General features: G+C 63.2%; 45 protein-coding genes, 1 tRNA gene and 2 pseudogenes. 25 read left to right on the forward strand and 23 right to left on the reverse strand.

Annotated features, from left to right (window positions below; translation table 11 throughout):
- From WBH99_RS06955 to WBH99_RS06980, 6 genes and pseudogenes are all read left to right on the forward strand, one after another.
- Positions 1-265, forward strand: a pseudogene (locus WBH99_RS06955) (IS3 family transposase); the annotation flags it as partial.
- A 202-nt stretch (positions 266-467) separates the two neighbouring features.
- Positions 468-2,558, forward strand: a complete 2,091-nt coding sequence (locus WBH99_RS06960; protein ID WP_424219386.1) for an AAA family ATPase — start codon at positions 468-470, stop codon at positions 2,556-2,558.
- A 43-nt stretch (positions 2,559-2,601) separates the two neighbouring features.
- Positions 2,602-4,101 (forward strand): DUF2779 domain-containing protein, encoded by a 1,500-nt coding sequence (locus WBH99_RS06965; protein WP_424219387.1) that lies wholly within the window; start codon positions 2,602-2,604, stop codon positions 4,099-4,101.
- Position 4,102: 1 nt separating this feature from the next.
- The gene (locus tag WBH99_RS06970) at positions 4,103-5,074 is read left to right on the forward strand and encodes a helix-turn-helix transcriptional regulator (RefSeq protein ID WP_424219389.1); all 972 of its coding nucleotides are present in this window, start codon (positions 4,103-4,105) and stop codon (positions 5,072-5,074) included.
- A gap of 75 nt (positions 5,075-5,149) precedes the next feature.
- Positions 5,150-6,853, forward strand: a complete 1,704-nt coding sequence (locus WBH99_RS06975; protein ID WP_424219390.1) for a DUF262 domain-containing protein — start codon at positions 5,150-5,152, stop codon at positions 6,851-6,853.
- Between the two features lie 10 nt (positions 6,854-6,863).
- A complete protein-coding gene (locus WBH99_RS06980) occupies positions 6,864-9,230 on the forward strand; it encodes a DUF262 domain-containing protein (RefSeq protein WP_424219391.1) in 2,367 nt (788 codons plus the stop codon).
- Positions 9,231-9,485: 255 nt separating this feature from the next.
- Here the strand turns inward: WBH99_RS06980 and WBH99_RS06985 are convergent, their stop codons facing one another.
- Genes WBH99_RS06985 through WBH99_RS06995 form a run of 3 tightly spaced genes read right to left on the reverse strand, consistent with a single transcriptional unit; the run spans position 9,486 to position 13,211 of the window.
- Entirely contained in the window at positions 9,486-10,049 is a 564-nt protein-coding gene (locus WBH99_RS06985) for a flavodoxin family protein (RefSeq protein WP_424219392.1), read from the reverse strand.
- A 44-nt stretch (positions 10,050-10,093) separates the two neighbouring features.
- Complete coding sequence (locus WBH99_RS06990) at positions 10,094-10,921, reverse strand: phosphate/phosphite/phosphonate ABC transporter substrate-binding protein (RefSeq protein WP_424219393.1); 828 nt, start codon at positions 10,919-10,921, stop codon at positions 10,094-10,096.
- 34 nt (positions 10,922-10,955) lie between these two features.
- The gene (locus tag WBH99_RS06995; protein ID WP_424219394.1) at positions 10,956-13,211 is read right to left on the reverse strand and encodes a putative bifunctional diguanylate cyclase/phosphodiesterase; all 2,256 of its coding nucleotides are present in this window, start codon (positions 13,209-13,211) and stop codon (positions 10,956-10,958) included.
- Between the two features lie 124 nt (positions 13,212-13,335).
- Between WBH99_RS06995 and WBH99_RS07000 the strand changes: the two genes are divergently transcribed.
- The gene (locus WBH99_RS07000) at positions 13,336-14,379 is read left to right on the forward strand and encodes an anion permease (protein WP_424219395.1); all 1,044 of its coding nucleotides are present in this window, start codon (positions 13,336-13,338) and stop codon (positions 14,377-14,379) included.
- A 12-nt stretch (positions 14,380-14,391) separates the two neighbouring features.
- Positions 14,392-15,033 carry a DUF47 domain-containing protein gene (locus WBH99_RS07005; RefSeq protein ID WP_424219396.1) on the forward strand — a complete coding sequence of 214 codons (642 nt, stop codon included), beginning with the start codon at positions 14,392-14,394 and terminating at the stop codon, positions 15,031-15,033.
- A 43-nt stretch (positions 15,034-15,076) separates the two neighbouring features.
- Here the strand turns inward: WBH99_RS07005 and WBH99_RS07010 are convergent, their stop codons facing one another.
- A complete protein-coding gene (locus WBH99_RS07010) occupies positions 15,077-15,784 on the reverse strand; it encodes an aldehyde dehydrogenase family protein (protein WP_424219397.1) in 708 nt (235 codons plus the stop codon).
- 76 nt (positions 15,785-15,860) lie between these two features.
- Here WBH99_RS07010 and WBH99_RS07015 point away from each other — a divergent pair, with 76 nt between their 5' ends.
- Positions 15,861-16,670, forward strand: coding sequence for an IclR family transcriptional regulator (locus tag WBH99_RS07015; protein WP_424219398.1), 810 nt, complete (start codon positions 15,861-15,863; stop codon positions 16,668-16,670).
- A gap of 112 nt (positions 16,671-16,782) precedes the next feature.
- Here WBH99_RS07015 and pbpG read toward each other — a convergent pair whose 3' ends face one another.
- A complete protein-coding gene (gene pbpG / locus WBH99_RS07020; RefSeq protein ID WP_424219399.1) occupies positions 16,783-17,829 on the reverse strand; it encodes a D-alanyl-D-alanine endopeptidase in 1,047 nt (348 codons plus the stop codon).
- Between the two features lie 141 nt (positions 17,830-17,970).
- Entirely contained in the window at positions 17,971-20,253 is a 2,283-nt protein-coding gene (locus WBH99_RS07025; protein ID WP_424219430.1) for an NADP-dependent malic enzyme, read from the reverse strand.
- Between the two features lie 282 nt (positions 20,254-20,535).
- Between WBH99_RS07025 and WBH99_RS07030 the strand changes: the two genes are divergently transcribed.
- Complete coding sequence (locus tag WBH99_RS07030) at positions 20,536-22,380, forward strand: phosphoenolpyruvate carboxykinase (GTP) (protein WP_424219400.1); 1,845 nt, start codon at positions 20,536-20,538, stop codon at positions 22,378-22,380.
- A 146-nt stretch (positions 22,381-22,526) separates the two neighbouring features.
- Here WBH99_RS07030 and ampD read toward each other — a convergent pair whose 3' ends face one another.
- The 12 genes from ampD to WBH99_RS07090 form a co-directional block, all read right to left on the reverse strand.
- Entirely contained in the window at positions 22,527-23,153 is a 627-nt protein-coding gene (gene ampD, locus WBH99_RS07035) for a 1,6-anhydro-N-acetylmuramyl-L-alanine amidase AmpD (RefSeq protein ID WP_424219401.1), read from the reverse strand.
- 2 nt (positions 23,154-23,155) lie between these two features.
- A complete protein-coding gene (locus WBH99_RS07040) occupies positions 23,156-24,505 on the reverse strand; it encodes a sigma-54-dependent transcriptional regulator (RefSeq protein ID WP_424219402.1) in 1,350 nt (449 codons plus the stop codon).
- The gene (locus tag WBH99_RS07045) at positions 24,463-26,067 is read right to left on the reverse strand and encodes a sensor histidine kinase (protein WP_424219403.1); all 1,605 of its coding nucleotides are present in this window, start codon (positions 26,065-26,067) and stop codon (positions 24,463-24,465) included. Before WBH99_RS07045 ends, WBH99_RS07040 begins: the two co-directional genes overlap by 43 nt.
- A complete protein-coding gene (locus WBH99_RS07050; RefSeq protein ID WP_424219404.1) occupies positions 26,064-26,303 on the reverse strand; it encodes a PP0621 family protein in 240 nt (79 codons plus the stop codon). Before WBH99_RS07050 ends, WBH99_RS07045 begins: the two co-directional genes overlap by 4 nt.
- Positions 26,304-26,485: 182 nt before the next feature.
- A complete protein-coding gene (locus tag WBH99_RS07055; RefSeq protein WP_424219405.1) occupies positions 26,486-27,637 on the reverse strand; it encodes a S1C family serine protease in 1,152 nt (383 codons plus the stop codon).
- A 21-nt stretch (positions 27,638-27,658) separates the two neighbouring features.
- Positions 27,659-28,615 carry a zinc metalloprotease HtpX gene (locus WBH99_RS07060; RefSeq protein ID WP_424219406.1) on the reverse strand — a complete coding sequence of 319 codons (957 nt, stop codon included), beginning with the start codon at positions 28,613-28,615 and terminating at the stop codon, positions 27,659-27,661.
- A gap of 95 nt (positions 28,616-28,710) precedes the next feature.
- Positions 28,711-29,025 (reverse strand): MerR family transcriptional regulator, encoded by a 315-nt coding sequence (locus WBH99_RS07065; protein ID WP_424219407.1) that lies wholly within the window; start codon positions 29,023-29,025, stop codon positions 28,711-28,713.
- A gap of 33 nt (positions 29,026-29,058) precedes the next feature.
- Complete coding sequence (locus tag WBH99_RS07070; RefSeq protein ID WP_424219431.1) at positions 29,059-30,060, reverse strand: DnaJ C-terminal domain-containing protein; 1,002 nt, start codon at positions 30,058-30,060, stop codon at positions 29,059-29,061.
- Between the two features lie 102 nt (positions 30,061-30,162).
- Positions 30,163-31,581 carry an efflux transporter outer membrane subunit gene (locus tag WBH99_RS07075; protein WP_424219408.1) on the reverse strand — a complete coding sequence of 473 codons (1,419 nt, stop codon included), beginning with the start codon at positions 31,579-31,581 and terminating at the stop codon, positions 30,163-30,165.
- On the reverse strand, positions 31,582-32,682 hold the full coding sequence (locus tag WBH99_RS07080) for an HlyD family secretion protein (RefSeq protein WP_424219409.1): 1,101 nt from the start codon (positions 32,680-32,682) through the stop codon (positions 31,582-31,584). It lies immediately after the preceding gene.
- Positions 32,683-32,696: 14 nt separating this feature from the next.
- The gene (locus tag WBH99_RS07085) at positions 32,697-34,376 is read right to left on the reverse strand and encodes a hypothetical protein (protein WP_424219410.1); all 1,680 of its coding nucleotides are present in this window, start codon (positions 34,374-34,376) and stop codon (positions 32,697-32,699) included.
- Complete coding sequence (locus tag WBH99_RS07090) at positions 34,373-34,939, reverse strand: TetR/AcrR family transcriptional regulator (RefSeq protein WP_424219411.1); 567 nt, start codon at positions 34,937-34,939, stop codon at positions 34,373-34,375. The genes WBH99_RS07085 and WBH99_RS07090 overlap by 4 nt, the downstream gene beginning before the upstream one ends.
- A gap of 222 nt (positions 34,940-35,161) precedes the next feature.
- On the opposite strand from WBH99_RS07090, the gene WBH99_RS07095 reads away from it, so the two are divergent.
- Positions 35,162-36,133: an arsenic resistance protein gene (locus WBH99_RS07095; RefSeq protein WP_424219412.1), complete on the forward strand. Its 972-nt coding sequence runs from the start codon at positions 35,162-35,164 to the stop codon at positions 36,131-36,133.
- A 54-nt stretch (positions 36,134-36,187) separates the two neighbouring features.
- Here WBH99_RS07095 and WBH99_RS07100 read toward each other — a convergent pair whose 3' ends face one another.
- Positions 36,188-36,577 carry a DUF6858 family protein gene (locus WBH99_RS07100; protein ID WP_424219413.1) on the reverse strand — a complete coding sequence of 130 codons (390 nt, stop codon included), beginning with the start codon at positions 36,575-36,577 and terminating at the stop codon, positions 36,188-36,190.
- 143 nt (positions 36,578-36,720) lie between these two features.
- On the opposite strand from WBH99_RS07100, the gene WBH99_RS07105 reads away from it, so the two are divergent.
- From WBH99_RS07105 to WBH99_RS07130, 6 genes and pseudogenes are all read left to right on the forward strand, one after another.
- Positions 36,721-36,903 (forward strand): phage holin family protein, encoded by a 183-nt coding sequence (locus WBH99_RS07105; RefSeq protein ID WP_424219414.1) that lies wholly within the window; start codon positions 36,721-36,723, stop codon positions 36,901-36,903.
- A gap of 24 nt (positions 36,904-36,927) precedes the next feature.
- Positions 36,928-37,152, forward strand: a pseudogene (locus WBH99_RS07110) (glycosyl hydrolase 108 family protein); the annotation flags it as partial.
- A 92-nt stretch (positions 37,153-37,244) separates the two neighbouring features.
- On the forward strand, positions 37,245-37,466 hold the full coding sequence (locus tag WBH99_RS07115) for a putative peptidoglycan-binding domain-containing protein (RefSeq protein ID WP_424219415.1): 222 nt from the start codon (positions 37,245-37,247) through the stop codon (positions 37,464-37,466).
- Complete coding sequence (locus WBH99_RS07120; protein WP_424219416.1) at positions 37,463-37,891, forward strand: 3TM-type holin; 429 nt, start codon at positions 37,463-37,465, stop codon at positions 37,889-37,891. The genes WBH99_RS07115 and WBH99_RS07120 overlap by 4 nt, the downstream gene beginning before the upstream one ends.
- 1,271 nt (positions 37,892-39,162) lie before the next feature.
- Positions 39,163-40,617: a TrkH family potassium uptake protein gene (locus tag WBH99_RS07125; RefSeq protein WP_424219417.1), complete on the forward strand. Its 1,455-nt coding sequence runs from the start codon at positions 39,163-39,165 to the stop codon at positions 40,615-40,617.
- 218 nt (positions 40,618-40,835) lie between these two features.
- Entirely contained in the window at positions 40,836-41,006 is a 171-nt protein-coding gene (locus WBH99_RS07130; RefSeq protein ID WP_424219418.1) for a hypothetical protein, read from the forward strand.
- 148 nt (positions 41,007-41,154) lie between these two features.
- Here WBH99_RS07130 and WBH99_RS07135 read toward each other — a convergent pair whose 3' ends face one another.
- On the reverse strand, positions 41,155-41,646 hold the full coding sequence (locus WBH99_RS07135) for a hypothetical protein (protein ID WP_424219419.1): 492 nt from the start codon (positions 41,644-41,646) through the stop codon (positions 41,155-41,157).
- A gap of 214 nt (positions 41,647-41,860) precedes the next feature.
- On the reverse strand, positions 41,861-42,235 hold the full coding sequence (locus WBH99_RS07140; RefSeq protein WP_424219420.1) for a hypothetical protein: 375 nt from the start codon (positions 42,233-42,235) through the stop codon (positions 41,861-41,863).
- 191 nt (positions 42,236-42,426) lie between these two features.
- On the opposite strand from WBH99_RS07140, the gene WBH99_RS07145 reads away from it, so the two are divergent.
- The 7 genes from WBH99_RS07145 (at position 42,427) to WBH99_RS07175 (ending at position 50,014) form a co-directional block, all read left to right on the forward strand.
- Positions 42,427-43,092, forward strand: coding sequence for an OmpA family protein (locus WBH99_RS07145; protein WP_424219421.1), 666 nt, complete (start codon positions 42,427-42,429; stop codon positions 43,090-43,092).
- Positions 43,093-43,217: 125 nt separating this feature from the next.
- Positions 43,218-45,143 carry a B12-binding domain-containing radical SAM protein gene (locus tag WBH99_RS07150; protein WP_424219422.1) on the forward strand — a complete coding sequence of 642 codons (1,926 nt, stop codon included), beginning with the start codon at positions 43,218-43,220 and terminating at the stop codon, positions 45,141-45,143.
- Positions 45,144-45,158: 15 nt separating this feature from the next.
- Positions 45,159-45,698, forward strand: a complete 540-nt coding sequence (locus tag WBH99_RS07155; protein ID WP_424219423.1) for an N-6 DNA methylase — start codon at positions 45,159-45,161, stop codon at positions 45,696-45,698.
- A gap of 42 nt (positions 45,699-45,740) precedes the next feature.
- On the forward strand, positions 45,741-45,956 hold the full coding sequence (locus tag WBH99_RS07160; protein WP_424219424.1) for a hypothetical protein: 216 nt from the start codon (positions 45,741-45,743) through the stop codon (positions 45,954-45,956).
- Positions 45,953-46,441, forward strand: a complete 489-nt coding sequence (locus WBH99_RS07165; protein ID WP_424219425.1) for a type I restriction enzyme endonuclease domain-containing protein — start codon at positions 45,953-45,955, stop codon at positions 46,439-46,441. The genes WBH99_RS07160 and WBH99_RS07165 overlap by 4 nt, the downstream gene beginning before the upstream one ends.
- Positions 46,438-47,277, forward strand: coding sequence for an Abi family protein (locus tag WBH99_RS07170; RefSeq protein WP_424219426.1), 840 nt, complete (start codon positions 46,438-46,440; stop codon positions 47,275-47,277). The genes WBH99_RS07165 and WBH99_RS07170 overlap by 4 nt, the downstream gene beginning before the upstream one ends.
- A 682-nt stretch (positions 47,278-47,959) precedes the next feature.
- Entirely contained in the window at positions 47,960-50,014 is a 2,055-nt protein-coding gene (locus WBH99_RS07175) for a FeoB small GTPase domain-containing protein (RefSeq protein ID WP_424219427.1), read from the forward strand.
- 281 nt (positions 50,015-50,295) lie between these two features.
- Here the strand turns inward: WBH99_RS07175 and WBH99_RS07180 are convergent.
- Positions 50,296-50,369: transfer RNA gene (locus tag WBH99_RS07180), tRNA-Thr, on the reverse strand.
- Positions 50,370-50,458: 89 nt separating this feature from the next.
- Here WBH99_RS07180 and WBH99_RS07185 point away from each other — a divergent pair.
- Complete coding sequence (locus WBH99_RS07185; RefSeq protein WP_424219428.1) at positions 50,459-52,246, forward strand: diguanylate cyclase; 1,788 nt, start codon at positions 50,459-50,461, stop codon at positions 52,244-52,246.
- A gap of 124 nt (positions 52,247-52,370) precedes the next feature.
- Here the strand turns inward: WBH99_RS07185 and WBH99_RS07190 are convergent.
- A partial coding sequence (locus WBH99_RS07190; RefSeq protein ID WP_424219429.1) for an SbcC/MukB-like Walker B domain-containing protein occupies positions 52,371-53,849 on the reverse strand: 1,479 nt, incomplete at its 5' end.

Here is a 53,849-nt window from a genome sequence, read left to right on the forward strand (position 1 = left end):
GCCGCCTTTACCGACATCCTGAAACGGGAAGGCGTGCTCATCCGCAAGGAGGGTCGGGGCGCGCCTTCGACAACCGCTTCGTCGAGCGGCTCTGGCGCAGCGTCAAGCACGAAGACGTGGATCTGAAGGGCGATGCCTCGATGGGCGAATCGATGCTCGGCCTGACCGCGGATTTCGGTATTGCGCCTTCTACAACGCCAAGTGTCCGCACCCGTCGCTGGGGCAGAAAATGGGGCAGAAAACGCCGGAAGATGGCACGGCTGGGCTGCCGTGTGGGCGAGGCAGGCGTCGAGGTCGGTTGGCCCGGGTTCATCGCGGGCTCGGTGACGGGATTGACGACACCGGCATGAATGCACTGTTCGATCCGTCAGCCAAGCTGTTTTTCTGGCTTCCCGGCAGCAATCGATGTGACACATTACGTCGCATCAACCCGGATGATGGTTTCCATCCAACCAGGAGAAACCATCATGGCAAGATATCGTTCGCGTTACACCGCAAATGCGGCAAATCCTGATCCCATCATTCTTCTCTGGCTGCTGCGCATTCTGGTGCCGCTGGGTGGGCAGCGTGAATTCGTGCGCTCTAACGGCTTTAGCAACGATACGCTGGCCGAGGTGATTGGCCTGGGGCATTGGATCGATCCGTCTCCCAATGATTTTGACCTGAAGGCCGTTCAATCAGAACTGCGGTTGCTGCATCAGCAGGCGGAAAAGCAATGGGCAAAAGCGCCTCTCCCGGCTTGCCTGCGCAACAACGTTGGCCAACTCTCCAATCTGGTAGGCCTTGGCGCGACCGATTGCAGAATCCTGGAGTTTGCCGTGTCGATCCACAATGAACGGCTCCTGGATGACACGGCTGACTGGCTCGGCCAGATGTCATCAGTCAAGATCTTTCATGCCCTTTCGGTGATTCTGAATCTGCCCGAACCTGAAATCCGGGCTGCGCTGAGCGCACAAGGGATTCTCGCGCGCTCCGGCCTGGTTTCGGTCGACCGTAGCGGTACCAGCACGCTACGCGGCAAGCTGGATCTGCTCTCCGATGGGTTTGCTGATCTGATGACATCTTCGGAAGCCGATCCGATCAGCCTGCTGCGCGGCACCGTATCTGCCGCAGGCCCCGCACAACTCAAGCTGGCCGATTACAGCCATATCAATGCTTCCCTGGAAATTCTGCGTCCGTATCTACGGCACGCGGCCACGACCGGGCGGCGTGGCGTCAACATCTTCCTGCATGGAGCGCCGGGCACGGGCAAGAGTCAGCTGGCACGTGCCCTGGCGGATGAACTGGGATGTGAACTGTTCGAGGTGGCAAGTGAGGATGCCGATGGCGATCCCGTGAATGGCGAACGCCGTCTGCGCGCGTTTCGTGCCGCTCAGAGTTTCTTCGCACAACGCCGGGCTCTGATTGCATTCGACGAGGTCGAGGATGTCTTCAACGATGGCGACAGGTTCTTTGGTCGCAAGAGCACGGCCCAGGTCCGGAAGGCATGGATCAACCGGATGCTCGAAGAGAATCCGGTGCCGACGCTCTGGCTCTCCAATTCCATCGATGGACTCGACCCGGCCTTCATCCGCCGCTTCGATATGGTGTTCGAACTGCCTGTGCCACCCAAAAAACAGCGTGAGCGGATTTTGCGGGAGAATTGTGGCGACCTGCTCGATGCGGCCACTCTTTCACGGATTGCCGAGGCCGAGTCTCTCGCCCCCGCCGTCGTGGCCAAGGCGAGCTCTGTCATTCGCTCGATTCGCGACGATCTGGGCCAAAATGGTTGCGCATCGGCGTTTGAACGGTTGATCAGCAACACCCTGGAGGCCCAGGGACACCGTCCCCTCGTCCAGAACGACCCGGATCGGCTACCGGACATCTATGACCCGGGTTTCATCCATGCCGATGCCGACCTGAGCGCTGTTGCTGCGGGCCTGATTGCTGCGCGCGTCGGCCGACTCTGCTTGTACGGCCCGCCGGGTACGGGCAAGACCGCCTATGGGCGTTGGCTGGCTCAACAACTGGATGTTCCTTTATTGATCAAACGCGCATCGGACTTGATGTCGCCCTATGTCGGCGAAAACGAGCGGAACATTGCCCGGGCATTTCGACAAGCGGCGCAGGATGGCGCACTGCTACTGATCGACGAAGTCGACAGCTTCCTTCAGGATCGTCGTGAGGCGCAGCGTGGTTGGGAAGTGAGCATGGTCAATGAGATGCTCACCCAAATGGAATCGTTCTCCGGCGTATTCATCGCCTCGACGAACTTGATGACAGGTCTGGATCAGGCTGCGCTGCGTCGCTTCGACCTCAAGGTGAAGTTTGGCTTTCTACGGCCAGAACAGGCCTGGGAACTGGTGTGCCGTTACTGCAAACAACTCAACCTCCCTGCTCCACAGCCCGATCTGCGGGCAAGGACGATGCGTCTAGAGCGGCTCACCCCTGGCGATTTTGCCGCTGTGCTGCGCCAACACCGATTCCGCCCCATCGAATCTCCTGCAACGCTGGTTTCGGCCCTGGAGGCGGAGTGTGCAGTCAAAGAAAGTGGAAAAACATCGATTGGGTTTCTCTGACCATCAACCGCATGGGATGATTCGACAAAAAAGGGGAGGATCAATGCGCACACTCTCGAAGTCCAAACTACTGGCTTACCGGCAGTGCCCCAAGCGACTGTGGCTTGAGGTGCATCGCCCCAAGTTGCGCGAGGATTCGGCGGCCACCCAGGCCAGCTTTGCCGTGGGGCATCGAGTCGGTGACATTGCCCGGCGATTGTATGACCCCAAAGGCAAGGGTGTTCTGATCGATCCGCAAGCGGACGGGTTTGATGCCGCATTCGCCCGCACCCAGGAACTCCTGCTATCAGCGCAACCGATCTTCGAAGCGGGTTTCCGGGCCGAAGGTGCGTTGGCTTTTGCCGACGTGATGTTGCCGGTAAGAAAAGGGGGCAAGCGGGCCTGGCGTATGGTCGAGGTGAAATCCTCCACCTCAGTCAAAGACTACCATCGCGACGACGCGGCTGTGCAATCCTTCGTCGCCCGCTCCTCCGGCGTGCCGCTCACCAGGATTGCGCTCGCACATATCGACAATACTTGGGTCTATCCCGGCAATGAGGATTACAACGGGCTATTGCTCGAAAACGATCTGACGGATGAAGTGTTTGATCGTGGCGACGAGGTTCGCAGTTGGATAGCCGAGGCACAACAGATCGTCGCCAAGAAAAGTGAGCCTCGCATCGCTACGGGCAAGCACTGCGGCAATCCCTATGAGTGCGGATTTCTTGCCTATTGCCAAAGCCAGGAACCGCAGGCCGAGCAGCCGATCAAGTGGCTACCGGGTCGCTTGAGCAACAGGCTTCAGGCACACATCGAGGCGCACGGCCTGACAGAACTTCGTGACGTGCCGGATGAACTGCTCAGCGACAAGCAGCAACGCGTCAAAGCGGTCACCCTCTCCGGCAAACCTTATTTCGACCAGCAGGCAACCGCACAAGCGCTTGCCGCTGACAAGCTGCCTGCCTATTTTCTGGACTTTGAAACCATCCAATTCGCCGTACCGATCTGGAAAGGCACGCGCCCCTACCAGCAGATTCCTTTCCAGTTTAGCGTCCACCGTCTCTCTCGCACGGGCAAGCTCGGGCAGCAAGCCTTTCTCGATCTCACAGGCAGCGATCCATCCCAGGCATTTGCCGAAGCCTTGATTGCCGCATGTGGCGAGCGAGGTCCCATCTTCGTCTACAACGCCGGGTTCGAAACGACCCGTATCCGCGAGCTGTCTGAGCGCTTTCCTCGTCTGGCCAAACCGCTACAGGCATTGAACGGGCGGGTGGTGGATCTGTTGCCGGTGGCACGTGATCATTACTACCACCCCAGCCAGCAGGGCAGCTGGAGCATCAAGGCGGTGCTGCCGGCACTCTGTCCAGATCTGGATTACGGCGATCTCGAGGGTGTCCAGGATGGCGGAATGGCCATGGATGCCTTCCTGGAGGCGCTGGCACCGCAAACCGGTAAGGCACGCAAGAGCACAATCGAGCAGCAATTGCTGACCTACTGCGCACTCGACACCTATGCCATGGTGCGCTTGTGGTCGATTTTCTCGGGCTCTGCATTGAGGGTCTGAAATGGCAAAGCGCTCCGACAAGCTCGAAACCGTATTGCTTGCCGTCGAGTTGCTGCGCCGTATTCCGCGCGGCCGCAAGGTGACCGCCAGCGAGCTACATCGCCAACTCAAGGATGCCGGCATCGACCGCGATCTGCGCACCATCCAGCGACAACTGGAAATGCTCAGCGAGCATTTCGAGATCGAGCGTGACGACCGTAGCAAACCCTATGGCTATCGTTGGCTGGAGCAAGCCAAAGGGCTGGCGGTGCCCAATCTCACGCCGCAGGAGTCGCTGCTGCTGCAGCTTGCCGAAGAGCACCTGAAGAATCTCCTGCCGGCCCGGTTGACGAAATCCATGGAGGGGTTTTTCAGCCAAGCTCGGCGGAATCTTGGTCCGGATAGCCGTGCGCGCCTGGAGCGTGAGTGGCCCGGCAAGGTACGTGTCGTGGCCACCAGCCAGCCGCTGTTGCCTCCCAAGATCGTTCCAGGTGTCTTCGAGGTGGTCAGTGAGGCCCTATATGGCAATTTCTGGCTTCAGCTCGATTACCGGAATTCCACAGGCTGGCGCAGCAAGGTGGAAGTCATGCCCTTGGGCCTCGTCCAGCAAGGGCCGCGCCTCTATCTCGTTTGCCGCTATCGGGGTTACGACAATGAGAGAAATCTGGCGCTGCACCGCATCTTGTCGGCAGAAATGTCGACGCTGACGTTTGATCGGCCCAGAGAATTCGACCTCAGGAAATATGACGACGACGGGCGTTTCGGCTTCGGCGAGGGAGAAAAGATCCGGCTGACCTTCCGCATCGAGCCCAGTGCCGGGCTTCACCTGCTGGAATCTCCACTCTCGAACGACCAGCAAGTCGTCGAGCTCGATGACGGACAACTGGAAATCACCGCCACAGTAATTGATAGTGCCATGCTGGAATGGTGGCTGCGAGGGTTCGGGGATGCCGTGCAAGTCATCGACCGCCGCCCACTCGAATCGCCAATCTGAATTGCCAAACCGGTTTCGCAATTGGAAAAATCATGACACCACAACTTCCCGTCGCCCCCCCAAGCGCTGATGCCCGTGGGCGCACTCAGCGGTTATTTCTGGGTCCCAGCGTACCAGCGCGGTTACCGCTGGGGCAAGCATGAAGTCGAAGCTTTACTCAACGACCTGCATGAATGCGCCAAACTGCCAATCGGCCAGATCTATTGCCTGCAACCGGTAGCGGTCAAGGCGCTGACCCGGGCGGCGACCGATCCCTATCCGGAGGCCGTACCGGTCGGTGAAACCTATTTTGAACTGATCGATGGCCAGCAACGTATCACCACCCTTTACCTGCTCTACCGCTATCTGCACGCACTTGGACAGGGGGCACCCAACTTCGTACTGAGCTATGAAACGCGGCCCGGAAGCACCCAGTTTCTGAAAATGGTCAGCAGCCGGATCGACGACACGAACATCGATTACTTCCACATGTCGACCGCCTTCGCCCATATTCAGGGCTGGTTTGAAACGAGGTGGCCGGACGTCAGCGAACGACAGCATGCAGCTGCTGACTGGGCCCAGCGCCTTGCCAGCCAGATCGACTTGATCTGGTTCGATGCCGGCGGACAGGACGCCATCGATCTTTTTACACGGATCAACGCCGGGCGCATCTCGCTGACCAATGCCGAGCTGGTCAAGGCGCTGCTGTTGGCGGACAACGGACACGCGGACCCGATCCAGCAAGCCACCTGCGCCGGTCAGTGGGATGCTATCGAACATGCCCTGCATGACGACGCCTTCTGGTACTTTCTGAGCGCCGACAAACCCGAATCTTACGCGACTCGCATCGATCTGCTACTTGACCTGATCGCCCACGCATCCAGGACGCACAACGACTCATTCGCAACCTTCGAAACGTTTCAACGTGAACTTGCCCAAGGCAGGACGCAACAGGACCTGTGGAGCGAGGTCTGGCAACGCTACACCCTCTTGCGCGACTGGTTTGAGGACCGTGCCATCTACCACCGCATCGGCTGGCTGATTGCTACCGGCGAGAAACTCTCGATTGTGATGGAACTGTGCATGCAGAACGCAGCCCAGTCCAGATCGGCGTTCAAGAAACTCCTCGAGAGCCGCATACGTAATCGGCTCGATGTTACCCAACAGGATTTTACAGGCCTGAACTACGAGGACCATCGCCAGCAGTGCGAACGCCTGTTACTGCTGTTCAACGTGCTGTCGGTCGACCGGCTTGAACACGGAAACGAGCGCTACCCATTTGCCACGCACCACAAGGAACAATGGAGCCTGGAGCATATCCACGCGCAGGCCGCCCAACCGCTGAATGGCGAGGCGGCATGGCGCGAATGGTTGAGCGACGCCAAGAGAACGCTGGATACGTTACAGCTGGACGACAAACAAACTGAACAACTTACCGACCAATTGGACAAGGCGTTGGCGAACAAGACCATCGGCCGCAATACATTTACGAAGCTCGAACAGGACGTCAGCAACTTGCTGAACCGCCTCAATGCTGCCAGCGATCCGCATGCGCTCGACAACCTGGCGCTGCTGTCGTGCGACATCAATGCTGCCTTGGGCAACCAGTCGTTTCCAGCCAAGCGGCGGCGCCTGCTCGAACTCGACAACGAGGGGCGTTTCATTCCGCTGTGCACACGTCGGGTTTTCTTCAAGTACTACACAAAAACAACCCGCCAGCAACTGCAGTTTTGGAGCCTGGCAGATCGCGATGCCTACCGCAAGGTGATCGAGGAAGTTGTCACCCCTTATCTCAATTGAGAAAACAGCCATGACCACTACCTCGTTTGCCGGCCTGAGTAGCAATATCGAACGCATCGAAATCCCCATCATCCAGCGCGATTATGCGCAAGGGCGCATGGACGAGACTACAAGGCGTATCCGTAGTGCGTTTCTCGATGCCCTGCTCAAGGCATTGGAACCGAATGCGAAAGCGCAGCCGCTCGACTTCGTTTATGGCGAAATCAAGAAGGGCGCGCTGATTCCGCTCGACGGCCAGCAGCGGCTCACCACGCTGTTCCTCCTGCATTGGTATCTAGCAGCACGCTTAGGCATCGCCACCGATTCTGCCAACTGGAGCCGGCTGCCAACTTTCACCTACAGGACACGGGCAAGTTCGACGGCGTTTTGTCAGCAGCTCGCCACCTGTCGCCCGCCGTTTGCCAATCCCCTCGCCGACGAAAAAGACCCAACCAAGGAACTGGGCGACTGGTTCAAGGATCAGTCCTGGTTCCCGCGAGCATGGGAACGTGATCCGACCATCATCGGCATGTTGGTCACGCTTGACGACCTGAACGAGCGGTTGCGGGCGTGGAGCGATGGCAAACTGCAAAGCGCCTGGGATCGGCTCACCAACGCCCAATCCCCTGCGATCCACTTCGACTTCCTGTCCATTGCCAATATCGGCCCGGCCGACCGCCAGTACATCCGGATGAACGCGCGGGGCAAGCCGCTAACCGAGTTTGAACGATTCAAGGCGCGTTTCGAGGAGATACTCGGCCACGCCTCACCCACCGACCGCACGACATTCTCCCACCGGGTGGATGGCCCCTGGACCGACCTGCTCTGGCCACTGCGTGACAGTGGAAAAAAGAGCGCGCTCGACGCCGTGATCGACGACGAATTCCTGCGCCTTTTCTGCTATCTCAGCGCCCTCGCCGTCTGGAAGTTTAAACTGCTCGATTGCAAGGCAGAGCCCGGGACTCTGGAATTGCACATGTGGGCCGAATCAATATTCGGCCAGGCCGATGCCAACGGCGATCGGCGCGCCTTTCTTTTCAAGGCAATGGACGCCCTGCACAACACTTTTTCCGGCAAGGATCGGCCGGCAATCGAGGCCACCTTTGCACAATGGTTCTCCAAAGAAATTCACCAGCAGGGCAAATTGGCGCTCTTCGAAACGGAGACCAATCTTCTGACCAAATGCGTGGTGCACTTTGGTGAACCGTCGATTGAAAAAAGCAGGTTTTCGCTGGCGCAAACACTTTTGTTTTATGCATTGCTGCAAGGCTGGATGAAAGGCAGCGCCCCAGATTTGCAACGCCTGCGCGTTCTGCGCAATCTCCTGCTGGCACCGGATGCCTATCTATCGCAGGGGAAGATGGCCGACCATTTGCCTGGAGTCGAACACCTGATTGACCACGGTCTGCCAAGTGCGGGCACATCGATGCCAGGAGCGTTGAAATTTGCGTTCAGTGAACGACAACTGACCGAGGAGGTCGAGAAGTTGGCTTTGAAATCCGCCAGCGCCGCCCTGGCCGCTGACATTGAACGGCTGGAAGATCATCCGCTGCTCAGAGGCTGCCTGTTCGCCTTCGACCTTCAGGCCAACCCAGCGGACATCCGGCGCCGCGTCGATACCTTCTATGAATTGTTCCCCCCCGGTGGTTTGCTTCGTTACGGCGAACTTTTGACCGGCGCACTGCTGACTAAAGGCGACTACAGCCGTCCTGTAGGCAATAATAAGTTCCAGTTCGGTAGCGCTACCCAAGATCCCCGCTGGCGCGACGTGCTGACCGGCCCGCGTGTGGACCCATTGACAATCAGAACCCCGCTGGCCGCCCTACTCGACGACGTAGCTGCGGGTACAGGCGACATCCCCGCCCGCCTACAGGACATTGTCGATAATTGGCGGACAAAGCAGAAGCAGTTTGACTGGCGCTATTACCTCGTCAACTACAAGTGCATGCGGAGTGGTGAAAGCGGCCTCTATTACTCATACAGCGGGAGCATGGGCTTCGACTTGTGCATGCTGCACACGGATGTGCTGCGTAGCTACTACGACGACCCGTATATCGTTGCAATCATTGAGCAAAGTGGTATCCCAAAAGAGAAGGTAATCTATTGGTTCGGCTACAGCGCTCACTTGCAGCAGGACGCACGCTGGCTGCAGGCGAAGGGAGGCGCAAATATTCTGCGCCACGATCCGGCCGGCTGGGTGGTCAATCCCCCCAACGACCCGGCTCAGCATGCAGCGTTTATTCAGGTGTGCAGTCCATACGGCATGAAACAGCGGAATGGCGAGTGGATTCTGGAGGTGCCACCGAGACTGGCTGCAGGAGGTCTCGACTATGACACCGCCGACCGCATCGATCTCGGTCGAAAGCTGCTGGTCGATTTGCTACCGCTGTACCTCTGACCTGGCGATGCTCTCCAAAATCGCCTCTCGCCTTGACTGGTTTGTCTTGTTTCCGGCAGTTAATAGCCATGTCATCCAGCTGCAAACCGGACGAGGAGGTAGTTTCAACAAATTTTCAGGCGTCACCCCGATGGGTGAGCGGGAAAGGACGGTGCTGATGCAAGCCCGGTAACGAACCCGGGGCGCCGCCGCTGGCTTTGCCTGGGTCAGAGGCTTCGTCAAGGGAGCGGGCACTGGCGCCCGCTCCAGACCGCGTCAATGCAGACGCAGTAGTTGTTCGGCCACCCGTTGCCCCAGGCGTGCGGCCGTCTTCAGGTCCGATTCCAGCATGGCCTCGGCGCCCTGGTCTGCATTGGCCTGGGCCATGGCACCCGAGCAGCTGCCCAGCCGGTTCAGGTCGGCGACCGAACCCTGGCTGGAGTTGTTGCCGGGCAGAATGTCGAGGCTGACCCAGATCATGCCGTGCTGACAGGCCAGGAGGATCAACTGCACCAGGGTGCTGAGCTTGTCACCGGACTGGGAGGCCGAGGTGGTAAAGCCGGCGGCCAGCTTATCCTTCCAGGACTGGGCAAACCAGCGTTTGCTGGAAGCGTCCATGAATTCCTTGAACTTGGCCGAGGCGCTTCCCATGTAGGTGGGCGCGCCAAAGATGATGGCATCGGCGGCATCCAGCTCGGCCCAGGCGGCCTCGTCGAGTTGGGTCACGTCATGAAGTTTCGCCGCCACCCCCGCCAGGGAACTGGCGCCTTCGAGAACAGCCTGGGCCTGGCGGGCCGTGTGGCCATAACCGCTGTGATATGCAATGGCAATTTTCTTCATTGTCGAGTCTCCATGTTGATGTGGTGCTTGTGACCAGAATGGGCTCAGGACATTTCCCGGAGGATGCGATAAGCCTCGTCCTCCATGGGTACGAATCCAAGGGCGCCTTGTTGCTCCAGCAGTGCGGGATAGGCGCGCCCACCCTGGGCCAGAAAGGATGCCTGAATTCCCTTTCGCAGGGAAGCGCAAAGACGGCCGCGATAGACAATGGCATCCAGCGGCAAGGGCTCCGAACGCCACAGCACCCGCACGGCATCGGCGCCGATGCGCCCCTGGCGGATCAGTTCCGAGAGGTGGAAGCCGGAGAGGAAAGCCGCATCCACCTTGCCTGCCGCCACGGCCAGCCCGGCCCGGTCATGGTCGCCCACGTACACCACGCGGCCGAAAAAACTGTCCAGGGACTGCCCGGTCAGGCCCGGAAAAACGCGGCGCGGCAGGACGGCTCCCGAAGTGCTGCCAGGATCGGTGAGCGCCAGCACGCTGCCCTGCAGGGCTTGCACGTCGCGGTAGGGACGTGCTGCCGGCACGGCCAGGACGGCGCGATAGTAAGGTCCTTCTTCCTGGAGCGGGCCGGCGCGCTTGGCATAGGATGCAAACACCTGGATATCCGGGTTGGCTTTGCTGGCCTTGAGGTAGGCCGCCGGACCCAGAATGGCGAAGTCGATGGTTCCCGCCACCAGCCCCTCCACCACTGCGCCATAGGATTGGGGCAACAGCAGTTCCACCGCCTTGCCCAGCCGGGCCTCGATGGCAGCCAGCAGGGGTTTGTAGGCGGCCAGATCACGGCCGGCATCGCCCTGGGGCACCAGGGAAAAGCGCAAGCGGGCCGGCGATTCACACTGGGCCCAGCTCTCGACGGCCCACACCCCCATCCCCAGGCCAACGCAAAAACGCCGCCGGCCAAGGCTAAATTTCCCCATCCCCATTCCCATCCCCTTTTCTTTCCAGCAATGTCTCGATTTCGCTGGCCACTGCCGGCCGGTGCAGATGGTATCCCTGCGCGGCATCGGCACCGGCCGCCTTGAATTGCACCCACTGATCCGGGGTCTCCAGGTCGGTCACCAGCACTCGCAGACCCTGGACATGGGCCAGGATGATGATGAAACTGGCGAGGGTGCGATCCTGCCGGCCCCCCTGATCTGCGCTGATACAACCCGGCCCTACTTTCAGCCATTTGATCGGCAGGACGTGCAGATGATGGAAATTCGTCGGCCCCCGTCCAAACCCATCCACCCACAGGGAAACCCCCAGACAGGCCAGATTTTCGAGACGGGCGATGCTCTGGCTGTCGGCGGACTGAAACCAGTCCACCGGAATTTCCAGCCCCAGGAGGGCGGGCTGCAGCCTGCGTTCGCGCAGGGTTTTCAGCACCAACCCGGGAAAATCCGGATCGCCGAGACTTTCCCCGGTCACATTGACCGTAATCGGCAACAAGGCAAAGCCGCTGTTCTGCCAGGCATCCAGCTGCCGGCAGACCTGCTGGATCACCCAATGGTCAAGACGGGGCAGCAAGCCCTGTTCCCGGGCGGCTGGAAGAATGTCCTTGGGGTAAATCAAGCCGTGACGGGCATGGGGCCAGCGCAGGAAAGCCTCCAGGCCGATCCGGCGCAAGTCAGCCAGTTCATGCTGGATCTGGTAGTGCAACAGCAATTCGTCATTCTGCAAGGCGGACGCCAGCCCCCGCGCGAGTTCATCCTGCCGCACGGGAATGTCATTCAGGGCGGCATCGTAAAACCGGAACGTACCGCGCCCGGCGGCCTTGGCGGCATACATGGCGGCATCGGCATGCTCCATCAGGGTTTCCATGTCGAGGCCGTCCCGCGGAGCCAGGGCGATGCCCATGCTGGGGCGCACCTCCAGAACATGGCCCTCCAGACGGCAGGGCGCCCCCACGGCCAGGATGATCTTGCTGGCAATCCGGGCCGCATCCTCGGCATCCGCCAGTTCATTGATGAGCAGCACGAATTCATCCCCGCCCTGGCGCGATACCAGATCCGAATCCCGCACCGACTGGCGCAGGCGCTGCGCCACGTGCCGCAACAGCAGATCTCCGATGTGGTGGCCCAACTGGTCATTGACCACCTTGAAACGGTCGAGATCGAGAAAGACGAGGGCCAGCAGATGGCCGCCGCGACGACTGGCGGAGAGATGGCTTTCCGCCAGTTCAGAAAACAGCATGCGATTGGGAAGCCCCGTCAGATGATCATGCGAGGCAAGATGGTAGGCTTGTCCCTTTTCCTGTTGCAGCTGCTGGATCAGCTCCTGCTTGTCGACCTCGGACTGGAGCACCTGACGGTACAGCTCACGCTGGCGCTGGGCCAGCAGGGAAAGGGCCACGCCCGCGGCCGAGAGGAGCAGGGTGAGACTCCAGGCCAGGCTCAAGTGGCGCCGGCGAGAAGCTGCCAGCCCCTCAAGAATACTGTCTTCAGTCTGGCTGATTTCGACCCGCAAGGGAAAGCGTTCGAGTGTCTTGCCGACCACCAGCCGGGCCTCCTGGCCGGACGTGGCATGGGCGTTTCCCAGACTGATGGCCAGGTCATCCGCGACCAGCAGGGGGCCCGCCTCACTCCGGGAGATGATGATCTGCCGCGCGCCCAGGCCGGCTCCCTGATACAAGCGCAAGAAATAACCCAGATCGAGCAGCATCAGCAAACGCCCGGTGCGCCCCTTCGGACTTTCCAGGGAGAGCGCCACGGGCAGCAACCAGGCCTCGTCCCCGTCACTGCTGAGTGGCCCCAGGCTCAAGCCGGGCGCCGGTTGCGCCAGCGGATGCCTGGCCAGGGCCAGCGCCAGGGGGCTTGAAGCAAACCGCACGCTTCCGCCCTGATCGAGCACCAGCAGGCGGACATAAACCCCGTCCCCGGCCAGGGCGGCCCCCAGGGCCTCCCTTTCAGCATTACCCCGGTCCAGCAATTCCGCCGCCCGATCGGCATAGAGGTAGGGACGGGCCAGCACCTGCTCCAGATTGGCGGCGACGACGTGCGCCAGGGTCTGACTCTCCTGACGCGCCGCACTCAATGCCAGTTTTTCTTGCCGTTCCAGTTGCTGCAGCGACAAGCCCCAGATCACCATCAACACGAGCAGGGTCAGTAGCGCGGGCCCGAAGAGCAGCAGCATCCAGCGCCAGCGCTCAGCCAAGCGAAAAGAGGCAAAGGAAGCCATCTGCTCAGGCTTCACGGCAGGCACGAGCTCTCGACATGGCGACTCATCATGGGGAATACGCGTGACAGGAAAATGACAACGCCCGCCCTATAATCGGGAATTACTTGCGAGACTGGAGACGGACGTGGATGTCCTGCTGTTGCTGGCCAGCATCACCGTGGCCATCGTCCTGCTTTTCGATTACACCAATGGCTTTCACGATGCCGCCAACATCATCGCCACGGTGATTGCCTCGCGGGCCATGACCCCGGCCCAGGCGGTGATCTTGGTGAGCATCTTCGAATTTCTGGGGCCCCTGCTGGGAGGGACCGCCGTGGCCGATACCATCGGCTCCTTCGTCCAGTTGGGCGGGGTGCCGCCGCTCCTTTCCCTCGCGGTGATCCTGTGCGGCCTGGTGGGGGCCATCGTCTGGAATGTCATCACCTGGTGGAAGGGCGTCCCCTCTTCCTCCTCGCACGCCCTGGTCGGCGGCCTGACCGGGGCCGTGCTGGTTTCGGCAGGGGGCGATCATGTGGTCTGGGGTTTCGCCGAACTCCTGGAAGGCCGCATCACCGGCATCATCAAAGTGCTGGCTGCCCTGATCCTCTCGCCCCTGGCCGGTTTCTGGGCCGGTTTCCTGATCCACCGCCTGATGCATGCCCTGCTCCGGGCCGCCCGACCTGCCGCCAATTCCGGCCTGAAGCTGGCCCAGTATGTCACCGCCGCCGCCCTGGCTTTTTCCCACGGCGCCAACGACGCCCAGAAAAGCATGGGCATCCTGACCCTGGTGCTACTCCTGGGAGGCTTCATTCCCGAATTCAAGGTGCCGTTCTGGGTGATACTGGCCTGCGCCTCGGCCATCACCCTGGGCATCCTCTCCGGAGGCTGGCGCATCGCGCGCACCCTGGGGTTCGCCATCTACCGGGTGCGCCCCCTCCATGCCCTGGACTCCCAGCTCACCTCGGGCGCCGTGATCTTTGCCGCCGCCATGGCCGGGGCCCCGGTATCCACCACCCATGTGGTGGCCTCGTCCATCATGGGCATTGGCGCTTCCGAGCGGCCCCGCTCGGTACGCTGGTCCAAGGCCGGCGATATCATCATGGCCTGGATCATCACCATCCCCGGAGCCGCCTGCTTTGCCATCCTGGCCTATGCCCTGGTGAATCTGTTCCTCAAGCCCGCTGCCTGATCGGGAGGCCCCATGCAAAACGACAAGCCATCCATTTTCCGCCGCCTCTACGACCGGCTCTTTCCCCGGACGCCCGACTTCTTCGCCCTGCTTGCGGAGCAGTGCCAGCAGGTGGCCTGCACCACGAGCCTGCTGGTGAAATTCATGGAAACCGCCGCGCCGGAGATCGGCCGGCAGATCCGCCAGGACGAACATGAGGCCGACCGGATCAAGGTGCGCAACCTGCACGCCCTCAACGAAGCCTTTTCCACCCCCATCGACCGGGAGGACATCTACCGGGCCATCGTCGATCTGGACGATGTGGTGAATTACTGCAAGACCACGGTCAGCGAAATGGATGTACTGGGGGTGGCCCCGGACAAGCACACCCTGGAAATGGCCATGCACCTGAAGATGGGCATGGACGCCCTGGTGAGCGGTTATGGCAAGCTGGGCAAGCAGCCCCCCTCGGCGGCCGAGGACGCGGACATCGCCAGAAAGGCGGAACGCAAGGTGGAAAAGGCCTATCGCCGCGCCCTGGCCGAGCTGTTCCAGGGCGAGGACTACATCAACATGTTCAAGCGGCGGGAAATCTACCGCCACCTCTCCAACGCGGCCGACCGCATGGCCAACTGCGCCAACACCCTGCACGACATCGTCGTGAAGATCTGCTGAGGCCGATACCCGGAGCCGGGCCCGGTCGTTCCGTCCGGCCCGATCAAGGCTCCACGCTAAAGGGCTTGCCGTATCGGGCGGCCATGGGCGCCACCTGGGCCACCCATTCCTTCCGCCCCGAACAGGCCACCCGGCGGATCCCGGCTTGCTGGAACAAGGCCTGCAGCGCCGCTGCATCGCCCTGGACCAGATTCACCACACCGGCTGGCAGGCCCGCCCGTGCGGAAAGTTCCACCAGGGCATAGACTGCGCCCGGCGCCCGGGGGCTGGGTTTGAGCACCACCGTGCCGCCGGCACGCAGCACTGGTGCCAGCAGGATCGCCGCCGTAGCCAGGGGCGCGGCATCATCCCAGGCCAGCCCCACTACCTGGCCTTGATCCGCAGGGTCGGCAAACCGGGCCTGCAGCGCCGCCACGGCGGCCTCCACCTCGGCCCTGGCCAGGGCCTCGTCCTTGCCGATTTCCTGGCGCACCAGCTTGGCAAAGTGCCCGGTATATTGATCCAGCTCCGTCGCCCAGTCCTGCAGCAGTTCCTGACGCCGGGCCTCCGGCTGTGCGGCCCAGGCAGGGGCCGCCGCCTGAGCTGCCGCCGCCGCTTCCGCCACCTCATCGGCGCCGCACAGGGGGGTACGGCGCAGAGCCTCCCCGGTCAAGGCATCATGCACTTCATAAAAGCCGGAGGCCATGGTCAGGAACGCCCGGCCGTTGATCCAGAGCGGCAGGGCCGGTGGGCCGTTGGGACTCGACATCATGTTCAATGCGCTCCAATGCTAGAATAGTGCAGTGCACAACCGGGCCGAAAGGCCCGATAAATCGGCGAAAGGGCGAATGTTAACCCCAAGCCTGACTGAACGAAAGCCAAGCCGCGTGTCTGAAGCCCCCAAGAACTCCATCCAGGTCATTGAGCGCATGATGACGCTGCTGGATGTCCTCGCCGAATCCCCGGACCCCGTCAGCCTCAAGACCTTGGTCCAGCGTACCGGCCTGCACCCCTCCACGGCGCACCGCATCCTCGCCTCCCTGGCCGGCAGTCGCCTCGTCGAACGCCAGGATGCCGGCAGCTACCAGCTCGGCATCCGCCTGCTGGAGTTGGGGAATCTGGTCAAGAGTCGCATCAACCTGCGCGAAGTAGCCCTCCCTTTCATGCAGCAACTCCATGAAAAAATCGGGGAGAGCGTCAACCTCGGCATCCGCCACGACGACGAGATCATCTATATCGAACGGACCTCGGCCGGACGCTCCCTGGTGCGGGTGGTGTATCTGGTGGGAGGGCGCGCGCCCCTGCACCTGACCTCCGTGGGCAAGCTGTTTCTGGCCGAAGATCCCCCCCAGGCCGTGCGGGATTACGCCAGGCGTACCGGCCTGCCCGGCAAGACCGCCCATTCCCTGGTGACCCAGGCCGCCCTGGAAAAGGAACTGGAACGGATTCGCCGCCACAAGGTGGGCTTCGACGACGAGGAAGCAGAAGTGGGACTCAAATGCGTGGCGGCGCCCATCCGCGATGACGAAGGCAAGATGGTGGCCGGGCTCTCGGTTTCGGCCCCCACCGAACGACATCAGGAGAACTGGCCCGGCTGGGTCAAGGAAACCGCCGACGCCATTTCCCTCGCCCTGGGCTATCTACCCGGAAAACGCTGATGGAAACCGTTGATGGAAACCCTTGACGGGCGGAGGCCCGGCCTCATGAAAAACATGAAAACTCATCAAAAACGCGGCTCAAGGCCGCGTTTTTGATGAGGGTCAGACAGACTCAGGCACCCGTGTTGCGGCGACCGCCATCGGCGCTTTCCATCCAGCGCTTGATCCGGGTGGCATCCCCTACCCGGGTCATCTTGCCGTCGGAATCGAGCAGCACCATCACCACCGGCTTGTCCGCCACCCAGGTCTGCATCACGAGGCAACGACCCGCTTCGGAAATGTAACCGGTCTTGGAGAGGCCGATCTGCCAGCCGGGATTCTTCACCAGCACATTGGTGTTGTTGAAGTCCAGGATGCGATGCCCGAGGTCCACCCGCGCGCCGGCCATGGTGGAATATTCACGGATCTTGGGATACTGATGCGCCGCCACCACCATGCGCGCCAGATCACGGGCGGTGGAGACATTGTTGACGGACAGGCCGGTCGGCTCCTCAAAGCGGGTATGGCTCATGCCCAGAGCCGAGGCCTTGCGGTTCATGGCGGCGACGAAGGCCGGCAAGCCCCCCGGGTAATGACGCCCGAGCGCATTGGCGGCGCGGTTTTCCGAAGACATCAGGGCCAGCAGCAGCGCGGTATCCCGGGTCATGGCCGAACCCACCTTGAGGCGGGAGCGCGTCCCCTTGAGGTAATCCACGTCCTCATCGGAGATGTTGATCACCTCATTCAGGTTCAAGCCGGCATCGAGCACGACCATCGCGGTCATCAGCTTCGAAATGGAAGCGATGGGCACGACCACCTGGGCATTCTTCTCCAGCAGGGGAACGCCGCTGTGCTGGTCCATGACCAATACGGAAGCGGACCCCAGCGCCGGGTTGCCGCCTTCCCATTCTTCAGGCAGGGCGGCAACCTTGCGTACCGAAGCGGATTTCCTCGCCACCCGCCCCTTGCGGGCAGTCGCTCCAGCTTGCAGCGGCTTCTTCTTGCTGGATCTGGCGACGGGCTTGTTCCTGGTGCCGGCCTTCTGGGCAAGCACTTTCTTGCTGCTGCCGGCCACGACGGTCGTTTTCCCGGTCGTTTTCTTTTCTGCGGCAACGACAGGTGTGACCGAGCCCAGCGTCGTGAGCGCAGAGATCAGTAAAGTAATGGCAAGTTTTTTCATGGGCATTCCCCCTGGTTGGCAGGCAATTCTAAACCAGTCTACCATCGACTTGATTAAAATCAATAAAAATAAGTAGATAGATTCAAAACTTAGCGCCAGTTCTAGGAATGGAGGAGGCCAGCCTCATGCCCGCCTTCAGCCTCAGCGGAGGGCGGCATCCACCACCGTTAACGCCGTCATGTTGACGATGCGGCGCACGGTGGCGGTGGGCGTCAGGACATGAGCCGGTTTGGCGGCCCCGAGCAGCACCGGACCGACCGTGAGATTATCCCCGGCCGCAGTCTTGAGCAGGTTGAAGGAGATGTTGGCGGCATCGAGCGTCGGCATCACCAGCAGATTGGCGACGCCCTTGAGGCGGGAATTGGGGAAGGCGGCCAGCCGGATCTGCTCATCCAGGGCTGCATCGCCGTGCATTTCGCCTTCCACTTCCAGATCCGGCGCCCGCTCGGTCAGCAGCGCCAGCACCTGACGCATCTTGATGGAGGTGGGCGTATCTTCGCTGCCAAAGGTGGAGTGGGACAGTAGCGCCACCTTCGGCACGATGCCGAACTTGCGGATTTCCTCGCAGGCCAGCAGGGTCATGTCGGCCAGTTGCTCCGCCGTGGGGTCGTAATTCACATAGGTGTCGGCGATGAACACCGTGCGGCCCGGCAGCAGCAGCATGTTCATGCTGGCGCAGTTTTTCACTCCGGGCGCCATACCGATGATGTTGCGCACATATTCCCGGTGCAGGTCATGGCGTCCGAAAGTGCCGCAGATCAAACCGTCGGCGTGCCCCAGGCGCACCATCAGGGCGCCATACAGGGTGGCGCGGCGCCGCACTTCCCGGCGGGCGTAATCGGGAGAAACGCCCTTGCGCTCCATCAGGCCATGGTAAGCCTGCCAGAAAGCCTCGAAATGCGTCTGGAAGAAAGCGGATTCGGGGTGCACCACCTGGTAATCCCGGCCCTCCTGGATGCGCAGGCCCGCCACTTTGATCTTGCGACTGATTTCACCGGGACGACCGATCAGGATCGGCATGGCAATCCCTTCGTCCCGCACCACCTGGACCGCCCGCAGCACCCGCTCTTCTTCACCCTCGGCAAAGACGATGCGCTTGGGCGCCTGCTTGGCCTGGGCAAACACCGGCTTCATGATCAGGCCGGAGTGGTAGACGAATTCGTTGAGGCTCTGCAGGTAGGCGCCCCAATCGGTGATGGGGCGCGTCGCCACGCCGGAATCCATGGCGGCCCGGGCCACGGCCGGGGCAATCTTGACGATCAGGCGGGGATCGAAGGGATTGGGAATCAGGTATTCGGGACCAAAGGGGCTGATCTTGCCGCCGTAGGCGGCCGCCACGGCTTCGGATTGTTCGACCCGGGCCAGCTCGGCAATGGCCTTCACCGCCGCCAGCTTCATTTCTTCAGTGATGGTGGTGGCGCCCACATCCAGGGCACCCCGGAAGATGAAGGGGAAGCACAGGACATTGTTGACCTGGTTCGGGTAGTCGGAACGACCCGTGGCGATGATGGCGTCGTCGCGCACCGCCTTCACGTCTTCCGGCAGGATTTCGGGATTGGGATTGGCCAGCGCCATCACCATCGGCCGTGCCGCCATTTTGGCGACCATTTCCTTCTTCAGTACGCCCCCGGCGGAAAGGCCCAGGAACACGTCGGCCCCCTCGATGACCTCGCCCAGGGTGCGGGCGTCGGTTTGCTTGGCGTAGCGGGCCTTGATCTCGTCCATCTCTTCGACGCGGCCTTCATAGACCACGCCCTTGATGTCGGTCACCCAGATGTTTTCCACGGGAATACCGAGCATCACCAGCAGGTCGAGACAGGCCAGGGCGGCAGCGCCAGCCCCGGAAGTCACCAGCTTGATCTGCTTCAGGTCCTTGCCCAGATAGGTGAGGCCATTGAGGATGGCGGCGCCGACCACGATGGCGGTACCGTGCTGGTCGTCGTGAAAGACGGGGATCTTCATCCGCTGGCGCAGCTTCTTCTCGATATAGAAGCACTCGGGGGCCTTGATGTCTTCCAGGTTGATGCCGCCGAAGGTGGGCTCCAGGGCCGCCACCATGTCGATCAGCTTGTCCGGGTCCCGCTCGGCGATTTCCAGGTCGAAGACATCGATGTTGGCAAACTTCTTGAACAGCACCCCCTTGCCTTCCATCACCGGCTTGGCGGCCAGGGGGCCGATGTTGCCGAGGCCCAGCACGGCGGTGCCGTTGGTGATGACCCCCACCAGATTGGCTCGGGCGGTCAGCGTCGAAACTTCGGCGGGATCGGCAACGATCTCTTCGCAGGCTGCCGCCACCCCCGGCGAATAGGCCATGGCAAGGTCATACTGATTGGTGAGCTGCTTGGTCGGCAAAACCGCGATCTTCCCCGGCCGGGGATGGCGGTGATAATAGAGGGCGGCATTACGCAACTGTTGCTTGTCCATGGCTTTATCTCGCATCATGCAATATGGTTTTGATTAGCGGGATGATTCTAGCACGCGACGCCATTCTGGCGCCCCCCCCTGGAACCCTCTTGCACCACCATGACCGAAGGATTGAGTTTATATTTCAAAGCCGTTATGGCAAGATTACGAGCTTTCCTGCCGGCGGTCGACTGGACCTCCAAGAAAGCCCGGCACCCGGTGCGGAGAACGGTTCGGACCCACCCTTCACCCCATGAAGAGGGCCCACTTTCCTGCTGAAAATGATCTTGAAGAGAGACTGCCATGACCGCACCGTTGAATGCTCCCGCCTACGTCAAAAACGAGCGCCTGAAACAATGGGTCGCCGAAATCGCTGAACTGACCCAACCCGACCGGATCCACTGGGCCGATGGCACCCAGGAAGAATATGACCGGCTGTGCGCCGAAATGGTCGAGGCCGGCACCCTGATCAAGCTGAACCCGGAAAAGCGCCCCAACTCCTACCTGGCCTTCTCCGACCCTTCCGACGTGGCCCGGGTCGAGGACCGCACCTTCATCTGTTCCGAAAAGAAGGAAGACGCCGGCCCGACCAATAACTGGGAAGAGCCCGCCAAGATGCGCGCAACCCTGAATGGCCTCTTCAAGGGCTGCATGCAGGGCCGCACCCTCTATGTCATCCCCTTCTCCATGGGCCCGCTGGGTTCCCCCATCGCCCACATCGGCGTGGAGCTCACCGATTCCCCCTATGTGGTGGCGAATATGCGCATCATGACCCGCATGGGCAAGGCCGTCCATGACGTGCTGGGCGCCGAGGGCGAGTTCGTACCCTGCGTGCACTCCGTGGGCGCCCCGCTGAAGCCGGGCCAGGCGGATGCAAAGTGGCCCTGCAATCCCACCACCAAGTACATCGTCCATTTCCCCGAAACCCGCGAGATCTGGTCCTATGGCTCCGGCTACGGCGGCAACGCCCTGCTCGGCAAGAAGTGCTTTGCCCTGCGCATCGCCTCCACCATGGCCCGCGACCAGGGCTGGCTGGCCGAGCACATGCTGATTCTCGGGGTGGAATCCCCCGAAGGCGAGAAGACCTATGTCGCCGCCGCCTTCCCCTCCGCCTGCGGCAAGACCAACTTCGCCATGCTGATCCCGCCCAAGTCCTTCAACGGCTGGAAGATCACCACCATCGGCGACGACATCGCCTGGATCAAGCCGCGCGTCGACAAGGACGGCGTCACCCGCTTCTACGCCATCAATCCGGAAGCCGGCTTCTTCGGCGTGGCGCCGGGCACCAGCGAAAAGACCAACTACAACGCGCTCGCCACCTTGAAGGAAAACATCATCTTCACCAACGTCGCCCTCACCGATGACGGCGACGTGTGGTGGGAAGGCATGACCAAGGAAGCGCCGGCCCACCTGATCGACTGGCAGGGCAAGGACTGGACCCCGGAAGACGGCAAGAAGGGGCGCAAGGCCGCCCATCCCAACTCCCGCTTCACCGCCCCGGCAAGCCAGTGCCCCTCCATCGACCCGGCCTGGGAAGATCCCGAGGGCGTGCCCATTTCCGCCTTCATCTTCGGCGGCCGGCGCGCCACCACCGTGCCGCTGGTGTACCAGGCCTTCAACTGGAACTACGGCGTCTATATGGCCGCCACCCTGGGCTCGGAAACCACCGCCGCCGCCTTCGGCGCCCAGGGCGTGGTGCGCCGCGACCCCTTTGCCATGCTGCCGTTCTGCGGCTACCACATGGGCGACTACTTCAACCACTGGCTGAAGATGGGCCACGTCGTGGATGCCACCCCCAAGATCTTCTGCGTGAACTGGTTTCGCATGAGCGAAAAAGGCGAATTCATGTGGCCCGGCTTCGGTGACAACATGCGCGTCCTGAAGTGGATCGTGGAACGCTGCAAGGGCCGCGTCGGCGCCAAGGAAACCACCCTGGGCTGGATGCCGCGCTTCGAAGACATCGACTGGACCGGCACCGACATCACCCAGGAAGCCTTCGATGCCCTGACCCAGGTCGATGCCGATGCCTGGCGGAATGAACTGGAACTGCACAAGGAATGGTTCGACAAGCTGGGCGAGAAGCTGCCCAGGGAACTGACCTTGAAGCGCGAGCTGTTCGAGCTGGGCCTGTTCAAGAACGCGGCCTGATCTTTCCTTGCTTCGGAACGAACGGCCGCCTGCGGGTGGCCGTTTTTTTCGCCACATTCCGCCCTGGCGAAAGCAAAACGAAGCGCTTTGGCCGCCCGGCCTCTTCGCGCCTTGAAGACTGAACCCGGCCGCTTGGGGCCGCCTCCCTACCCTGAGCCCCCTGAAAGTCGGGTGCCTTTGGCGCCAGTCGACAGGTCGCGATTTGGCCCGGCCGTGACCTGGGCCGGCAGGGCCATGGCGGGAAAGCGCCGGGCCAGCTCCCGCCAGTCGAAATGGGGGCCGGGATCGGTCTTGCGGCCGGGCGCCACATGCTCATGGCCGGCCATGGCGGTAATGGGACAGGCCTCACAGATGGCGTCCAGCAGGGGCCAGAGGGCGAGGTATTGCTGCGGTGCAAAGGGCTGGCGGTCACAGCCTTCCAGCTCGATCCCGATAGAGTAGTCATTGCAGTTGCCCCGCCCCTGCCAGGCCGACAAACCCGCATGCCAGGCCCGCGCCGCCGCACTGACGAACTGCACCACCTCGCCATCCCGGCGGACGAAGAAATGGGCCGATACCCGTACCCCGGCGAGGGTCTCGAAATAAGGATGGCCGGCCGGGTCGAGGCGATTGGTGAAGAACTGCTCCACATAGGCTCCGCCAAACGTCTCCGGGGGCAGGCTGATGCTGTGCAGGAGCACCAGGGAGACCTGGCTGCCCGCGGGCCGGGGGCCGAAGTTGGGGCTCTCCACCCGGCGCGCCCCGGACCACCAGCCATCCTGCCAGCCCGGCATCTTCAGGACTCCATGCCGAGCCGGTCGAGGCGGTAGCGCAGCGAGCGAAAGGAAATGCCCAGCACCCGGGCGGCGGCCGTGCGGTTGCCACCGGTCTGCTCCAGGACTTCCTGGATGGCCTGGCGCTCGACCCGGTTCAGATAATCCTCCAGCGTTTCCCCGGCCCGGCCGGTGCGGGCCTCGGCCAGGGACTCAGCCCCTAGTTGCAGATCCTCCGCCTCGATGGCCGCACCCGAACACAGCGCCGTGGCCCGCTCCAGAATGTTTTCCAGCTCGCGCACGTTGCCAGGGAAGGGATAGTCCTTCAGGGCCGCCCAGGCCGCCGCCGTCAGTTCGGGCGGATGAGCCCCGCACAGGCGCCCGAGAATCGCGCTCACCAGGATGGGTATGTCTTCCCGCCGCTCCCGCAAGGGGGGAATGCGCAATTCGATGACATTGAGCCGGTAGTAGAGATCCTGGCGGAAACAGCCCTGCTCCACGCACTCGCGCAGGTTCTTGTGGGTGGCGCAGATGATGCGTACATCCACGGCCTCTTCCGCCGTGCTGCCGACCTTGCGCACCTTCTTTTCCTGAATGGCCCGCAGCAGCTTCACCTGCATCGGCAGGGGCAGGTCCGCCACCTCGTCGAGAAACAAGGTGCCACCCTGGGCGGCCTGAAAGAAGCCTTCCCGATCGCTGTCGGCGCCGGTAAAGGCGCCCTTGCGATAACCGAAGAACTCGCTTTCCATCAGGTTTTCGGGAATGGCGCCGCAATTGACCGGGACGAAGGGCGCCGCCGCCCGGGCACTACGGGCATGGACCTGGCGCGCGGCCAGTTCCTTGCCGCTGCCGGACTCCCCGGAGATATAAATAGGGGCCTGGCTGCGGGCCATCTTCTCGATCAGGGCGCTCACCTGCAGCATGGCGGCGGATTCCCCCACCACCAACGGCCCCTGTTCCACCGGAGCTTCTCCCGGCAGACGCAGGGCCGACTTCACCAGGGTGCGCAACTGTTCCAGGCTGACCGGCTTGGCCAGGTAATCGAAAGCTCCTGCCTTCAGGGCCGCCACCGCATTTTCGGCGCTGCCGTAGGCGGTAATCACGGCCACCGGCGTGTCGCTGCCGGATTCATTCAGGTGCCGCACGATCTGCAGGCCATCGCCATCGGGCAGGCGCATGTCCGTCAGGCAGAGCTGGTAACGGTTGGCCCCCAGGAGTTCCAGGGCATCCCCCACCGTTCCGGCGCAATCCGCCGCCAGCCCCATCCGGGACAAGGTGAGGTCGATCAACTCGCGGATATCCGCCTCGTCGTCCACCACCAGAACGCGGTTCAACGCCCCTCGGGCTCGTCTTTCATTCCCTGCTGCTGACACGGCTCGCTTCTTCCTTTCAAGACAAAGTGCCCACCGGGGCCTTCCGACCCCAGGGACAGGCGGGCGCCATTGGCTTCACAGAGTTCCCGGGCGATGTGCAGGCCCAGGCCGGTGCCTCGGGAAGCGGTGGTAAAGAAGGGTTCGAAAATCTGTTCCCGCAGCTCCCGGGCAATGCCCGGACCATCATCCATGACATGCAATTCTACGCCACTCCCCATCCGCCTCGCCTCCAGCCGCACCGCCCCTGGATCGCGGCTGGAATGGCGCAGGGCATTGCCCACCAGATTCCAGAGCACCTGATGCAACTGCCCCGGCTCAAAACAGAGAACCGCCTCCTCCGGCACCTGCAGGCCGATGAGCGACGCCTCCAGATGCTCCTGGGCCAGGACTTCCTGGACGAAGTCTTCCAGATAGCTTTTCAGAGGAATGCGCTCCTGGGCCACCGCCCTTTGCCGGCCCAGCACCAGCACATCCTGGATGACCCGGTCCAGGCGCTGGGTGTTGTCGCGGATGATGCGCAGCAGGCGCTCCTGGATGGCTCCCCTGGACTCCTCCTCCGCCAGCAGGTCCCCGGCATGGCTGATGGCCGAGAGGGGATTGCGGATCTCATGCGCAATGCTGGCCGTCAACCGGCCCAGAGAGGCCAGTTTCAACTGCAGCGCCTGTTCGCGCAGCTTGCCCAGGTCTTCCAGAAACACCAGGGCGGCTCCGTCGGTGCTCTGCGTTCGCACAAAACGGGCGGCCAGCTCCTTACCCTCCGGCCTCGCCAGCTCCACCCGCTTCGGCCCCTGCCCGGCCCGCCAGGCCCGGTAACCCCTGGCCAGATCAGGCTCGATGCTGGCCAGGACGCCGCCCTCGCCAGCCGCCTGACCGAGAATCGCCTGGGCCCGGGGGTTCGATTGCAGGATGCGCCCTTCCATATCCACGACCAGCACCCCGTCCTGCATGCGCTCCATGACCCGACGGCTGATGCGCATCTGGTTTTCCAGCTCGATCCCCCTGCGCCGAGCCAGCTCCTCATTGGTCGCCAGACGCCGCCCCAGCAGGTGGGCAGAAATCGCCGTCGCAAAAAAACCCATGGACAAAAAGCCCGCCTGCACGATCCGGGCTGCATCGATATTGCGGGCCAGCCCCCCCAGCAATTCCATGCACAGCAAGGACAAGGTCGCCAGCGCCGCATAAAACAAGGCCAGCCGACCCCGGGCCACCAGGCTCGCCCCCGCCACCGATACCAGCAGCACCAGCCCCAGGCCGCTCTTCAAACCTCCCAGGATGAACATCAACAGATTCATCCCGATCACATCCAGAAGCACCTGTCCTGTCAGCTGGGCATGAAAACGCTCCTTCCAGCGCAGCGAAACCGCCAGCCCCAAGCCCACCAGCAAGGTATAAGCACTGCCCGACAGATAAACCAGCTGCCGCGCCTCTGCATCGAGCTCGATCAGATCGAACCAGCTGGTAAAGGGCATGAAAACCAGCAGCAAGGCCAGCAGCAGGCGGTAAGCATTGAAAAGCTGAAAGGACCGCCAGGAGGGCGTCCACGGGGTTTCCAGCCGTTTCACTTCTGGCGTCCGGAAACCGGCCCCAAAGCCCGATGCGCCGCACAGCAAAATCGCAGCCCCTCATCGTCCGTGACCATCTCCCCCAGCGGCACATATACACCGCAATGGGCACAGGCTGCCATCGTTTCAGCTGGAGCCTGGTACTCAACCCGCCCCCGGCTCTCCGCTTTGCGTTTCCACTGACGCAAGTACCACCAGAGGCCAACACAAAGGACGATCAACAACAGATATTTCATGAAAACGACACCCCGAGGATGAAAGTTCAACGCCAGGTAGCGATGGTATTACAGGGCTTGCTGCAGAGCCACGAGGGGTTTCGGGCAAGCCGGCGATGGCACCTGGAGTACCGCCTGGCAATCAGGCGAAATTGAGAGCGGGCGGATGGTCAGGGTTCTGCCCCATGGTTCAGCCCCATGGTTCAGACCCCGGGCTGCAAGGTGATGGCAACTTCCCGGTGTTCCTCCCCCCGGCGCACCGTGAGGCGCACCGTATCGCCCACCCGGTAATCGTCCAGGCGGGCAAGCAACTGGGAAAGACCATGTACCGCCTTGCCCTCGACGGCGACGATGACATCCCCAGGCTCGATGCCGGCCGGCCCGACCAGGATGCCGCGCAGCCCGGCTTTTTCAGCCGCCGATCCTGGCGCCACGCGCAAGACGAAAACGCCCTCGATGCCGGTCGTGGCGACCAGGCGCTCATTGAGCCGCTCGTCCGCCTCGATCCCGAGCGCCGGGCGGATGTAACGTCCGGTCTTGATGAGCTCGGGCACGACGCGCATGACGGTATCCACCGGCACTGCGAAACCGATGCCGGCAAAGGCGCCCGAGGGGCTGTAGATGGCCGTGTTGATACCGATCAGCCGCCCGGAGGAATCGAGCAGCGGCCCGCCGGAATTGCCGGGATTGATGGCGGCATCGGTCTGGATCAAGTGCTCGATGACCGGGCCGCCCCGGTCCCCGGCGAGCGAGCGGTCGAGCGCCGAGACGATACCGTTGGTCAGCGTCCAGTCCAGACCGAAGGGGTTGCCGATGGCAAACACCTTTTGCCCGACTTTGAGATCGGCACTGGTGCCGATGGGCACCGGCGGCGGCCGCTTGAAGCCGACCCCGATGCGCAGCACGGCGATGTCATGGGCGGGCGAGGCGCCCACCAGGGCGGCCTGATAGTCGCGCCCGTCGGCCAGCTTGACCGTGGCCTGGGAGGCCCCCTCGATGACATGGAAATTGGTGACCACATGCCCGGCATCGTCCCAGACGAAGCCCGAGCCGGTCCCGCGCGGAATGGTGAATATATTGCGCGTCCAGGGATCGCGGACCATCTGCGTCGTGGAGATGAACACCACCGAATCGCGCGACTTCTCGAACAGTTCGATGGTGGCCTTCTCGTCCGCCGCCAGATCGCCCCGGGCGGTCACGGTGCGCGGCGTGCCTGCCTCTGGCGCGAACCACGACTCGAAGACCGGCAGCAAATGCCACAGCACCATCAACGCCGCGAGGCAGGCGGTGATGAACAGCCAGCGGCTGAAAAAAGACCTTGCAAACTGGCTACGGTAGGGATCATCGGGGCGCATGGGCAGGCTCCTGGAAATGTTTCATCGCCAATATCCCCCGACATGCCAGCGCGGCTCATGCGGTGGCGGGTCTGCACACGAGCTGAGCGGGAATGGCGTCTCGAAGGACGACAGGGCTTGTTGCGCCGGTTCTAGCGCCATCAGCCGGGCGATACGATCTGCGGTGGCCGGGTGGGTGCGCAGCCACGATACTTCCGGCATGCCCCAGCCGGGCTGCAGGAAGGTCCGCCAGGAACGGCTCCAGCGTTCAATCTTCCCCAGTGCGAGCGCCAGTCCTTCCGGGTCCCCGGTGAGCGCGGCGGCCACTTGGTCGGCATCGAATTCGCGCACCCGCGACAGCCCCAGTTGCGCCAGCAGCGCGAAATATGGGGCAAGCGCCAGGAGCAGCAGCCCCCAGAGGTTGATCTCGGCTCCACCCAGCAGCACATAGGGCAAGGCCAGCAGCAGCGAGGCCTGTCCGACAAGGGAGAGCCAATGGGTCAGGCGGCAGATGGAATCGGCCAGCCCCATCACGCTCAGGTCGCCGTGCGCGATGTGCGCGACCTCATGCGCCAGGACGCCGGCCAGTTCGCGCGGCGACAGGGTGCGCAGCATGCCATCCGACACTCCGATGGCGGCGTGCTGCCGCGAACCGACGGCAAACGCATTGACGACCTGACTGGGCACGTAGTACAGGGATGGCACGCCGGGCAGGCCGGCGCGCACCGCCAGTTCCCCGACCAGCCGCCAAAGGTCGGGGGCTTCCTGCGGCGGGATCGGGCGGGCCTGGTACAGGCGCAGGGTGAGCCGCGCCGCCGCGGCCGGTTCGATCAGCAAGGCCAGCACGCCCGCCCCCAGCGCCAGCCACAAGCCCGTGTCACCGAAAATGAGCAAGCCCGAAAGCGTGCAGAGGGTGAGCAGGGCAAATATCAGCCAGAGCGTTTGCAGCCGGTTGATGAAGCGGTGCCGCCGCCAGCGCGCGGGATTGATGCGGGCCATTCAGGCAGCCCCATCAGGGCCGTCGGCGTGGGGTGAGCCGGATGTCGCGGGCGGCCCCGGTTCTGTTTCCGGCCAGGCCGGGGGGCGCTCTGCCCTCATGATTCTTGAGGGGGCAGGCAGCTACGCAGGCGCCGCACTTCCTCGGTCAGATCGGCGACCAGGGCTGCGAGGGCCGGGTCGGCATCGAATTGCTGCTCGACCCAGGCCATTTGCTGCGCCCGCCACAGGGTTGAACTGGAAAAACGGAGCTCGCCCTCGCGCCGTTCGGCGATCAGCAGTTCATCGAGCAGGCGCGCCTGCACCCAAGTCGTACTCACACAGCACAGCCGCGCCAGATCCTCGATACACAGCATCCCGTCCTCGATCAATTCGGGCGATGCCACAAAGTCTGCTTGCAAACGGTGGGTCATGGCTGAAAAACCTCCAGATATCGGTACGTCATGTCAGTGCGGGCGCGGATTGAAACCGGGATAGGCCTTGGCCAGGGCGGCCCAGGCCGCCTTTTGCTCATCCGTCACGGCGCTCGGAACCGCAATGTCCAGTTCCAGATACAAATCGCCCGGCGTGCGCCCCGGAATCCCCTTGCCGCGCAAACGCAGCTTGCGACCGAGCACCGACCCGGCAGGCACGGTCACCGTCACCGGTCCGGCTGGCGTGGCGACGGCGATATCCGCGCCCAGGGCCGCTTCCCAGGGTGTCACCACCACGCGCATGTGCACATCGCGCCCGCTCACCCGGTGTTTGCCGTCCTCCCGGATATGCACCTTGAGGAACAAATCGCCAGGCGCGCCGCCGCCGAAACCGGGCTGACCCTGGCCCGCCAGACGGATCAATTGACCTTGCGCCACGCCGGCGGGAATCTTGACGTTCAGGACTCTCTCCTCCGGCACCACCTGACCGGAGGCATCGGTCTTGAAACCCTGCAGTCTCAAGGTGCGTTCCGTGCCGGCATAGGCCTCGGCCAGATCGATACTGATCTCGGCGTGCTGATCTTCTCCGGCAAAGCCCGGTTCGCCCGCTCCCGGGGCCGATGAGCGGCGGCGGGCACCCGCACGGGCCGCCTGGCCGAACAAGGACTCGAAGAATTCGCTGTAGTCCTGCTCGAAGCCATGAGCATGATGGGTGCTCCGATGCCAGCCCGCACCGGCGCCCCCCGCCTGGGCGAAGCCCTGATTCCAGCCCGGCGGCGGGCGCACATCGTCCGCGCTGCGCGCGCCCTGCGCCCAGGCCTGGTGCCCGACGGCATCGTAGGCCTTGCGCTTTTCCGGATCGGAAAGCACCTCATTGGCCTCATTGATGGCGGCCATGCGCTTGCCGGCGTCCGGCTCCTTGCTCACATCGGGGTGATATTTGCGCGCCAGGCGGCGGTAGGCTTTCTTGATCTCGTCCTGGCTCGCATCACGCGCCACACCCAGCGTCGCGTAATAATCGGGAATCTGCATCATCGTCACCTGAAATCCTGAAAATTGCTCACCCGATTTTATATGGGAGTTGATTCCTGAATGAAAAGATTTGATCCGCGCGCTGCCAGCCGGCCCGGGCCATCCTCAGGGTCGAGGCTCGACGTTCTGCCAGCCGCCGCCCAGCGCCTTGTAGAGCGCAATCAGGTTCTGGAACTGGCTCTGGCGCAGGCTGATCACGTCAATCTCGGTCTGGTAGAGATTGCGCTCGGCATCGAGCTGTTCGATATAGGGCGAATAGCCGGCCTGATAGCGGTCTTGCGCGTAGCCCGCCGTGCGGGCCAGCACGGCGCGCCGGCGCCGGGCGCCATCGAGCTGCTCCTGCCAGCGCAAGGTGCCGGCAAAGGCGTTTTCGACTTCGCCAAACGCCGTCAGCACGGCGCTGCGGTAGGCGTAGGCGGCCTGGTCGCGCTGCGCGGTGGCGGCATCGTATTGCGCATCCAGGCGGCCGCCGTCGAACAGCGGCGCAAGCACGCTCGCCCCCAGGCTCCAGACCTTGATCGGATCGTAGTTGAGGGCATTGGTGTAGAGGCCGCCGAGGCTCGCGCTCAGTTGCACCGAGGGCAGATAGGCGGCGCGGCTGGCGCTCAGATTCGCGGCGGCGGCGGCCAGTTGCGCCGCGGCGGCGGCGAGATCGGGGCGGCGTTCGAGTAGTTCGGAGGGCAGCACGCCGGGCACGGGCGGCAGCACCAGGGCGTCGAAGGCGCGCGCTTGCGCCTCGTCTTCCGCTTGCGCGGCGGGCAGTTCGCCCGCCAGGAGCTGCAGGGCGTTGCGCTGCAGGCTGATCGCCAGCAGGAGCGCCGGGATTTGCTGGTGCACCGCCTCGTATTCGGCCTCGGCCTGGCCGAGTTGGAGCTGCGAGATATAGCCCCCCTGCTGCTGCGCTTGCGCCAGCAGCAGGGCTTGCCGGCGCAGTTCCGCGGTCTTGCGCGTCTGCGCCAGTTGCGCCTGGCGCGCCAGCAGGTCGATATAGGCTTGGGCGGTGGCAGCAGCAATCGACAAGTGCACGCCGTCGCGCTCGGCCTGGCTGGCCTGCAACTGCCAGGCGGCGGCGCTTTCCCGGTCGGCCAGCCGGCCCCAGAGATCGGCCTCCCAGGCGGCCTGCAGTTGCGGCTGGGCGCTTCTCGTGGTGGCGATGCCGGACGCAGCGAGGCTATGCGTTGCGCCGGGGGCCATGCCGGCGTTCAGGACCGGCCGCAGCGCGGCTTCGGCCGCCGCCAACTGGGCGCGGGCGGCGGCGACGCGGGTGGCGGCGATCTGGACATTGGCGTTACGTATCAGGGCGGCATCGACATAGCGGTTCAGCTCGGAATCGCCAAAGCCCTGCCACCAGCGCGCTTCGACCGTCACCTCGGCGGGAGGGGTCTCGGTGGGGGTAGTCTCGGTGGGGGTAGTCCATGCCGTGGGCGTCTCGATACGCGCCGCATCGGGCAAAAGGCGCAGCATCGGGGCGCAGGCCGAAAGCAAGAAGACGGCGCAAAGGGCAAGCCAAGGCAAGGCGCGCATTTACTGCTTTCCGTCCGCCCCGGTGTCGACCCGCGCCTCGACCGACATGCCGGGCCGCAGCCGCGCGGCCAGCGGCTGGCCGGGGTCGATGGCGATGCGCACCGGCAGGCGCTGCACTACCTTGGTGAAGTTGCCGGTGGCGTTGTCGGGCTTGATGACGCTGAATTCCGAGCCGGTCGCCGGCGCGATCTGCTCGACATGGCCGTGGATGACGGCGCCTTCGAGCGCATCGACGGCAAAGGTCACGGGCTGGCCGATCTGCATGTGCGCGGTTTGCGTCTCCTTGTAGTTGGCGACGACCCACATCTGCTCCGGCACGATGAACATCAGTTGCGAACCGGCCGTGACGTACTGCCCCAGGCGCACCGAGGCCTCGCTGATCTGGCCGTCGGTCGGGGCGCGGATGACGGTGTTGTCGAGATCGATCTGCGCCAGCCCGAGTTGCGCCTCGGCGGCATCGACCTCGGCCTTGAGGCCGGCGCGCGCAACCTGGGTGGATTTGATCGCTTCCTCGCCGATGTGGATGTCGGCCTCGGCCTTTTGCACATTGGCCTGCGCCAGTTCCGCCGTGGCGCGCACCTGATCGCGCTCGCGCAGCGAGACCGAACCCTTGGCGGCCAATTCCTCGACCCGGGCCAGATCGGCCCTGGCACGGCGCAGCTCGGCCTGCACCGCCACCAGGTTCGCCTTGCGCGCGCCCAGGTTGGCGCGGTTTTGCGCCTCCGTCTGGTCGGCATTGGCCAGCTGGGCGCGGGCGTTGTCGAGCCGGGCCCTGGCCTCTGCGACCTTGTCCTTGTAGATCCGCTCGTCGATGCTGAGCAGCACCTGGCCCTTGCGGACGTGGTCGAAGTCGCGCACCTCGACCGACTTCACATAGCCGCTGACCTGCGGCGCCAGCACCGTGACCTGGCCGCGCACATAGGCATTGTCGGTGACGGCGATGGCGGTCCTGAAGGGCGGCAGCTTCCATGCCCAGAGGATCAGCAGCACCCCCGCGGCGGCGATCAACAATGCCAGCAGCGTCGCCCTGGGCGAGGGGTGGATCAGTTTGGGAGTCGAGCGCGTCGGCGCCGGAGCGGAGGAAGAAGCAGGAGCACTCATGAATGACCGTCCAGTCAGGTGTGTATTTTTTTGTAAACGAAAGTACGGGTGATGATGGGATGCACCTTCGCCTGGTAATAGAGCCAGGCCTGGCGCAGCACCGCGTAGCCGAGAAAGCTGAAAGTCATCAAGCCGATCAGCAGGAAGACATCGTTATAGGCGCGCACGCCCGCCTCGCGCTTGACGATCTGCGCCAGTTGCGCGTTGCCGGCTTGCTTTTGCAGCGCCGGATCGGTGAGCACGCGGGCATAGGCCTGCTGCTGGCTTTGCAGGCGCTGCGCCACCTGGGCGCTGGAGGCGGGCATTTCGGCGGCAATCGCCTGCAGGTACAACTCGGTACGCTGGGCCTGATAGGTGCCGAGCAAGGCCGGCCCGAGCACGCCGCCCAGGCTTTGCGTGACGGAGAACAGCACGACAAAGGTGATGATATGGTCATAACCCTTGCTGATGGCCTGCACCATCCCCGAGATCAGGATCGGCCCGATGAACAGCGCAGCCGCCACCGACATCAGGAACTGGCTGAAGAAAAAGTCGTGCGGCCGCACCAGGCTGGTGGAATTCCAGTCAATCCAGCCGCCGACGCTGATCAGCGCGATCGAGATCAGGATCATCCACAGCACGCGCTCGCGGGCAAACAGCAGCGCGCTCAGCGTGGTGCCCAGCACCATGCCCACCAGAATCACGCCATAGAGCGGCTGCAGCTGATCGGACTGCATGCCCAACATGCGCAACAGACCGACGGCGCCATAACTCTGCTCGGACACCATGAAGCGCATCACCAGTGCGCCCAGGGCAAAGCCCAGCGTACTCGGGTGCAGCAGCCAGCGCAGCCGGATCAGCGGCGTCTGGCGCGACCATTCCACCACCGCCGCCAGCGCAAACAGCAGGAGCGAGCCCGCCAGGGCCCAGGCCAGCCAGGGCGTGTCGAACCACCAGACATTGACCCCCTGCACCAGCACCGCGCACAAGAGCGCAATCGCAGGGGCCACGAGCAAAAAGGTGACGAAATCGAGCCGTTCGAACACATGTACCTGCATCCCCACCGGCAGCTTGAAGAGCATCACCGCCGCCAGGCAGCATAAAGCCAGCCCGGCCTCGAAGGCATACAGCGACGGCCAGGGCGAGACATCCACCAGCCAGGGCGACAGCACCCAGGCCAGCGGCACGGCCATCGACGACAGGCTCATGCCGACGATGAAGGCCGAAAACACCTTCTGGCGCGGCAGGACCTGGATCATGTAGAGCGACCCGAGCGAGGTTGCCGCCGCCGCCGTGAGCCCGCTCGCGGCGCGTACCAGGAGCGAGATCTCGAAGGTGTGCACGAACACGTGCAGCACGGCGAGCGCCGCGTAGATACCCAGCCCCAGTTCGGCAAACAGCCTGAGGCCAAACTGCTGGCGGAATTTGAACACCAGCAGATTGGCCGTCATGTTGAACATGTAATAGACCGCCGGCAGCCATGCGGCCTCCACCGTCGTCAGGCCCAGCTGCCCCTGGATCGCCTGCAGATTGGCCACCACCAGCCCGTTGCCCAGGCCGCCGGTGAGGCCGACCAGGATCGCCACCAGGCAATAGGCCACGCGCCGCCGCACCGAGTGCTTCAGCTTGGCGGGCGAGCCGGGCAGGGTCGGATACTCCTCCGCCGACCATTGCGGCGGCGCGACGACGAAACGCGGCGCGGCTGACCCGCTCATGGCTTGAGCCCCTCGCAAATCAAGCACCAGGCGCGCTCGCTCAGCTGCAAGCGCTCGGCTACCGTGCTGCCGCGCCGCGCCGCGCCGAACATGCCCGCAATCAGCAGCAGATCGGCCGCCTGCAGATCGTCCCGGCAGCGTCCCGCCGCCACGGCCCGCGCCAGCAGCGGCGCGATCAGTTCAAGGAGGCGCCGGCGCAGTTCCAGCACCAGCGGGTCGTCCAGCGGCAGCGAACGCCAGTATTCCGAAAGCGGCACGGTGAGCACCGCCTCATGCGCCCACAGGCGCAAAAACTCGAACAGCGCCTCGTCGCCCTGCGCCTTTAGCGTGGCCTCGGCCTTGGCCGCCAGCCGGTCGATGATGTGGCAGAGCAGTTCGCGCAGCAGCGCCGGGCGGTCGGCGAAGTTGCGATACAGCGTCGCCCGGCTCACCCCGGCGCGCTCGGCCACCGCATCGAGGGCCACGGTCACGCCCTGTTCGGTGAACACGTGCAGCGCGGCATCGAGCAGTTGGCGGCGATGGGCCAGCCCGTCACAGCGGGGTTGGCGTTCTCTGGGGATCATGGCAGGCGACATCATTTTTTAAGTGGACAAAAGTGTACGGTAATTGCCCGCTGCAGACAAGCCTGAGCCTGGACGGAAGCACCGTCCTTGCCAAAGTCTCCATCGCCCCGCCTTCTTGCCTCGCCGGACCGCCGAGTGGCCCGCAGCCCTTGCCGCCTGGTATATAATCATTCGCTTATAAAGCGCCAAACTCCCTCTCACCGCCTCCTGGAGAACTGCCTCATGTCGAGATTGCTGACCCTCTTGAACAAGAACCTGATCCTCGCCATTCCCATCGTCATGGTGCTGGGTTTCGGGTTCGGACTTGCCTTTTCCAGTGCCTGGCTCAAGGCCCTGATCATTCCCCTGACCTTTCTCATGGTCTATCCCATGATGGTCACCCTGAAGCTGGACAAGGTGCTCGAAGGCGGTGACACCAAGGCCCAGCTCATGGCCCAGGCAATCAATTTCGGCATCATCCCCTTCGTTGCCTTCGGCCTGGGCCGCTACTTCTTCCCCGCGCAGCCCTACTACGCCATGGGCCTGCTGCTGGCGGCCCTGCTGCCCACCAGCGGCATGACCATTTCCTGGACCGGCTTTGCCGGAGGCAACCTGGGCGCCGCGGTGAAAATGACGGTACTGGGTTTGATCCTGGGTTCCCTGGCCACCCCCTTCTATGTCCAGTGGCTGATGGGCGCCACGGTGCCGGTGGAGCTCGGGGCCGTGTTCAGCCAGATCCTGTTCATCGTCTTCCTGCCCATGGTGGCGGGCCACCTGACCCGCAGCCGGCTCGTGAAGAAACACGGGCAGCAGCGCTTCCAGAAGGAATGGGCGCCCCGCTTTCCCCCCTTTTCCACCCTCGGGGTGCTGGGCATCGTCTTTGTCGCCATGGCCATGAAAGCCGGGCAATTGATGGCCCGGCCCGGGGAGCTGCTGGTGCTGCTCCTGCCCCTGCTGTGCCTCTATGGCATCAATTACCTGCTCAGCACCCTGGTGGCCAAGCTGCTGCTGCCCCGGGACGATGCCATCGCCCTGGTGTATGGCACGGTGATGCGCAACCTCTCCATCGCCCTGGCCCTGGCCATGAACGCCTTCGGCCCCGCCGGCTCCGACGCCGCCCTGGTAATCACCCTGGCCTACATCATCCAGGTGCAATCGGCGGCCTGGTACGTGAAGCTGACGGACAAAATGTTCGGGGCCAAACCCGCCCCATGAGCACAAGGGCCTGACCGGCCCTTTCTCCGTGCGCAAAGGTTTTCTGCGGCAAGATCACCCTTTCCTCAGGGCCTTGGTCCAGGCTTCCATGGCCTGGTTGGCGGGTTGCATGGGGGCTTCCATGAAGCTGATGATGAACTTCTCCCCCATGTCGGCGATACCGATGGAGCGGGGACGCACGGCCAGCATCTGGGGGTTGGGAATGGCAAAGCCGAAGCAGAAGATGATGTCGACGGCAGCCTGGATGCCTTGGGCGATTTCGCCGCCGATGCGCTGGGTATGGGCATGGTGGTCGAACACGCCGATGAAATGCACCTTGGGGTTCTCGGCGATCTTGCCCTTGTAATACTCCACCAGGGCTTCCACGGTCGGGTAGTCGGTCTCGTTCTTGCCGATCTCGGCCACGAAGATGGGATATTTTTCCTGCAACAGGCTTTGTTTCATGAAATTTCCTCGGGGAAAGGGGTGTGGAAGGGAAGCTTCATATTAGCACCTTCTAATTTATCCAGCCACGAGCCACTGCCATGGGGAGACCCCAGCAATTCTCATGCTGATCGCAAGTTGAAATACACAGGGTTTATGCCGGGGTGAAATCGGGTGAAGTGACCTTCTCGTTTGCGTGTCTCATCACCTTCTGGCTGTGCGAGGCCGCCGAGATCGAGCCGTTGATTACTGCCGCCCTCGTGGGCATATCGGGACACATGGGCAGCCGGGCGCTTTACCAATTCGAACGCTGGGCGCAGACGCGCCTTGACAACGCCACAACTTGACAACTCCACCACAAAGGAGCGGCCATGAACCCCATCGACACGATACTCGACGAGATCATCCGCCGCGAAGGCGGCTACGTGAATCACCCGGCCGACCGTGGCGGGCCGACGAACTTCGGCATCACCGCGCAGACGCTGGGGGAATGGCGAAAGCTCGGTCGACCCGCCTCCGCTGCTGAAGTGCAGGCGCTGACAAAAGACGAAGCCCGTGCCCTCTACCGACAACAGTACATCACCGGCCCAGGGTTCGAGGCCATCACGCATCCGGGTCTGCTGCACCTGCTGGTCGATACGGCGGTGCATTCCGGGCCGAAGCGGGCCAAAGCGGACCGAAGCGCGCCGTGCAGTGGCTACAGGCGGCGCTTGGCGTCACGGCTGATGGCATCATCGGCCCCAAGACCCGCGCAGCACTCGCTATCGCCGATCAAGGTGTGCTCTACAGCAAGGTGCTGGGACAGCGCTTGCGCCACCTCGGGCGGCTGATCACCCATGATCCCAAGCAGTCGGCCTTCGCCGCAGGATGGATGAACCGGATGGCGGAATTCGTGGAGGGCACCGTATGACCCCGATCCTCACTACCTTGGCGCCTGGGCTGCTTGAAGCCGGCAGCCGACTCATCGACCGACTTGTGCCAGATCCCGCCGAGCGGGAGAAAGCCAAGCTCGCGCTGCTGCAAGCCGAGGGACAACTGGCACTGCAGGAGATGCAGACCAGCCTCTCGGCGATCCTGGCTGAGGCCAACTCACAGGCCCCCTGGACCAGCCGGGCACGTCCGACGTTTCTGTACGTGATCTACGGCGTGATCCTGCTGTGCGTCATCGGCGCTGTCATCGGTATCTGGTGGCCGACGCACGTCCTCCAGGCGGCTGAGAACCTGAACAAGCTACTGGGGGCCATCCCAGAGAGCCTATGGTGGCTGTTCGGAGCCGGCTACCTGGGCTACACCGGGGCGAGGAGCTTCGACAAGTGGCGTGGGCCTGGCCGCTGATCGGCGCTGCCCGGCACGACAACCTGAGACGACGATCCCCCGATCTCACGGCCTTCACGGGGGGTGGGGTCGGGGATTTTTGCGTTTGTATTGGGGTGCGCCGGTAAAATGACAGCTTGGACAGGGGACGGATTCGTGATTTTCCGACCCCAAAAAAGACTAACCCCGGACTAACCCCGGACTAACCCCGGGTTCATCACCAGACTCATTGGAGACTGGGAGAGGAATAGCCCGGGGACTGCAGATGAAAAACAACACACCTCCGCCACCGATTGCCAGTCCCCGCTGTGCCTTGACGGCGAGGTAGAGAGGGCAATCCATGCAACGAACAGGCTCCGGCAGCCAAGCAGCACCGACCCCCTCGGGCACGCCGATCGCCTGGTCGGAGCTCGAGGCAGCCTTTGCGCCTGAGCGCTTGGCGCCTTACCTGAACCACTTGGGGGGTGACCGCGACCGGGCCGTGGCGCTCTACCTCTGGAACATCGCGCTGTGTGAGAGCCTGTATCCCTTGCTCAACCTGAGTGAAATCACGTTGCGCAATCGGTTCCATCAGGTGCTCAGCCAGCATTTCCAGCGACAGGACTGGTACGACGACGCGTGGCTGGATCAGCGGGATGCCTCCAAGGTTCTGGAGGCCAAGCAGAAGATTGCTCGTCACCGGCTGAGTCCGACCCCCGGGCGCGTGGTGGCGGAGTTGACGTTTGGGTTCTGGGCGAACACTTGGCGGCGCAGAGGCCACACAAGGGCCACGCAAGGGCCACACAAGGGCCACACAGAACCACACAGAGCCACCAAAATCCCGCGGAGCCCTACAAAGCCCCGGTCAAAGCCGAGCACCGCCCGGCGAGCATGGCCCGGCGACGAGTCTCGGGCATGACGCCGCATCGGGAAACAGGCCCCGGCTTCAGCGGTGCCGTGAATCTTGTAAAATGGCGGTCTTGAAACCATCGACGCGCCGCTGCGGGGCTTGGAAAATCGCCTTGAAAGCCTTGGGGCGGCATGGAAATTTCGCGAAATGACCTTTTTCGAGCTCAGCCTGCCATGAAACCCACCCTGAACGTCAAAGCCCAGCAGGACCGGCCGGCGGCAATCTGCACGACATCTTCACCCCACACTTGCCAGGATGCGCGGCGTATCGAGGCGGGGATACCATCGCCTCCAGCCCGCCGGAATACTGGAATGCCAGTGGCCTCCCTGGCCTCCTTGCCTGGCGCCAGCCCGCGAAGGGCTGCTGTAGACAGCGCCGCACGGACTCCCTGCCGGCATCGACCATGAACCGCTACACCCCCGTGCTGCGGGCCCTGGGCATGATCATCATGCTGTTCGGCACGACCATCCTGGCTCCCCTGATCCTGTCCAATGTGGCCAATGACGGGGCCCAGACGGTCTACGACGAAGTCTTTGCCCTGACCATGCTCTGCGGCCTGTTCCTGTGGGTGCGCTACCACAACGTCAAACGCGACCTGAAGATACGGGACGGTTTCCTGATGGTGGTGCTGGTGTGGACCATCCTGCCCGCATTCGCGGCCTTGCCTTTCATGCTGCAGCTTGGCATGAGCTTCACCGATGCCTACTTCGAAGCCATGTCCGGCCTGACAACCACCGGGGCCACGGTCGTTTCCGGGCTCGATGCCCTGCCCATGTCCATCAATCTCTGGCGCCACCTGCTGGTCTGGATCGGCGGCATGGGACTGATCGTGCTGGCCATCGCCATCCTGCCCCTGCTGGGTATCGGCGGCCGGCAGATGTTCAAGGCCGAGACGCCGGGGCCCATGAAGGACGCGAAAATGACCCCCCGGATTGCCGAAACTTCCAAGGGGTTGTGGAGCGTCTATATCCTGGTCTCGGTCGCCTGCATTCTGAGCTACCACTTTGCCGGCATGACCTGGTTCGATGCGTTCTGCCATGGCTTTTCCACCATGGGACTGGGCGGCTTTTCGACCCACGACGCGAGTTTCGGCTTCTTCAATTCCCAGGCCATCGAGAGTGTCAGCATCACCTTCATGCTCATTGCCGGGATGAATTTCGGCACCTTGTTCCTCGCCCTTCATGCCCGCTCCCTGAAACCCTACCTGCATGATCCGGAAGTCATCTGGTTCATCAGCGTCTGCCTGGTTTCGGTCGGCATGATTGCCCTCTACCTCCGGGTATCCGGGGTCTACCCGGACCTGGAAACGGCCCTGCGCCACTCGGCCTTCAACGTGATCTCGATTGCAACCACCACCGGTTACGCCAGCGTGGACTTCGCCCTCTGGCCCATGTTCGCCCCCCTGTGGATGCTCTTCCTGTGCAGCTTTGCCACCAGCGCCGGCTCCACCGGCGGGGGCATCAAGATGGCCCGGGCCATCCTGCTCTACAAGCAGGTCTACCGGGAAATCATCCTGGCCATGCACCCCAACGCGGTGTACAACGTGCGCATCGGCGGGCAGGTGGCCCCCCAGAGCGTCCTGTTCGCCGTGCTGGCCTTCGGCTTCATGTACATGGTCAGCATCGTCAGCCTGACCTTGACCCTGGTTTTTTCTGGCCTCGATGTCATCACCGCCTTCACTGCCATCGTGGCGAGCATCAACAACACCGGCCCCGGGCTGGGCGATGTGGGGCCCTCCACCACCTTTGCCGTGCTGGGCGATTTCCAGACCTGGGTCTGCACGTTTGCGATGCTGCTCGGCCGCCTGGAAATTTTCACCCTGCTGGTGGTGCTGACGCCGGCATTCTGGCGGCGCTGAATCCGGCCAGGATAGACATGGAATTTCGGCCATGGAATTTTGCTTCCGCCACGATGGCCCCATGTCACCGGAACCAGCGCCCGATTCCTGGCTGGCCATCCGCCCGACCTGGCCGGACAGATCCAGGCGCGGCAGTGATAAAATGGCGGCCCTGCGGGTAGCAGGAAACTCCAGTTCCTCCCCTCCATTCAGCGCTTGCCGCTCTCAAAGGTGCCCCCTTGGCCAAACCCAACTACCAATTCGAAAAACGCCAGCGCGACCTGGCAAAAAAGCAGAAGCAGGAAGAAAAGCGTCAGCAGAAGCTGGCCGACAAGGCCGCCGGCAGCCAGGATGCCGGGGCGGAAAATCCAGCGGAAAAGGTTCAGGACGATGCCAAACCGCCCGCCTGAGCCGGTTTCAGCCACCCGGATGGACAACAGCCCCGATCGCACGACGGGGCTTTCTTCTTATGCCGGGAAGTGCTGATGCCGGGAGGCGCGGCTTGAGCAGGGCCAAAGGTCTCGCGGGCGCAAAGGTTTCGCGGGTGCTCAACCGGCTTCAATCCTTGCGCTTGCGGGCGGGCAAGGGCTTGCGCTGACGCTGGCCGGGGCGCTTCTGGTTGCGCTCCTCCAGCTTCGGCTTGGGCACCAGCAGGTTCTTGCCGGCACCCCGTGCAGCCGCCCGGTGCGCATGGATGGCGGCACTGAACTGCTCGGCCAGCATCACGACCGGGGCGGATTCGCCCTTGGCCCGGTAGGCATACAGACGTTCGGTGATCACCTGCAGATGCTCGCTCAGTCCGGATTTCCTGGGCAGGTCCTCCACGATCAACTGGGCCGCGGGCGTCAGGGAAAAACCGCCTTCCACCTCGACCAGCAGGCCGGCCGTGCCCAGACGGGCAAAAGACTCGACCAGCTTGTTGACGGCAGGAACGGAACCCTGGACCAGATCGGCGGCCGCCATGATCTCGACCAGATCAGCAGGCCGCCGCTTCGAGGCCAGCAGGGTGGCCATGAGCAGGAGAGCATCAACATCGTGGATCGTTTGCATTGAAAACCCTTTGAAAACCCTTTGAAAACCCTGGAAACCCTTGGAAACCATGGGGAAACCCTTGGGAACAAGTGCCGGCCCAAAGCCGGCACAGCAAAAAAACAGCGTCCGGCAGTGGGTCAGCCCACCTGGCTGACGCGCGCCGAGTCCGGCGCGGCTGGAAGTGTAATGGCTAAAAGGGGAAACCACGCTCCGGAATGCGGCCCCTGCGTGTTCAAAGGCCGGCGGCCTCGCCAAAAACCCGCTCGCACTCGGCCATGATGGCAGGCCCGATTTCGGACGGGTAATTGGGGTCCAGGGACTCGGTCAATTCATGGGCAATATACAAGCCCGCCTCCCGCGAAACCGTGCAGGAAATCTGCCGGGCCACCTGTTCGCTCAGATCAGAAAGCTGACGCCGCTCGGCCAGGGGAAAAACCCGCTTGGAGCGGGACAACCAATCCGCCGCCAGCGTAGCCCCCTGCCCCTGGGTCAGCCACTGGCCGTGTTCGTAATGGATCGTCAGGCGCTCGGCCACCAGGGCAAAAATCAGCGCGATCCGCAGGCCCCGCTCCGTGGTGGAGGGAGGCTGAAACTTCTCCCGGCTCATGGGGTCCTCATGGGGTCTTTGTCAGGGGGTCTTGGTGATGACCGTTCAAAAATCGCAACGGGTCCGGATCATACGCCGGGATGGCGGGCCCCTGGCATCAAAACGTCGCATGGGCCCAGGAAATTTTTACGGAACCCGCACCGGATGAGGTATAAATTGCAGACTTGAAAATAAACAGGAGTACACAAGCAATGCACAAAATCAAGATCGCCATCACCGCCCTGACAGCAGGCGCCTTCGGGCTCAGCGGCTGTAGCAACATGACCGAAACCCAGCGTGACACCAGCACCGGCGCGGCCGTGGGGGCCGTGGCCGGAGCGCTGCTGGGCACCGCCACCGCCGGCAAGAACAAGGGCAAGAGCGCCGCCACCGGCGCCGCCCTCGGGGCTGCGATCGGGGCCGGCAGCGGTTACCTGTGGTCGCGCCACATGCAGGAACAAAAAGCGGCCATGGAACAGGCCACTCAGGGCACAGGCGTGAGCGTCAGCCAGACGGCCGACAATCAGCTCAAGCTCGACATCCCCAGCGACATCTCGTTCGACTCGGGGCGTTATGACATCAAACCCAATCTGCGCCCGATCCTCGACCGCTTTGCCAGCACCTTGAATCAGAATCCGGTCACCATGGTGACCATCATCGGCCATACGGACAGCTCCGGCTCCGATGCCGTCAACAATCCTCTCTCGGTGAATCGTGCCAGCGCTACCCGGGATTATCTGGTGGCCCGCGGTGTGGCCATGCACCGGATCAGCATCGATGGACGCGGCTCCCGCGAGCCGGTTGCGGACAACAACACGCCTGCCGGCCGGGCGAAGAACCGGCGCGTCGAAATCTTCGTCGCAGAACCGCAAATCTGAACGATTCAAGCTTTGGCGGCAGGCCGCCACCAGCCATGCAGCTGGCCGTGGCCTGCCGCCGGGGCTGCCGGGGCCGGGGCCGGGGCTGGTAAACTCGCCACCCGGCCCGCCCTTGCTCCCCTGCCATGTCCACCGCCCCCGTAAATTGCCCGCCCCGCGTCCTGGCGCTGATCCCGCCCATGACGCAGCTCAACACCCCCTACCCCTCCACCGCCTATTTGACCGGCTTTCTGCGCTCCCAAGGGGTGGTGGCGATGCAGGCGGACATCGCCCTGGAACTGGTGCTGGAACTCTTTTCCCCCGCCGGCCTGGACGCCCTCCGAAGCGGCATCGAAGCCCTGCCAAAGAAAAAACGCTCGCCCCTGGCGGCCGGCTTCCTCGAACACTTTTCCCTCTACCGAAGCCGCATCGGCCCAACGCTTGCCTTTCTCCAGGGACGCGACCCGTCGCTGGCGCTGCGCATCGCCAGCCGGACCTTCCTCCCCGAAGGGCCTCGCTTCGATAGCCTCGATGCCTATGTCGCCGAGGCCGGCGAAGATCCCCTGGCCTGGGCCTTCGGCGCCCTGGGCATCCAGGACCGGGCCCGGCACCTCGCCACCCTGTTCCTCGATGACCTCGCCGATCTGTTGCGGGAAGTGGCCGACCCCCGCTTCGAATTCGTCCGCTACGCCGAGTCCCTGGCCCAGAGCCAGCCCAGCTTCGACCCCCTGGCCCAGGCCCTGGCCGCGCCCCCCACCCTGGTCGACACTACGCTCGAACGCCTCAGCCTCGCCGCCATCGAACGCCACGCCCCCACCCTGGTGCTCCTTTCCACTCCCTTCCCCGGCACGGTCTATGGCGCCTTCCGCATGGCCCATGCGATCCGGGCCCGGCACCCGGAACTGACCCTGGTGCTGGGCGGCGGCTATGTCAACACCGAGTTGCGCGAACTGGCCGAGGCGCGGGTCTTCGACTTCTTCGACTACGTCTGCCTGGACGACGGGGAACGGCCCCTCCTTGCCCTGCTCGAACACCTGCAAGGGCTGCGGCCCCGGGAAAGACTGGTGCGCACCTTCACCCGGATCGCGGGCCAGGTGCGCTACTTCGCTGGCGACGAGCCGGACATCCCCTTTGCCGAAGTCGGCACCCCGACCTGGGACGGCTTGCCCCTGGACCGTTACCTCTCGGTGCTCGACATGCTCAATCCCATGCACCGGCTCTGGTCGGACGGGCGCTGGAACAAGCTCACCGTAGCCCACGGCTGCTACTGGAAGAAATGCAGCTTTTGCGACGTGAGCCTCGACTACATCGGCCGCTACGACACGGCCAGCGCCGCCCTTCTGGTCGAGCGCATGGAGGCCATCATCGCCGAGACCCATCAGACCGGCTTTCACTTCGTCGACGAGGCGGCGCCCCCCAAGGCCTTGAGGGCCCTGGCCGAGGAAATCCTGCGGCGCAAGTTGGTCGTCTCCTGGTGGGGCAACATCCGCTTTGAAAAATCCTTTACCCCGGAACTCTGCGAACTTCTGGCGGAAAGCGGCTGCATCGCCATCTCCGGCGGCCTCGAAGTGGCCTCGGACCGGCTCTTGCGGCGGATGCAAAAAGGCGTATCGGTAGAACAAGTGGCCCGCGTCACCCACGCCTTCTCCGAAGCGGGCATCCTGGTCCATGCCTACCTGATGTATGGCTTTCCCACCCAGACCGTGCAGGACACGGTCGATGCCCTCGAATATGTGCGCCAACTGTTCCAGGAAGGCTGCATCCAGTCCGGCTTCTTCCACCGCTTCACTTGCACCGTGCATTCCCCCGTCGGCATGGATCCAGCCGCCTACGGCATCACCCTGAAGCCCCTGCCGCCGGGAAAATTCGCCAGAAACGACGTCCCGTTCAGCGACCCCACCGGGGTGGATCACGGCCTCCTGGGCCAGGGCCTCAACAAGGCCCTCTACAACTACATGCACGGCATCGGCCTGGACGAGGACGTGCGCGCCTGGTTCGACACCCGGGTCCCCAAACCCACGGTCGGCAAACACCGGATCGCCCGAGCCTTGCAGACTTCCTGTCAGGCATGATTCCGGTCAGGCCCATTGCCAGGCAACCGCGGCAGGTGGCCATGGTGGAGTCCACCGAGTCATCCTGCCGCCTGGAGGGCGTTCAAGGGCCACCGTTCAAGGGCCACCGTTCAAGGCCTGCATCAAGGCCACGCCAACTTCGCCTGGCGGCAGCACATGCTCCATCACCTCGCCCCGGCGGGCAGCATGGCGCTGCTGTTGGCCAATGGCTCGATGAGCAGCAACACCAACAATGAAGGCGAAATCCGCAAGAAACCGATCGAGGACGACTATGTGGAATGCATGGTCGCACTACGTGGGCGCGGAAGAACAGGCCGACGATGGCGAAGCCTTTGCCGACAAGATGGCGCGGCTGACGGCGCAACTGGCGGAACAGTTTGCCGAGAGCATTTCTCAGCGCCAGTTTTATCTTCGTTGCAATACGGACCGCATTCTCCCGGAATTCACCACCTACTACTTCAAGACTCCAGAGGGCCAGCACAGGCTACTTGCCAATGCCAACCAGGTTGGCGTGCCATCTATCGCACGACCGTCCTCCTACCTCAAGACAATTGAGGTCCCCGCGCCCTCCATCGAGGAACAAAGTCGCAGCGCGGCATGCCGTTTCACCAGCGGGCCAGGCGCACGCTCAAGGAACATCGGGTGCAGGGCTACACCCTCAACCAGCGCCGCTTGCAGGAGCCCGGCATCGAGTTTGAGCAGGCGCTGGCGCTGCTGGTGGCGGGAAGCCAGCCGGATCACAAGGAACTGACGGTGCGCTTGATCGAGCAGTTCATATTGCCGCGGGACACCGCACAGAAGGAGCCCGAATGACTCAAATTCAAAAAATCACCGTCAAAGGCTACAAATCCATCGAGGCGCTTGAAAATTTCGAGTTGCGGTCTTTGAACGTGCTGATCGGCGCCAATGGTGCGGGCAAGAGCAATTTCATCGGCCTGTTCAACTTTCTGCACGCGATGTACGAGCAGCAATTGCAGATTTACGTGCAAAAGCAAGGCGGCATCGATGCCTTTTTGCATTTTGGCCGCAAAGTCACGCCCAGAATGGAAATGGCTTTTTGGTTTCCTGAACGGGTGGAGCGAGGGCGCATTACTTTGATGGCTGAAGAGTTGGCTGCATCCATCGCCAGGAACAAGGTAGTGGATTGGAAAACGCGTGAAGCGGTGCAGGCACGGTTGCGCAACATTGTGCGGGTGGTCTTGCGTAAATACGGTTATCCCCAGGCAATTCGGGAACAGATAGCAGAGCAAGTGTTGAACTTGGCCAAGCTGACTGACGAGGAAGGTGTCTACGCTTGAAACCCCTCGAGCCCTGGTGCTCTTTCGCCGACCAGTTGCAGCAACTGCGGGACCGTGGCCTGCAGGTGGACAACTCCATCGCGGCGCTCGATTACCTGGAGCGCCTGGGGTACTACCGCCTGAGTGGCTACTGGTATCCCCTGCGCGCCATTGATCCGGTGGCGTCCATGGCACAGGGCAAGGCGGTGCGGCTGGACAGCTTTGCGCCGGGCTGCCGTTTTGAAGACGTGGTGCGCCTGCATGTGTTCGACAAGAAGCTGCGGCTGCTGGCCCTGGATGCGCTGGAGCGCATCGAAATGGCGGTGCGCGTGGATGTGGCGCATTTGCTGGGCCAACGCGACCCGCGCGCCCATGAGAACCCTGCGTGCCTGCACGGCAACTTCACCAAAAAGATGATCACCAAGGGGCCGGACGCGGGCAAGACGCAGCACCAAGTCTGGCTGGCCAAGTACCGTTCCCTGCTCCACCGGGCGCGCAAGGAGCCCTTTGTGGTACACCATCAGCAGCAATACGGGGCCTTGCCGATCTGGGCCGCCATTGAAGTGTGGGACTTCGGCCTGCTGTCCAAGTTGTTCGCCGGTATGCAGTACGCTGATCAGGAGACGATTGCCGCCCTGTACGGCGCAGCATCGAGCCAGGCATTCGCGCAATGGCTGCGCAGTTTGAACTTCATCCGCAATGTGTCGGCGCACCACAGCCGACTGTGGAATATCAACGTGCTGGAGCTGTCCTCTGTTCCTGCAGGTTGGCCCGCCGCCCTGAACAGGGCGAAGCCGTTTTTCTACTTCTGCCTGATGCAGCAGTTGCTGCGCGTGATCTGCCCGAATTCGAGCTAGGGGCTACGCTTCAAGAAGCTACTGGCAGATGAATTCCCGGTGGTGGACAACCAGATCATTTCACTGTTGGAACTGAGGGCGTTTCCGGGTTGGGAGGGGTGGGCGCTATGGCCGCAGCCGTGATGGGCCAGGTGGGCCAGGTGGGCCACAAATGAAAACCGACGCGTACACAGAGAGTGCAGAGGCGTCGGTCGTATTACTGGCGATGATAGGGCCGACGCCGGCCATGGTCAAGCCAAGGCGGCTGCCACGAGGGCGGAAGTAGAAGGAGAATCGCCATGATGAACGAACAACAACTCGAAGACCTGTGCAGTGGACTACATCGGCATCGCCAACGAACTGAAGGCCGCGCTCAAGACCTACACCGAAGCCAAGGCAAGGGCGACCCACGCACAACGCTACCGAAGCGCGGGCCGTGTTGCTCGAAAAGATGGACATCGTGCGCGGCATGATGCACGGCTGCGACTACAGCGGCCTTGAAACCGAGGCGGTGAGGTGGCGGTGAGGTGGCGGTGGGGTGGCGGCGGGGTGGCGGTGGGGCTTTCTGCCGCTTTTCGCTTTTTCGTCATTGGCGGGTGGCTTTCGCCGCCAGGCGCATCCGGAATGAGCGTTAGGAACTTTGGCAAAGCGTTACTATAATGAGAACACTTCTCATGTAAACCGTTTACCGGACGCTTTGCCCATGTCGCCACAAACCCTCGCCGTTCCCCTGCAAGGCCCGATGTTGCGCGGTCCGCGCCGCCCGCGTGTGGCCCTGGTCGGCCATGCCGGCGCCGGCAAGAGCGCCATTTTCGACGCCGTTTCCAGCACCGTGGTGGGCCACGAACACCTGGCCGGGGAAGGGCCGGCCTATCAGGAGTGCCTGGTGGAAGTGGGCCTCGACCAGATCTCCCTGGTGGACCTGCCGCCCATCGGCAGCTTTCACGATCTCGATGATGCCCAGCGCGTCGTCCTCAAGTACCTGCTCTGGGGCGACTGCTGGCCTGCCATCGCGCGCCATGAATCGGCCCAGCCCGGCAGCGCCTTCCGCGCCCCCGAGGTGCTGATCCACGTCGTCGACGCCACCCGCCTCGAACGCGACCTGGAACTCTCCCTCGAACTTTCCCTGCTCGGCCGCCCCCTGGTGGTGGCCCTGAACCGCATGGACGAGGCCCGCGCCAAGGGCATCCACATCAACGTACAGGCGCTGGCCGAACGCCTCGGCAGCCCGGTGGTGCCCACCATCGCCCTGATGGGCATGGGCCTCACCCCCCTCTTTGCCGAAGTCGTGCGCATGGCGCGGGAGAAGGTCTGCCCGCTGCCGCAGCCGCCGAGTCACCATATCGCCGAGAGCCTGGCGCCGCTCAATGTCGTGCTCGGCGAGCCTGCCATCGATGAGGCGTTCCGGGTGCCGCGCCCGTTGCTGCTGATGCAGCTGGCGGAAAACGACCCTTATTTCCGCGATGAACTGGCGACCCATTTTCCGGCCCTGATGCCGGCGGTGGACGCCGCCCGGCGTCAGGCCGAAGCTTCGTTGCCGCGCGCCCTGGCAGAAGAGGTTCACGCCGACCGCCACCACCGCGCCGCGCAACTGGTGGAGAGCGTTACCCGCTCCGTCCGTCATCTGGGCGGCCCGGGCGGCGAGTCCTGGCGGCGCTGGCTCGACGAGGTGTTTTTGCATCCGCGCTGGGGCCTGCTCGGCAGCCTCGCCGTGTTCGCCCTGGTGCTGTTCATGGTGTTCGAGGTCAGCGCCGTTCTCGACAGCCTGACCTCGGCGCGCCTCGCCACCTGGGTCGGCGAGTGGCAGCCGGACAGCACCACCGGCATCATTGGCCGCGCCGTGGCCGATGGCCTGGTCGGCCTGATCGGCATCGTCGTGCCCTACATGCTGCCCCTGGTGATCCTGCTGGTGGCCCTGGAAGAGTCGGGCATCATGCACCGGGTCGCCTTCGTGGCGGATCGCGGTTTCCACCATCTCGGCCTCCATGGCGGCGTCGCCGCGCCCTTCCTGATCGGCCTCGGCTGCAACGTGCCGGCGCTCTCGGCAGTGGCTGCCTCGACGCAGGGCCGCGACCGCGTCGCCGCCTCGATCCTGATCGCCTTCGTGCCCTGCTCGGCGCGCTCCGCCATCATCCTCGCCCTCGGCGGCAAGTACCTGGGCGGCCTCGGCGTGTTTGCCATTTTCATCCTCACCCTGCTGGTGATCGCCGTCGCCGGCCACCTGCTCTCGCGCCGTTACACCCGGAGCGGGCCGGGCCTGATCCAGGAAATCCCCGACTACACCCTGCCCCGATGGCGGCCGGTGCTGACCAAGACCTGGAAGCAGACCCGCGACATTCTCACCATCGTCACCCCCTTGCTGATAGCGGGCAGCGTGGTGATGGCCCTGCTCGTCCACTACGGCGCCGACACCCTCATCAACTGGACGCTGACGCCGGTGACCGTCTGGTGGCTGGGCCTGCCGGTCGCGCTCGGCGTGCCGATCCTGTTCGGCGTGTTGCGCAAGGAACTGTCGCTGCTGATGGTGTTTCAGGCCCTCGGCACCCAGGAAATCGGCACCCTGCTGACGACGACGCAGATCGTCACCTTCCTCGTCTTCCTCACCTTCTACGTGCCCTGCGTTTCCACCTTCGCCGTGATGCTGCGAACCCTCGGCCGCCGCGAGGCTTTCTTCGCCGTCGGCATTTCGGTAGCGGCGGCGCTGACGGTCAGCGCTCTGGTGCGGCTGCCGCTGGAGTTGTTTGACCGGCTGGTTTAAGCCGACAGGCTCAGCCGCAGTGGCCGGCGGCGGTATTGAACTTCAAGGGCATGGCGAATTTGCCACTGTTTGAAGCCAGCCGCGACCGACTGAAACCACCGGCAGATGATCCGCCGCCATGGTGGGTTTTTTTGGCCCAGGTGAAAGCCTCCCCCGCCGCCGCCGCCCCGCACCGACCCGGCGGGGTGGCCGGGATGGCCCGCCAAAGGGGCAATAGGGGGCCAATGAAAACCAGGCCGGGGAAAATCCCTCAAAAAACCGCTCTAACTCATCGATTCCATTGGTGCCCCCGGTCGGAATCGAACCAACGCCTGATGATTACAAGTCAACTGCACGACCTTCATGCTACGGGGGCGGGTGCTGCAGGGGCGGGATTATACCCTTGCCACGCCCCTGATTGATAGACATACTGCCTGGATAATCCGACCTGACACTGTCAAGCCCATGGCCGCCCCCAGCAACCCTACTGATATTGCACGCGAAGCGTTCCGGCAGCTGGCTGTCCGACGCGTTCCGCCCACGCCTGAAAATTACCGGCTCCTCTACGCAGAAGTTGCAGGCCGCCCCGCGGAGCTGGAAGACTTTCCTGAAAAACCCCTGAAACAACTCGTCAGCGAAATCATCCGCATCGCCCCGGAACAACAACGCCTGGGACGGGAGCTCGATGAAGCCATCCAGCACAAGGATTGGGCCCGCTTGCGCCAGGCGATCACCGACCCTATCCGCCAGCTCTCGGAAATCCAGCAACTGGCTTGGTCGACCTTGATCGGCAATCTGTTACGGCAATGGGAGGCCAAGTCGGCCAACCTTACCACCGCCAAGAAACGCGAAGCCCTGGAGCATGTGCTCAACAGCTCCGGCAGCAATACCCGCACCCTGTTCGTCCGCCTGGAAAACCTGCTGCGCGCCTGGTCCCAAGGCAGCGCCGGGGAAGATATCGTGCTGACGGAAGAAGCCCTCCCGCCGCCGCCCCTTGCCGTTCCCGACACCCCCGTTCCCGACACCCCCGCGCCAGCCGGCAGCCACGCGGAGCTGCTCCAGGAATGCCGGGAATTGTTTGCCTACACCCTGGAAAGCTGCATCGCCCCGATGCTGGCCGAGCAACCCAGGCTGCAACAAGACGCCACGGCACTGGCCCAGAAGATACGCAAGGTCGTCACCCTCAAGCAGCTGCAAGAAATTCAAGGCCACCTCAAGCGCTTTGCTTTCCAGATCGAACTGCAGATAGAAGACCAGAACGAATTGCGCGGCAGCCTGATCAAGCTGTTGCGTCTGGTCGTGGAAAACATGAGCGAGCTGGTATTGGACGACAAATGGGTCCATGGCCAGATAGAAGTCGTCCGTCAGATCATCGACAGCCCCCTCTCCCAACGCGCCATTGACGATGCCGAGCAACGGCTCAAGGAAATCATCTTCAAGCAAGGCCAGCTCAAGTTGAGCCTGCAAGAAGCCAAGGATGCCCTGAAGCACATGCTCACCGGTTTTGTGGACCACCTCGCCGACTTTGCCGGTGCCACCTCCGAATATCACGACAAAATCGAAAAATATGCAGTCAGGATCAGTTCTGCCGACAACATCGCCGACTTTGAAGCCGTGCTGGCGGAAGTCATGCGGGAAACCCGCAACATCCAGATCAACGCCCTGCGCTCCCGGGACGAATTGCAGCAAACCCAGCAGAAGGTCAAGGAGGCCGAAGCCCGGATCCGCACCCTGGAACGGGAACTCGAAGTCACCAGCCACCTGATCCACCACGACCAGCTCACCGGCGTTCTCAACCGGCGCGGCCTGGAAGAGATCTGCGACAAGGAAATTGCCCGGGCCGCCCGGCACCAATCGCCCCTCTGTCTTGCCATGCTGGACATCGACAACTTCAAGAAACTCAATGACAGCCTCGGTCACGATGCCGGTGACCAGGCCCTGATCCACCTCTCCAGCGTCATCCGTTCCACGCTGCGCCCTCAGGACACCGCCGCCCGTTTCGGCGGCGAAGAATTCGTCATCATCTTCCCCGACACCAATCTGGAGCAGGCCACCATCGCCATGACCCGGGTGCAGCGGGAACTGACGCGACGCTTCTTCATGCACGACAACCAGAAAATCCTGATCACCTTCAGTGCCGGCGTCACTCAGTTACACCCCGACGATACACAAGGCAGCATGATAAAACGCGCCGACGAAGCCATGTACCAGGCCAAGCAATCAGGCAAAAACAAGGTGGTCGCAGAAAAATAGCGCCGCCCTCAGCCGCAGCGAGCAGGCCGATAGAAAATCACGCCGGAAAATTTTTTACCCGGCGCCATAAAAGTACGCGGATGGCGGCCATGCCACCTTTTGCCGGTGGCCGGCCCGGACAGGACTAAAACCTCAAGCGCGAATAGCCGATCCCGCCGCCCTTTTCCACTCGTATCTGCGCCGGAATGCGTTCCTTCATGCCTTCGACGTGGCTGATGACGCCGATCATCTTGCCGCTGGCGTTGAGCGTATCCAGGGCATCGAGGGCGATTTCCAGGGTATCGGCATCCAGGGTGCCGAAACCTTCGTCAAGGAACAGCGAGTCGATCGAGGTCTTGTGGCTGACCAGATCGGAGAGCGCCAGGGCCAGGGCCAGGCTGACCAGGAAGCTTTCGCCGCCGGAAAGGGTGCGGGTGTCGCGGGCGACTTCGCCCTGCCAGCTATCGACGATGTCCAGCTCCAGTTCGCCGCTCGTCTTGCGGCGCAGCAGGTAGCGGCCGTGCAGGCGGGCGAGGTGGCCGTTGGCGAGGTGCAGCAGGTGGTCGAGGGTCAGGCCCTGGGCGAATTTGCGGAACTTGTCGCCCTTGGCCGAACCGATCAGGCTGTCCAGGCGTTGCCAGATGTCGCTCTCGGTGGTTTGCGCGGCGATCTGGGCGAACAGCGCCTGCCGGCTTTGGCGCGCCTGTTCGTCGCGGGTGAGCAAGGCACGCTGGGCGCCGAGTTGTTCGCTGAGCTGGCGGCGCCGGGTTTCGAGTTGGGCGAGGCAGGTGTCGAGTTCGGGCAGCGGCGGGATCGGCGTTGCGACCGAGTCGCGCGGCGGAGGCGTGCTTTGCAGGCACCGCATCTTGTCGGCGGCGGCCTTGAGGACGGCGGCGGCCTGCTGCCTGGCGAGTTGCCGGGCTTCCTTGAGTTGCAGCAGGCGCTGGCGTTCTTCGGCCGGCAGCAGCGCGGCACGGTAGGCGGCAAGATCGGTAAAGGGGCTGGCGGCGAGGGCGGTCTGCCAGACGGTCGCGGCCTCGGCAAGGGCGCGTTGCTGTTGGGCGAGATTGGTTTCGAGCTGGGTCTGGCGGCCCTGCTGGGCGGCGAGTTGCTGGGTCAGGTCGGCAATGCGCTCGGCGCAGCGGGCAAGGGCGGCGGCCGGGTCGTCGGTGGCCGGCAGGTCCATGGCCGACGGCGTTTCCGGGAAAGCTTTCCGGCGCTCCGCCCACTGTAACGCCTGGAGTTGTGCGGCGTCACAGCGCCCCTGCTGCTGGATGAGGAGAGCGGCCAGTGCCTGCCGGCGTTGCTGCGTTTGCTGCCAATGCTGCCACTCACGCTCGCGTTCCTTGAGCCAGGTGGCGGGATCGGTGGGGATTTCGTTCAGGGTTTCAAGCAGCCGGGCATCGAGTTCGGCCTGCTCCTGGACGATGGCTTGCAGGGTCCTGGCGGATTCGGCCTGGCGGACCTGGCCGGTTTGCAGCGTCTGTTGCAACAGCTGTTGCTGGTTACTGGCATTGAGCAGCGCCTGGGCGGCCTCGGCGGCGGTCTTGCGGGCGGCGTTGAGCGCTTGTTCGCCCTGCTCGGCGGCCTGCATCCGCGCCGCGAGCCGGGTTTGCGCCTGTTC

It is taken from the genome of Azovibrio sp., from assembly GCF_049658005.1.
GTDB lineage: Bacteria > Pseudomonadota > Gammaproteobacteria > Burkholderiales > Rhodocyclaceae > Azovibrio.

Excerpts from the sequence above, each read along its gene's own strand:
- WBH99_RS07080 (WP_424219409.1), bottom strand. The coding sequence starts at position 32,682 with ATGAGTGCTCCTGCTTCTTCCTCCGCTCCGGCGCCGACGCGCTCGACT.
- WBH99_RS07145 (WP_424219421.1), top strand. The coding sequence starts at position 42,427 with ATGCACAAAATCAAGATCGCCATCACCGCCCTGACAGCAGGCGCCTTC.
- WBH99_RS07140 (WP_424219420.1), bottom strand. The coding sequence starts at position 42,235 with ATGAGCCGGGAGAAGTTTCAGCCTCCCTCCACCACGGAGCGGGGCCTG.
- WBH99_RS07125 (WP_424219417.1), top strand. The coding sequence starts at position 39,163 with ATGAACCGCTACACCCCCGTGCTGCGGGCCCTGGGCATGATCATCATG.
- WBH99_RS07095 (WP_424219412.1), top strand. The coding sequence starts at position 35,162 with ATGTCGAGATTGCTGACCCTCTTGAACAAGAACCTGATCCTCGCCATT.
- WBH99_RS07060 (WP_424219406.1), bottom strand. The coding sequence starts at position 28,615 with ATGGCCCGCATCAATCCCGCGCGCTGGCGGCGGCACCGCTTCATCAAC.
- WBH99_RS07175 (WP_424219427.1), top strand. The coding sequence starts at position 47,960 with ATGTCGCCACAAACCCTCGCCGTTCCCCTGCAAGGCCCGATGTTGCGC.
- WBH99_RS07010 (WP_424219397.1), bottom strand. The coding sequence starts at position 15,784 with ATGATGTCGAGTCCCAACGGCCCACCGGCCCTGCCGCTCTGGATCAAC.
- WBH99_RS06980 (WP_424219391.1), top strand. The coding sequence starts at position 6,864 with ATGACCACTACCTCGTTTGCCGGCCTGAGTAGCAATATCGAACGCATC.
- pbpG (WP_424219399.1), bottom strand. The coding sequence starts at position 17,829 with ATGAAAAAACTTGCCATTACTTTACTGATCTCTGCGCTCACGACGCTG.
- WBH99_RS07015 (WP_424219398.1), top strand. The coding sequence starts at position 15,861 with ATGTTAACCCCAAGCCTGACTGAACGAAAGCCAAGCCGCGTGTCTGAA.
- WBH99_RS07065 (WP_424219407.1), bottom strand. The coding sequence starts at position 29,025 with ATGACCCACCGTTTGCAAGCAGACTTTGTGGCATCGCCCGAATTGATC.
- WBH99_RS07075 (WP_424219408.1), bottom strand. The coding sequence starts at position 31,581 with ATGCGCGCCTTGCCTTGGCTTGCCCTTTGCGCCGTCTTCTTGCTTTCG.
- WBH99_RS06995 (WP_424219394.1), bottom strand. The coding sequence starts at position 13,211 with ATGGCTTCCTTTGCCTCTTTTCGCTTGGCTGAGCGCTGGCGCTGGATG.
- WBH99_RS07185 (WP_424219428.1), top strand. The coding sequence starts at position 50,459 with ATGGCCGCCCCCAGCAACCCTACTGATATTGCACGCGAAGCGTTCCGG.
- WBH99_RS06985 (WP_424219392.1), bottom strand. The coding sequence starts at position 10,049 with ATGAAGAAAATTGCCATTGCATATCACAGCGGTTATGGCCACACGGCC.
- WBH99_RS07030 (WP_424219400.1), top strand. The coding sequence starts at position 20,536 with ATGACCGCACCGTTGAATGCTCCCGCCTACGTCAAAAACGAGCGCCTG.
- WBH99_RS07165 (WP_424219425.1), top strand. The coding sequence starts at position 45,953 with ATGACTCAAATTCAAAAAATCACCGTCAAAGGCTACAAATCCATCGAG.
- WBH99_RS07100 (WP_424219413.1), bottom strand. The coding sequence starts at position 36,577 with ATGAAACAAAGCCTGTTGCAGGAAAAATATCCCATCTTCGTGGCCGAG.
- WBH99_RS06965 (WP_424219387.1), top strand. The coding sequence starts at position 2,602 with ATGCGCACACTCTCGAAGTCCAAACTACTGGCTTACCGGCAGTGCCCC.
- WBH99_RS07005 (WP_424219396.1), top strand. The coding sequence starts at position 14,392 with ATGCAAAACGACAAGCCATCCATTTTCCGCCGCCTCTACGACCGGCTC.
- WBH99_RS07025 (WP_424219430.1), bottom strand. The coding sequence starts at position 20,253 with ATGGACAAGCAACAGTTGCGTAATGCCGCCCTCTATTATCACCGCCAT.
- WBH99_RS06960 (WP_424219386.1), top strand. The coding sequence starts at position 468 with ATGGCAAGATATCGTTCGCGTTACACCGCAAATGCGGCAAATCCTGAT.
- WBH99_RS06990 (WP_424219393.1), bottom strand. The coding sequence starts at position 10,921 with ATGGGGGTGTGGGCCGTCGAGAGCTGGGCCCAGTGTGAATCGCCGGCC.
- WBH99_RS07160 (WP_424219424.1), top strand. The coding sequence starts at position 45,741 with ATGCCGTTTCACCAGCGGGCCAGGCGCACGCTCAAGGAACATCGGGTG.
- ampD (WP_424219401.1), bottom strand. The coding sequence starts at position 23,153 with ATGCCGGGCTGGCAGGATGGCTGGTGGTCCGGGGCGCGCCGGGTGGAG.
- WBH99_RS07090 (WP_424219411.1), bottom strand. The coding sequence starts at position 34,939 with ATGATCCCCAGAGAACGCCAACCCCGCTGTGACGGGCTGGCCCATCGC.
- WBH99_RS06970 (WP_424219389.1), top strand. The coding sequence starts at position 4,103 with ATGGCAAAGCGCTCCGACAAGCTCGAAACCGTATTGCTTGCCGTCGAG.
- WBH99_RS07085 (WP_424219410.1), bottom strand. The coding sequence starts at position 34,376 with ATGAGCGGGTCAGCCGCGCCGCGTTTCGTCGTCGCGCCGCCGCAATGG.
- WBH99_RS07070 (WP_424219431.1), bottom strand. The coding sequence starts at position 30,060 with ATGATGCAGATTCCCGATTATTACGCGACGCTGGGTGTGGCGCGTGAT.
- WBH99_RS07120 (WP_424219416.1), top strand. The coding sequence starts at position 37,463 with ATGACCCCGATCCTCACTACCTTGGCGCCTGGGCTGCTTGAAGCCGGC.
- WBH99_RS07050 (WP_424219404.1), bottom strand. The coding sequence starts at position 26,303 with ATGAAATATCTGTTGTTGATCGTCCTTTGTGTTGGCCTCTGGTGGTAC.
- WBH99_RS07055 (WP_424219405.1), bottom strand. The coding sequence starts at position 27,637 with ATGCGCCCCGATGATCCCTACCGTAGCCAGTTTGCAAGGTCTTTTTTC.
- WBH99_RS07150 (WP_424219422.1), top strand. The coding sequence starts at position 43,218 with ATGTCCACCGCCCCCGTAAATTGCCCGCCCCGCGTCCTGGCGCTGATC.
- WBH99_RS07135 (WP_424219419.1), bottom strand. The coding sequence starts at position 41,646 with ATGCAAACGATCCACGATGTTGATGCTCTCCTGCTCATGGCCACCCTG.